38 protein-coding genes (1 of these 38 running past the window's edge) are annotated in these 57,671 nt (G+C 35.4%); 16 read left to right on the top strand and 22 right to left on the bottom strand.

Features of this window, described 5'->3' with window-relative positions:
* Positions 1-40 precede the first annotated feature (40 nt).
* The 4 genes from asnA to ACFSQ0_RS04205 form a co-directional block, all read right to left on the bottom strand.
* The gene (asnA, locus tag ACFSQ0_RS04220) at positions 41-1,045 is read right to left on the bottom strand and encodes an aspartate--ammonia ligase (RefSeq protein WP_379045373.1); all 1,005 of its coding nucleotides are present in this window, start codon (positions 1,043-1,045) and stop codon (positions 41-43) included.
* Between the two features lie 257 nt (positions 1,046-1,302).
* Positions 1,303-3,288, bottom strand: coding sequence for a monovalent cation:proton antiporter-2 (CPA2) family protein (locus ACFSQ0_RS04215; protein ID WP_379044586.1), 1,986 nt, complete (start codon positions 3,286-3,288; stop codon positions 1,303-1,305).
* Between the two features lie 98 nt (positions 3,289-3,386).
* Positions 3,387-6,038 (bottom strand): cation-translocating P-type ATPase, encoded by a 2,652-nt coding sequence (locus ACFSQ0_RS04210; RefSeq protein ID WP_379044583.1) that lies wholly within the window; start codon positions 6,036-6,038, stop codon positions 3,387-3,389.
* 49 nt (positions 6,039-6,087) lie between these two features.
* Positions 6,088-6,597 (bottom strand): NAD(P)H-dependent oxidoreductase, encoded by a 510-nt coding sequence (locus ACFSQ0_RS04205; RefSeq protein WP_379044580.1) that lies wholly within the window; start codon positions 6,595-6,597, stop codon positions 6,088-6,090.
* 68 nt (positions 6,598-6,665) lie between these two features.
* Between ACFSQ0_RS04205 and ACFSQ0_RS04200 the strand changes: the two genes are divergently transcribed.
* Positions 6,666-7,517 (top strand): ChaN family lipoprotein, encoded by an 852-nt coding sequence (locus tag ACFSQ0_RS04200; RefSeq protein ID WP_379045370.1) that lies wholly within the window; start codon positions 6,666-6,668, stop codon positions 7,515-7,517.
* A 45-nt stretch (positions 7,518-7,562) separates the two neighbouring features.
* Here ACFSQ0_RS04200 and acnA read toward each other — a convergent pair whose 3' ends face one another.
* Both acnA and ACFSQ0_RS04190 read right to left on the bottom strand, forming a co-directional pair.
* Positions 7,563-10,337 (bottom strand): aconitate hydratase AcnA, encoded by a 2,775-nt coding sequence (gene acnA, locus ACFSQ0_RS04195; RefSeq protein ID WP_379044577.1) that lies wholly within the window; start codon positions 10,335-10,337, stop codon positions 7,563-7,565.
* Between the two features lie 33 nt (positions 10,338-10,370).
* The gene (locus tag ACFSQ0_RS04190; RefSeq protein ID WP_379044574.1) at positions 10,371-13,943 is read right to left on the bottom strand and encodes a ShlB/FhaC/HecB family hemolysin secretion/activation protein; all 3,573 of its coding nucleotides are present in this window, start codon (positions 13,941-13,943) and stop codon (positions 10,371-10,373) included.
* Positions 13,944-14,155: 212 nt separating this feature from the next.
* Between ACFSQ0_RS04190 and ACFSQ0_RS04185 the strand changes: the two genes are divergently transcribed.
* The 5 genes from ACFSQ0_RS04185 to ACFSQ0_RS04165 all read left to right on the top strand — a co-directional run bounded on the left by ACFSQ0_RS04185 (position 14,156) and on the right by ACFSQ0_RS04165 (position 25,495).
* A complete protein-coding gene (locus ACFSQ0_RS04185) occupies positions 14,156-19,252 on the top strand; it encodes a translocation/assembly module TamB domain-containing protein (protein WP_379044571.1) in 5,097 nt (1,698 codons plus the stop codon).
* Positions 19,245-21,527, top strand: coding sequence for a translocation and assembly module lipoprotein TamL (gene tamL, locus ACFSQ0_RS04180; RefSeq protein ID WP_379044568.1), 2,283 nt, complete (start codon positions 19,245-19,247; stop codon positions 21,525-21,527). Before ACFSQ0_RS04185 ends, tamL begins: the two co-directional genes overlap by 8 nt.
* Before the next feature lie 2 nt (positions 21,528-21,529).
* Entirely contained in the window at positions 21,530-22,402 is an 873-nt protein-coding gene (locus tag ACFSQ0_RS04175; protein ID WP_379044565.1) for a phosphatase PAP2 family protein, read from the top strand.
* Positions 22,403-22,701: 299 nt separating this feature from the next.
* Positions 22,702-24,240 carry a YifB family Mg chelatase-like AAA ATPase gene (locus ACFSQ0_RS04170; RefSeq protein WP_379044562.1) on the top strand — a complete coding sequence of 513 codons (1,539 nt, stop codon included), beginning with the start codon at positions 22,702-22,704 and terminating at the stop codon, positions 24,238-24,240.
* Between the two features lie 100 nt (positions 24,241-24,340).
* On the top strand, positions 24,341-25,495 hold the full coding sequence (locus ACFSQ0_RS04165) for a DUF2891 domain-containing protein (protein ID WP_379044559.1): 1,155 nt from the start codon (positions 24,341-24,343) through the stop codon (positions 25,493-25,495).
* Between the two features lie 626 nt (positions 25,496-26,121).
* On the opposite strand, the gene ACFSQ0_RS04160 is transcribed toward ACFSQ0_RS04165, so the two are convergent.
* The 4 genes from ACFSQ0_RS04160 to panB all read right to left on the bottom strand — a co-directional run bounded on the left by ACFSQ0_RS04160 (position 26,122) and on the right by panB (position 29,442).
* Positions 26,122-27,507, bottom strand: a complete 1,386-nt coding sequence (locus ACFSQ0_RS04160) for an aldehyde dehydrogenase family protein (RefSeq protein ID WP_379044556.1) — start codon at positions 27,505-27,507, stop codon at positions 26,122-26,124.
* A 65-nt stretch (positions 27,508-27,572) separates the two neighbouring features.
* Positions 27,573-28,274 (bottom strand): RluA family pseudouridine synthase, encoded by a 702-nt coding sequence (locus ACFSQ0_RS04155; protein WP_379044553.1) that lies wholly within the window; start codon positions 28,272-28,274, stop codon positions 27,573-27,575.
* A complete protein-coding gene (locus ACFSQ0_RS04150) occupies positions 28,271-28,621 on the bottom strand; it encodes an SdpI family protein (RefSeq protein ID WP_379044550.1) in 351 nt (116 codons plus the stop codon). The genes ACFSQ0_RS04155 and ACFSQ0_RS04150 overlap by 4 nt, the downstream gene beginning before the upstream one ends.
* 2 nt (positions 28,622-28,623) lie before the next feature.
* Positions 28,624-29,442, bottom strand: coding sequence for a 3-methyl-2-oxobutanoate hydroxymethyltransferase (gene panB, locus ACFSQ0_RS04145; RefSeq protein ID WP_379044547.1), 819 nt, complete (start codon positions 29,440-29,442; stop codon positions 28,624-28,626).
* 146 nt (positions 29,443-29,588) lie between these two features.
* On the opposite strand from panB, the gene ACFSQ0_RS04140 reads away from it, so the two are divergent.
* Positions 29,589-30,761, top strand: a complete 1,173-nt coding sequence (locus ACFSQ0_RS04140; RefSeq protein ID WP_379044539.1) for a GlmU family protein — start codon at positions 29,589-29,591, stop codon at positions 30,759-30,761.
* A 75-nt stretch (positions 30,762-30,836) separates the two neighbouring features.
* Here ACFSQ0_RS04140 and ACFSQ0_RS04135 read toward each other — a convergent pair whose 3' ends face one another.
* From ACFSQ0_RS04135 to tsaD, 8 genes are all read right to left on the bottom strand, one after another.
* The gene (locus ACFSQ0_RS04135; RefSeq protein ID WP_379044536.1) at positions 30,837-31,310 is read right to left on the bottom strand and encodes a hypothetical protein; all 474 of its coding nucleotides are present in this window, start codon (positions 31,308-31,310) and stop codon (positions 30,837-30,839) included.
* A gap of 125 nt (positions 31,311-31,435) precedes the next feature.
* Positions 31,436-31,885 (bottom strand): VOC family protein, encoded by a 450-nt coding sequence (locus ACFSQ0_RS04130; RefSeq protein ID WP_379044533.1) that lies wholly within the window; start codon positions 31,883-31,885, stop codon positions 31,436-31,438.
* A gap of 514 nt (positions 31,886-32,399) precedes the next feature.
* Positions 32,400-33,587: a THUMP-like domain-containing protein gene (locus ACFSQ0_RS04125; RefSeq protein ID WP_379044530.1), complete on the bottom strand. Its 1,188-nt coding sequence runs from the start codon at positions 33,585-33,587 to the stop codon at positions 32,400-32,402.
* Positions 33,587-34,675, bottom strand: a complete 1,089-nt coding sequence (locus ACFSQ0_RS04120; RefSeq protein WP_379044527.1) for an AI-2E family transporter — start codon at positions 34,673-34,675, stop codon at positions 33,587-33,589. Before ACFSQ0_RS04120 ends, ACFSQ0_RS04125 begins: the two co-directional genes overlap by 1 nt.
* Positions 34,672-35,187, bottom strand: coding sequence for a TrmH family RNA methyltransferase (locus ACFSQ0_RS04115; RefSeq protein WP_379044524.1), 516 nt, complete (start codon positions 35,185-35,187; stop codon positions 34,672-34,674). The genes ACFSQ0_RS04120 and ACFSQ0_RS04115 overlap by 4 nt, the downstream gene beginning before the upstream one ends.
* A gap of 2 nt (positions 35,188-35,189) precedes the next feature.
* Positions 35,190-35,834, bottom strand: a complete 645-nt coding sequence (locus ACFSQ0_RS04110) for a DUF4159 domain-containing protein (RefSeq protein WP_379044521.1) — start codon at positions 35,832-35,834, stop codon at positions 35,190-35,192.
* 8 nt (positions 35,835-35,842) lie between these two features.
* The gene (locus ACFSQ0_RS04105) at positions 35,843-36,547 is read right to left on the bottom strand and encodes a 16S rRNA (uracil(1498)-N(3))-methyltransferase (RefSeq protein WP_379044518.1); all 705 of its coding nucleotides are present in this window, start codon (positions 36,545-36,547) and stop codon (positions 35,843-35,845) included.
* 1 nt (position 36,548) lies between these two features.
* Positions 36,549-37,571: a tRNA (adenosine(37)-N6)-threonylcarbamoyltransferase complex transferase subunit TsaD gene (gene tsaD / locus ACFSQ0_RS04100; RefSeq protein ID WP_379044515.1), complete on the bottom strand. Its 1,023-nt coding sequence runs from the start codon at positions 37,569-37,571 to the stop codon at positions 36,549-36,551.
* A 203-nt stretch (positions 37,572-37,774) separates the two neighbouring features.
* On the opposite strand from tsaD, the gene ACFSQ0_RS04095 reads away from it, so the two are divergent.
* Complete coding sequence (locus ACFSQ0_RS04095) at positions 37,775-42,154, top strand: translocation/assembly module TamB domain-containing protein (protein WP_379044512.1); 4,380 nt, start codon at positions 37,775-37,777, stop codon at positions 42,152-42,154.
* A 27-nt stretch (positions 42,155-42,181) separates the two neighbouring features.
* Here the strand turns inward: ACFSQ0_RS04095 and ACFSQ0_RS04090 are convergent, their stop codons facing one another.
* The 3 genes from ACFSQ0_RS04090 to ACFSQ0_RS04080 are packed head-to-tail and all read right to left on the bottom strand — an operon-like array spanning position 42,182 to position 47,008.
* The gene (locus ACFSQ0_RS04090; RefSeq protein WP_379044509.1) at positions 42,182-43,909 is read right to left on the bottom strand and encodes a sodium:solute symporter family protein; all 1,728 of its coding nucleotides are present in this window, start codon (positions 43,907-43,909) and stop codon (positions 42,182-42,184) included.
* Positions 43,910-43,917: 8 nt separating this feature from the next.
* Positions 43,918-44,298 carry a RidA family protein gene (locus ACFSQ0_RS04085; protein ID WP_379044506.1) on the bottom strand — a complete coding sequence of 127 codons (381 nt, stop codon included), beginning with the start codon at positions 44,296-44,298 and terminating at the stop codon, positions 43,918-43,920.
* Between the two features lie 13 nt (positions 44,299-44,311).
* The gene (locus tag ACFSQ0_RS04080; RefSeq protein WP_379044503.1) at positions 44,312-47,008 is read right to left on the bottom strand and encodes a putative LPS assembly protein LptD; all 2,697 of its coding nucleotides are present in this window, start codon (positions 47,006-47,008) and stop codon (positions 44,312-44,314) included.
* Between the two features lie 134 nt (positions 47,009-47,142).
* Here ACFSQ0_RS04080 and ACFSQ0_RS04075 point away from each other — a divergent pair, with 134 nt between their 5' ends.
* From ACFSQ0_RS04075 to bshA, 7 genes are read left to right on the top strand one after another with little or no spacing between them, the layout of a single operon-like run.
* Positions 47,143-48,228: an N-acetylmuramoyl-L-alanine amidase family protein gene (locus tag ACFSQ0_RS04075; RefSeq protein ID WP_379044501.1), complete on the top strand. Its 1,086-nt coding sequence runs from the start codon at positions 47,143-47,145 to the stop codon at positions 48,226-48,228.
* 53 nt (positions 48,229-48,281) lie between these two features.
* Positions 48,282-49,229 (top strand): MlaD family protein, encoded by a 948-nt coding sequence (locus ACFSQ0_RS04070; protein WP_379044498.1) that lies wholly within the window; start codon positions 48,282-48,284, stop codon positions 49,227-49,229.
* A 9-nt stretch (positions 49,230-49,238) separates the two neighbouring features.
* Positions 49,239-50,582 carry a 4Fe-4S dicluster domain-containing protein gene (locus tag ACFSQ0_RS04065; RefSeq protein WP_379044495.1) on the top strand — a complete coding sequence of 448 codons (1,344 nt, stop codon included), beginning with the start codon at positions 49,239-49,241 and terminating at the stop codon, positions 50,580-50,582.
* Positions 50,583-50,596: 14 nt separating this feature from the next.
* A complete protein-coding gene (locus ACFSQ0_RS04060) occupies positions 50,597-51,406 on the top strand; it encodes a (Fe-S)-binding protein (RefSeq protein WP_379044492.1) in 810 nt (269 codons plus the stop codon).
* A gap of 9 nt (positions 51,407-51,415) precedes the next feature.
* On the top strand, positions 51,416-51,898 hold the full coding sequence (locus ACFSQ0_RS04055) for an ABC transporter ATPase (RefSeq protein ID WP_379044490.1): 483 nt from the start codon (positions 51,416-51,418) through the stop codon (positions 51,896-51,898).
* 21 nt (positions 51,899-51,919) lie between these two features.
* The gene (locus tag ACFSQ0_RS04050) at positions 51,920-54,838 is read left to right on the top strand and encodes a glycoside hydrolase family 3 N-terminal domain-containing protein (protein ID WP_379044487.1); all 2,919 of its coding nucleotides are present in this window, start codon (positions 51,920-51,922) and stop codon (positions 54,836-54,838) included.
* A gap of 11 nt (positions 54,839-54,849) precedes the next feature.
* Entirely contained in the window at positions 54,850-55,980 is a 1,131-nt protein-coding gene (bshA, locus tag ACFSQ0_RS04045) for an N-acetyl-alpha-D-glucosaminyl L-malate synthase BshA (protein ID WP_379044484.1), read from the top strand.
* Here the strand turns inward: bshA and ACFSQ0_RS04040 are convergent.
* On the bottom strand, positions 55,977-56,489 hold the full coding sequence (locus ACFSQ0_RS04040) for a hypothetical protein (protein WP_379044481.1): 513 nt from the start codon (positions 56,487-56,489) through the stop codon (positions 55,977-55,979). The two genes, bshA and ACFSQ0_RS04040, sit on opposite strands and share 4 nt — an antisense overlap.
* 46 nt (positions 56,490-56,535) lie before the next feature.
* Between ACFSQ0_RS04040 and ACFSQ0_RS04035 the strand changes: the two genes are divergently transcribed.
* Positions 56,536-57,671 carry the 5' end (the start) of an FAD-binding and (Fe-S)-binding domain-containing protein gene (locus ACFSQ0_RS04035; RefSeq protein ID WP_379044478.1) on the top strand. 1,777 nt of this gene lie beyond the right edge of the window, so the window shows 1,136 of its 2,913 coding nt (coding positions 1-1,136); it begins with the start codon at positions 56,536-56,538; the stop codon falls past the right edge of the window.

The raw sequence follows: 57,671 nt of genomic DNA, 5'->3' as shown, positions 1-57,671 counted from the left end.
AATATTTTAATTTAATATCATCTTTTGAGATTGATCTACTTTACAGAAGAAAAATATTTTGAGCCTTCAGTTCTGTTCTTACTTTTGGAGACCAGATACTGCTTTGAACTTCACCAATATGCATTTTGTTGAGTAAAAACATTGCTACACGAGACTGGCCGATGCCGCCACCTATGCTAGGTTCCAACAGATCATTGAGTAAGAGTTGATGAAAATAATAATCTTTCTTATATAATTGATCTCGTTTTTCCAATTGCTGCAACAGGGTTGTTGAATCAACACGAATTCCCATTGAAGATAATTCAAAAGCTTGCTTCAATACGGGATTCCATACCAAAATATCACCGTTTAACCCGTTATATTTAGCGCAAGTTGGGGTAGTCCAATCATCATAATCTGCCGCCCTGCCATCATGCGCCTCTCCATTGCTTAAAGTCCCTCCAATACCTATTAAAAAAACAGCACCGTTCTCTTTGGCAACTTTATCTTCTCTTTGTTTGGCTGGTAAGTCGGGGTAGCGTTGTAATAATTCTTCGGCATGTATAAAAGTTATTTCTTTAGGTAGTTTAGCTTTTATTTTAAAACGATCTTCAACCTTCTTTTCGGCTTTAAGCAGTGCCCTATAAATTTTTTTTACGGTTTTTTTTAGGGTTTTTAAGTTACGGTCTTCTTTGCTAATTACCTTTTCCCAGTCCCATTGGTCAACGTAAATAGAGTGAATCGGACTGTAGTCTTCATCAGGTCGAATAGCTCGCATGTCTGTAATAATACCAGTGTTAGGTTTAAAATCTAGCTCTTTTAAACGGTGTCTTTTCCATTTGGCAAGTGAATTAACTACGACTGCTTTCTCATCGTTTAAAGCTTTAATAGGAAATTGTACACACCTTTCAATACCATTAAGGTCATCGTTTATTCCAGTATTTTCGATTACAGCCAAAGGCGCCGATACGGGTGTTAGTTTCAATTTTTTTTCCAATTGCTTCTTGAAGGTTTTTTTTAAGAAATGCAATTGTGTTTCTGTTTTTAAAATGTCCGTTTTCATAATTTAAAAGATTTAGATTAGTTTATAAACAAAAAAAGCCTGCTAAAAGTAGCAGGCTAGATGATTAAATAATAATACACAATACCGCTACCTCAGGGCAGTTAAATTAGCATTGTTATTATTATTTAAAAAGTACATCTTTAGGTAGTATTTTAGTTATAGTTGGTTGTAATAATAATCAAATATAGAAATTATTTTTAAAAAGTTATAAGATTTGATATTTTTTTTCCATTAAATTATACAAAAACACACAAGTACCCCTAAATCAATGCTTTATTAAAATGCTCAATATTCTCAGGATTTCCATTTATGAAGACTAAATCGTGCTGTAAAATTTTCTCTTTTGGGCCAATATAGTCTATCATAATTTCTTTGCGTTTAATGGCCAAAATATTGACACCATAGTTTTCGCGTAAATTTAATTGAGATAAGGGTTTTTGAATTAATTTTCCGCTGTCTCGTGTGACGCGTACACAGGTTATATTAAATTCTGGATGGGCGGGTTTAGGTTTATAAGTGCGTGGCAATTCTTTTTTATTTTGTAATAGTTCGTAATTATCGGCACGAATGTATTCCACAAAATGATGGATATCTTCTTCAGGGATTAAAAAATTATGCATTACACGAGAGAAAATTTCAACTGAGGTTTCAAATTCTTCTGGGATCACTTCATCTGCCCCTAAGGTAATTAATTGGTTGGTTTGTTTTATGTATCGCGTTCTCACAATTAATTGTACAGATTTAGATAAACTGCGTATACCACCAATTACGGCCTTTGTCGCCTTATCATCAGAGATGGCAACTACGACGGTTCTTGCATGAACCACATTAACCTTTTCTAATATATGAGAATGACTTGCATCTCCATAAATAATAGGAATATTATTCTTTTTTTCTCGTTTTACCGTTTCGGCATTATACTCAATTACAACAAAAGGAATATTACTATGATAAGCCGCTTTTGCTAGATTAGAACCATTAATACCATAGCCAATAATGACCAAATGATTTTTTAATCCTTTATCATCAGTTTCTAATTCCTTTTCATGCTGTTGCGGATTTTTTTGTAGAGCACGAACAAGCTTATTGCCTAATACAGAATCCGTAAAACGGCTTGCATACAGAATCACAAAGGGTGAAATCATCATAGACACTATTGAAATAGCTAGGAAATACTGGTTTGTAGTGGTTGAGAGTAAATTATTTTCTATGCCCACCTTAGAAAGTATAAATGCAAATTCCCCAACTTGAAAAAGTGCAAATCCAGTTAAAATAGCAGTTCGCATTTGATACCCTAATAACCTAATACACAAGGCAATTAAAGAAGATTTTATAAGCAACAAGGCTAATACAACCAATATAATTATTAAGAAATTCTCAAGAAAAAAATTAATATCGAGCAGCATACCAATTGAGATAAAGAAAAAACTCGTAAACAGCTCTTTAAACGGTAATATAATATTGGTAGCTTGGTGACTAAATTCCGATTCAGATATAATAAGTCCGGCCAAAAAAGCACCTAGAGCCAGTGATAGACCGGTTTCTGAAGTAAGGAAAGCCACAGCAAAACAAATGGTTATAGTTGTAAGCAAGAATAGTTCTTTGCTTCTTGTTTTAGCCACGGCATATAATAGTTTAGGAACTACATATTTTGCACTAATTATGGTAATAATAATTACAACAGCCGTCTTAAGCAGTAATAGCAATATACTTTGGGTAATATTATCTGATTGACCGGCAATTATCGGGGTAAAAAGCATCATGGGTACCACAATAATATCCTGAAATATTAATATAGCCAAGGTGTTTTTACCGTAATTGGTATTTATTTCGTTTCGATCTTGCAGAACACTTAATACAATTGCTGTACTAGAAAGAGAGAATAAAAAACCTACAAATACGGCCTGTTCCCATGCGAAACCTAAAAGATAATAAAAACTTGCTGCAATTAAAATACTTAACAGCACTTGTAGACCTCCTCCAATAAATACCGTTTTTTTAATCGAAGCCAATTGCTTTATCGAGAGTTCCATACCTATCACAAAAAGAAGCATTATAATTCCGATCTCAGAAATTATTTCTATTTGTTCGTCGGCGGTAACCAAGCTCAGCACACTGGGTCCAATTATGATACCAGTAAATAAAAAACCGATAATCGAAGGGATTTTAAGGCGTTGTAGTAGAAAAACAATAATTACAGAAAACCCCAGTAATATCAATATGTCTTGCAAGATAGGAATGTGCATAGTAAGCGCTATTGTGGCTCTTAAAATTATTACTGCAAAAAACTATTTTTTATAGTAAAATAGCGTTAAAAATTACAGAATTTTTAAATAAAAAAGGGCTAATTATTCTTTTTAATGCGATAAAACAGTTTAACCATCTCATTGCCAAGCAATGGAATTAGGCCTAATGCTAAAACAATAAACCAATCGATAAGGCTTAAAGAGGTTAATTTAAATGCTTCGCGTAAGAATGAAATTTCGAATAAGAGTAATTGTAATACAATGCCCAAAACTACAGCGCCAGTAAGTAATTTATTTGAAAATAAGCCTAAGCTGAAAATTGATTTTTGATAATGTCTAAAAGCCAAAGCATAAATTAATTGTGCTGCTATAATACTCATAAATGCCATACTGCGGGCATAATCTATGACGGCTTGTGGAATAGCATCATCAAAAGCAGAATAGCCTTTTACAGTATAAGCATAACTGTAAGCGGTAAGTGTTACTAATGCGATTAAACAACCGCCCGCAAAAACTCTAATCCCTTGTTTATGCGCAAAAAAACTTTCTTTTGGTGGTCTGGGTTTATGTTGCATTACTGTGGGATCATCGTTATCCATCCCTAGAGCTATAGCAGGTAGTGAATCGGTTAATAAATTGATCCAAAGAATTTGAGTAGCGATTAAGGGAACAGGCATTCCCATTATTATACTAATCAACATAGCGATAACTTCTCCCAAATTGCTGGTGAGCAAAAATAAAACCGATTTTTTGATGTTGCTGTAAATGTTTCTTCCTTGTTCTACAGCGGTTACAATGGTAGCAAAATTATCATCGGTAAGTATAATGTCCGACGCGTTTTTGGCTACATCTGTTCCGGTTATACCCATAGCTACCCCAATATTGGCGTGGCTTAAAGAGGGGGCATCATTTACTCCGTCTCCAGTCATAGAAACTATATGTCCAGTTTCTTGAAGTCGCTTGACAATATTCACTTTATGTTGGGGAGAAACTCTTGCAAACACACGTAAAGAATTTATTTTATCTTGTTGTTCTTTTGAGCTTAAATGATCCCATTCTCGGCCCGTTATCGCTTGATCATCGGTTTGAAGAATACCTATGTCTTTTGCAATAGCAATAGCAGTTTGTTTGTGATCTCCAGTAATCATTAGGGTTTCTATACCTGCTTTATGGGCTTTTTCAATCGCTATTTTTGCTTCTTTTCGTGGCGGATCAATCATTCCTACAAAGCCAACAAAAATGAGCTCAGTTTCCCAATTTTCTTTATTAATTCCTTGGCTAGGATAGGGCTTATAGGCTGCTGCCAAAGTTCGCAAGGCACTTGCAGACATGTTTTCACTTGATTTTAAAATGCCTTCTTTTATACTTTCACTTAGCAGCTGCACCTCAGCACCAAATTGTACATGAGTGCAGCGAGGTAATATCTGATCAATAGCTCCTTTTACCAATAGTTCGGTTTTTGTTTGGTCGGTGACGATTACCGACATCATTTTACGATCGGAATCAAACGGTAATTCATCTAATCGTTGGTGGGTTGAATTAACTTGGCTACGCTTTATGTCTAATTGATCTGCAAAGTCGAGTAGGGCTATTTCGGTAGGATCACCAGTTTGCTGATTTTTTGTGAGGGTTGCGTCATTACACAGAAGCATTATTTTACTTAGCTGTTTAAAATCAGCTCTAGCTGAAGTATTTATAGAAGATTGGGTGCCCGTTTTATAGGTGTAGGCTTGTACTACCTGCATTTGATTCATAGTCAAAGTACCCGTTTTATCGCTACAAATAATATTAACAGACCCCAAAGTTTCAACAGCCGGCAACCGCTTTATAATTGCATTTTTTTTTGACATTTTGGTTACTCCAATCGATAGTACTACAGCAACAATCGCTGCCAAACCTTCAGGAATAGATGCAACCGCCAAAGACACTGCAGTTAAAAAAAGATCGGCTAAAGGTCTACCTTGAAGGTAACCAATAATAAAAAATAAAAAACAAACGCCTAAGGCTATTTTACCCAAGGTTTTCCCTAAATCTGATAAACGAATTTCTAGGGGTGTTTTTGTTTCTGTGGTATTAATATTCTCAGCAATTTTCCCGACTTCGGTTTTTTTTCCTGTAGCAACAACAACACCTAAAGCTCGACCATAAGTTACTAAGGTTGACATAAAAGCCATGTTCTTTTGTTCGCCTAAAACGACGTGATCATCAGAAGAAACAGTTTTAGCTTCTTTATAAACGGGAACAGATTCCCCCGTAAGGGCTGCCTCTTCAACCTGTAAATTTATGCTTGATATTAATCGTAGATCGGCAGGTACTATTTGTCCAGTTTCTAAAACAACAATATCTCCTGGTACTAAAGTGGCAGTATCTACAATTTGTCTTATCCCTTCCCGAATAACAGTAGCTTTTAATGCAGCCAATTTTTGTAAGGCTTGTATGGCTTTTCCTGCTTTTACTTCTTGATATACTCCTAAACTTGCATTGATTAAGATAACCCCAGAAATGATTATGGCGTCAATATATTCGCCCATATAAATGGTGATGGCAATAGCTGCCATTAATACATATATTAATGCATCTTTTAATTGCCCTATGAAAAGACTTAATAAACTTTTTGATTGATGGGTGCGCCATTTATTATACCCGTAAATTTGTAATCGCTCTTTAACCTCCTTTTCACTTAAGCCTCGGTTTTTATCTACTTTAAATTTTTTTAAAATTGCGCTTATTTCTTCTTGATAAAACAACATAAATTCTACTGAGATTTAATAGCAAATTTAATAGCTTAAGTTTACTATTTTACTGATATAAATCAATACTAGCCAAAATCATTTCTTTAGTATCTGGCTTCAATTGCAAGGAATCATTCTTAAATAAAACATCATCGTGGTACAAATTTACATTTGTTTGCATATTGCATTTAAGCGCTTTAAGGCTTTGTAATAAAGAGCACATCGCCATATTACCTCTGGGTTCTTTTGGTGTAAAGGTTATGGGCAGTACATTTTTTTGGTAAAACTCACCCGAAGCCGTACACCATTCTAATATATTTTTTAGTGCCGCAGGTATATTATGAAGATATTCAGGAGTGCATATGATAACCAATTGGGCTTGGTTAATATTTTCTTTGAGTTGTTGTATTGGCTTCTGCGGATTTTCTAAGCGTTTTAAACTAAATAAAGGAATTTGATTTAACTGTGCCTCAACACTGAAATTTGTTGGATCTTCAACTATAGTACCAAGGGCTTGCAAAAATTTATGGTTGGTTCCTTGCTCCTGAGTTGACCCGGATATTCCTAAAATACGCATGGATGAATCAATTTAATAATCAATTGTTTAAATTAGCAAAAAATAAATTTATGGAGGTACCTAAACAAATTAAATATCCTTTTTTATTGCTGGTTTTATTTTCAACATTAGGCTTACAAGGTCAAAAGCTAACTGCTTTTAAAATTTATAATGAAAATGGTAAAAAAGTCACTTTTAAAAAGATGGTAAAAGATCTGGCTAAACAAGAAATTGTTTTGTTTGGAGAACTGCACAATAACCCTATCGCTCATTGGATACAATTGGAGTTGATCAAAGAGCTTGATAAGAAAAGAGATTTAACCTTAGGTGCCGAAATGCTCGAAACCGATAATCAGTCCCAATTAAATCAATATTTAGCTCAAGAAATTGACCAAAGTGGTTTAGATAGCCTCGCCCGATTGTGGAATAATTATCATACCGATTATAAACCTCTAGTTGATTTTGCTAAAGAAAACAAAATAACATTTGTAGCCACAAATGTACCCAGGCGTTACGCCAGGATGGTATACCGCAAGGGTTTTGAAGTGTTAGACTCTTTGCCAAGTATAGAAAAACAATTTATAGCACCTTTACCCATTTCCTATGATCCCGACCTTCCTGGGTATAAGAAAATGATGAAAATGATGCGTGGTCATAGTAATCCTAACTTTCCAAAAGCTCAGGCGATTAAAGATGCAACTATGGCTCATTTTATTTTAAAAAATTATGAGCACCCTAATTTATTTATTCATTTCAATGGTGCTTATCATAGTGACTATTATGAAGGTATTTTTTGGTACTTAATCAAGCTAAATAAAGCCTTAAAGATTAAAACTATAAGCACTGTGATGCAAGAGGATGTAAATAAACTGGAGCAAGAATACAAAAAGAAAGCCTCTTATGTTTTGGTAGTGGATGAGGATATGACTACAACATATTAAGCTAAACTCTCTAGGTTTAAAAATAAACCTAGAGAGCAACACGATTTATTCGGATAAAAATTCACGAAGTACATATTGTAAAATTCCACCGTGTTTTAAGTATTCAATTTCTATTTTAGAGTCTAAGCGAAGTTCAACTTCAAATTGGGTGTGATTGTTTTTATCATCCGTGGCAGTTACAGACAAAATTTTACCAGGTGTTAATCCGTTTTCTATACCTGTTATGGTATATTTTTCTGTTCCAGTTAAACCCAAACTTTTCGCATTCTCGCCGCTTTTAAATTTTAAAGGCAATACACCCATACCAACTAGATTTGAACGATGTATTCTCTCAAAAGAACTAGCTATTACCGCCTTAACACCTAATAAGTTGGTGCCCTTTGCAGCCCAATCACGAGAAGAGCCAGAACCGTACTGTGTACCAGCTAACACAATTAATGGTGTTTTGTTGGCTTTGTATTTCATAGCCGCCTTATAAATACTCATTTCTTCGTTATCGGGAAAATAATTTGTGTATCCACCTTTACGTTGAGCAATCTCATTATTCATGCGAACATTTGCAAAAGTACCACGCATCATCACTTCATGATTACCTCTACGCGAACCGTATGAGTTAAACAATTTTCTTTCTATACCTTTTTTAAGTAAATATTCACCCGCTTCACTTCGTTCAGAAAAAAGCCCGGCAGGAGAAATATGATCGGTAGTAACTGAATCACCAACTTTAACTAGAACTTGGGCATTTTTTATATTAGACAAAGGTTTTGCTTTTTCACTTATATTTTTAAAGAAAGGAATTTCTTTGATATAAGTAGAATCTTCTCGCCATTCATAATCTAAACCTGAAGGCGCTTTAAGTTGTTTCCACTGCTCCTCACCGTCAAAAATAACTGCATACTCTTGCTTATAGTCTTCTCGGGTAGTAGCCGATTTAATCGCATCTTGAATTTCTTCCTCATCTGGCCAAATATCTTTTAAATATACCGGATTTCCATTAGCATCTCGGGTTAATTCATCCTCTAATAAGTTGATATCAACGCGCCCAGCAATTGCATAAGCCACAACAAGCATAGGTGAGGCTAAAAAATTCATTTCTACCTTGTTGTGTATTCTAGCTTCAAAATTCCTATTTCCACTTAAGACAGAGGCTACTAATAAATCGTTTTCGTCAATAGCTTTTTCAATATGAGGGGGTAGGGGCCCTGAGTTTCCTATACAAGTGGTACAGCCGTATCCCACCACATGAAAACGCAATGCTTCCAAGTCTTCCAATAACCCCGCTCGTTTCAAATAATTAGTAACAACTTTTGAACCTGGAGCCAAAGAGGTTTTTACCCAAGGTTTCACATCGATACCTTTTTCAATAGCTTTTCTAGCCATCAAACCTGCACCTAGCATAACCGAAGGGTTAGAAGTATTGGTACAAGAAGTAATCGCAGCAATTACAATAGATCCGTCACTTAAAGTATATTGTTCATAATCTTGTTTGATTTTTACCGCATGTAATTTTTCATCTTTCTTAATTTTTATGTTAGGGTCTGCAGCATCTTTTTTTATCTTTTTACTGAATTGGGTGCCAGATCCACCTTCTGCATACCAAGTTTCTCTTTTTTCTAAATCTAGATAGTCTCGCCCATGAGCGGCTGATAGAATTTCACTAAATTTATTTTTTAATTTACTAACAGGTATTTTTTGTTGAGGTAATTTTGGCCCGGCAACACTAGGCTCTAATTGAGAGAGGTCAACTTCAATAACATCGCTATAAGAGATTTGTTCTTTACCCTCTCTCCAAAATCCATTTTCTTTACAGTAGGTTTTTACCAACTCCATCTGTTCTTTACTTCTATTGGTATCATTCATGTATTCCAGTGTACGTTGATCAATAGGGAAGTAGGTTACTGTACATCCAAATTCTGGTGACATGTTGGCTATAGTTGCTCGGTCTGGAACGGTAAGATGATCGAGGCCCGAACCAAATACTTCAACAAAATCGCCTACAACACCGTAATTCCGTAAAGTTTCAGTTATTTTTAAAACCATATCGGTAGAAGTTACTCCTTTTGGTTTTTGCCCTATAAGTTTTAAACCAATGACCTTCGGACTCGAAAAATAAATGGGTTGTCCTAGTAATGCTGCTTCGGCATCAATGCCGCCAACACCCCAGCCCAAAACGCCTATTCCATTAACCATTGGCGTATGTGAATCTGTACCTACTAACGTATCGGGAAATGCCCACCCATCACGTTCAACAATTCCTTTGGCCAAATATTCTAAATTCACTTGATGACAAATACCCATACCTGGAGGTACGACGGTAAAATTATCAAACGCATTTTGCGCCCATTTTAATAACTCATAACGTTCTTTGTTTCGTTTATACTCGTAGGCAACATTCTTTTTATAAGCATAGTCGGTTCCAAAAAAATCAACTTGAACAGAATGATCGATAACTAAATCTACAGGGACTTTAGGGTTTATTTTTGAGCCATCTTTTCCTTTACGGATTGCCTCAGAACGTATAGCGGCAATGTCAACAACGGCAGGTACTCCAGTAAAGTCCTGCATGAGGACTCGAGCAGGCTTAAAGGGAATAGGGTTTTTACTCCCCGAAGGATTCCAATTGATTAAATCAAGTATGTGCTTTTCATCCACCAGAAAATCATCGTAATTACGCAATGCATTTTCCAATAAAATCCTAATTGAAAAGGGTAGCTTTTTAATTTGCTCGTATTCTTTTTCAAGTTCTTTTAAGCTGATGTAATTAAGCTCTTTACTGTTGATTTTCAACTTGTTTGTTATAGATCTAATTTTCTCTTTCATGGTTCTGGTTTTAACGGTTAATATGTCAAATGCTTAAAATCTAAAGCCTAGGCTAAATAAAAATCGGTTATCTTCGTCGCTCATATAGTAACCCAAATTCGCGGTTAAGGCATTAAAGCCGTTAATAAAGATAGAGCCTCCATAGCTGGTATGCCACTTATTTGAAGAATCGTTTTCTAGCCACACACGACCATAGTCAAAGCCAGCTGAAACACCTACACGTAAGGGAACAAAATTGGTTTTAAATTTAGTTAATCCCACTCTCAAATCGGTAGTTTGATAAAAGCCTGTTTTTCCAGTAAACCGTTGATTACGAAATCCTCTTAAACTTGTATCTCCGCCTACGGTAGCCGCATGGTAAAAATTATAATTGTTTCCTAAGATGAAATTGGCTTCGGCTTTGGTTGCTAGAGTTGCCGCACCACTTTCATGAATAGGATAAACAAATGATAATAAGGGATTAAGATAAGCAAATTTATTGTCAAAATCTCCATTTACAGAAGATTTATAACCGGCTGTCAATCCTAATTCCATACCTCTTCTTGGGTAGCCAATAAGACTTCCTTTATTATTATAGTTTATTGCCAACTCACCACCAGCATATATTTGGTTTTCAAAAATTGGATTATTTTTATTAAAATTATCACCGGTAAATCGATTGTCGTTAAAACTAACTTCATTAGCCTCGATAATGGCTTTTATACTTGCTCTTAATGCATTTCCTTTGGTATAAATAAGTGATGGGGCTAAATGCCATTGCTTCATATTAACACGATTATAATCTAAGGTCACATCATCTACATCATAAGCACTTGAATTACCCATGCCAAAATAATTGGTCGCAAAGTTATTTCCTGTAATTCTGGCATCTATACCTAAATTCCAATTGTAAAATAAATGAGCAAATTCGGCGTCATAATTGAACTCAAGACCTTGAGTTGCACCATAATAATCAACACTTAGTGTATGCTGGCTGCTAAAAGGATTGCGTAACAAGTCATAGCGCGTATACACATTGGTTATTCCTGCCCTAAAACCAGCATCTCGATTATAGCCTAAACGCGGAAGAACAACATTTGAATCATATATCTTCTTTTTAGGATCATAGTTATTTATAGCATATGAATTGGTTAGCCTTTTGCTACCCACATTTTTAAAGTTATTTTCTTTGGATTTGTAATCGTAAATTTTAGTACGCTTTTTATTCTCAAAATCATAGGTATCCCTTTCTTCTCCGCCAAAAATTTTCAACTTTATTAAATTATCTCCATTTCCTGAAATATGAATATGATCATCGCCATCAAGTGTATAGAGCCAAATTTCCTTAGTTTCTTTTTTGTTATAAGTAGTATTGAGAATTTCTACCCCTTCATCTAAAATTTGAATTTGAGTTTCACCCTTTGGTAATCGTTTAATAAATACCTTATTGTCTTCGTGGGTGGCGATAATAACTTTGTGTTTTTTAAAATAGGTATAATACTCTTTTGCAATGTCTAAAAGATTATCGCGACGTTGTTTTAAGGTAGATTTTATTTGCTCAATACTTTCATCTTGAACATCGGGAAGTAAATCCGCGAAAGCTATATCAATCACCGAATCACTTAAGTTTTTTTGAATGTAATCTACTTGATTTTCCCAGTCTTTCCAAGTTGCACGATTTATAAAAGCTTGGTCTAAATGATATCCGGCATGATTCAACCATTTTAGATTTTTTGGTTCTGGTGTGTAGCTTTGCATAACGCGTAAATTAGGTATTCCTAATTTTAATAGAGCGATGATAGGCCCGTCATATTTGGGAAAAGCTTGATCTCTATCTCTAGGTATAGCTTTGTATAAATCAATACTATCGTTGGACTCAAATTTCGCCCATCGCCATTGGTCTGAATGCCTATCCCAATCGCCTACGAGCATGTCAAAAAGTCGAGCCCTTATATAGGTGTTTTCATCAATCCTAGCGTTTTTATTATCTCTTAATTCGAGAAGCATATCTTTTGTACTGATAATATCATCGGCTTGACCAAAAGTTTTAAAATTCTTATTTTCATCTCCTACGTGCTCTTCGAACATATATAATTTATCACCATAACTAGCATTAAATCTTCCTAAACGTTTTTGTTTGGGAACATATACTATTTTAGGGTTGGCGTGATAAATATCAATAGCATCTAATAACTGTCCTACAGCAAATGGCGCATAGGGGTGAGCAGTGGTGTAGTAGTCTTGTACAATTTCTTCTGCGATTGTATTTTTCATGTAATTTTTTACATAATGATCAGGTATGGAGGATTGTATAAAGCGTACCGCACTTTTTCTGAGTTCTCTGATATTGTACTCATTTTCATTATCATCGATTAACCTTAAAGTTCGTGATTGGTTTCCACCACCAGCTCTCAAGGCACGTACATTATGCGGTAAGGCTTCTAAATTTAAGACGGGTGCCTCTATTTCACGGCCATAAATAGAACGGTAATGTTCGCCCCAGGCCCAAACATAAAAGTTAGATTTGTTAACTTCTTCTTTCGAATAAATAGAGGCCTTATAGGTTTTCCCGAATTTTGAGATGGGGTGGTAAGTTACTTCTTCAAGTGTCTTTCGCTTACTGGGAATAAGGTGAGAAAAAACAAGCTGGGTACCGTCTTTATTCACTTCGTATAGAGAAACTTGGGTATCGCCATTGGCAAAGGCAATTAGTTTGGCAAAACCAGGTTTTGAACTACCAAAATGACCCTCTTTAGTATCTGGTCTAGTCTTTTTACCTGGTTTGAGTGAACCAGCGATTACTTGAGGTATACCATCATCGCTTAAATATTGCAAGTTGGTATGATTACCTGAAACAAATATTACATCTTCAAATTGACTCGCAAGCGTTTCTAAACGACCTACCAATTCTTGCATAGGCTTACTATAGTAATATTGTTTAGAAAAACCACCCATTCTACCCAGGAAACCTTTGCGCTGAGCGCTTAATACCGGGTGGTGTATAGCAACAATAATGGTTTTGTTTTGTTCATCTTTTAGCTCATCTTTAAACTGAGCAAAAAATTGTTCTCGCGTTTTTATTTCACATTTATTATTTACGTAAATATGATCATCCCAATTTTCAAGATACCACTGAGAGTCGACCATTACCAATTCTACTTGATCACTTAAGCTTTCCCGTTCTATGGGGCAGCCATCATTTGGCCAAAACTCGGCCTTGCTGTTATCTTGTAAATAAGATTCTAAATCATCTATATTTTCGTGCCCGTGACGGTTCCATTCGTTTTTACCTGGATTATAAATAATTTTTCCCTTAAACCCCTTTAGAGGCTCCATTAAACTATTTTTCAAAAAGCTTTTCTCTTCTTCTCGTTTTTTATCTTCTGGAGGAAAACCATGTTTACGTGTTATATTACCCAAAGCAACAAACACAGGTTTTTTTGCTCCTTGAGCGTCTTGTGTAATAGCTTTTAAAATAGGCGAAGAGAGGTTGGGATTTACATTTCCTGTATTCGAGGTAAAGTAAAGGGTATTTGCAACCTCATTATTTTCTTGAGCAAAGCTTGAGAAATGGATTGCTAGTAATAAACAAAAAATAGTCGAAGCCCCGTGAAGCTTATTTAGCATTTTCATGAATTTTCAATTTGGTTGTATGCTCGTAAAAATCTTAAATTTTAATGAACCAATAATTTTATTTAACCATTTATAACATTTTTTGTTAATAGTGTTAAAAGATTTTATCATTGACGCGCTTGTTTACTAACTTTAACTAAATTTAAACAACACGGCCTCGACAAATATTCCAGGGCTAAACTAAATTTGCGCGAAAACTCTAAGAATTGACTCAACAAGCAACTAAAGAAAAATCTAAGCCAAATAAAAAAGAAAACACTGCTATGTATAAGCGTGTACTGAGGTTTATTGCCAAATTCTTTTTGGTGATTTTCATATTATTTGTGCTTTTGCTTTTATTTATACGTTCACCTTGGGGTCAAAGTATTATTGTTAATCGCGTAATTGATTACGTGAGTGGTAAAACGGAAACGGTTGTTCAACTTGACAAACTCTTTATAACTTGGCAAGGAAATATCAATTTAGAAGGACTTTATCTAGAAGATAAACAAGGTGATACTTTATTGTTTACCCGGCAATTAGAAGCCGACATCCCGTTATATCCTATATTATCAAACAATAATCTAAACATTAACTCTCTAGAGTGGGATGGGGCCGTGGCCAATATAAAAAGAAAAGATACCTTAGCAGGGTTTAACTTTCAGTTTCTAATAGAGGCTTTCGCGGATTCAAGTCAAACACAAAAAAATACGAGTGCAGAAAATCAAAATCAACCACTTAAGATTAATTTAGGCGACTTTTATTTTTCAGATTTTAATTTTACTTATCAGGATGCAGTTTTGGGAAGTGATTTAAAAGTTAAATTTAACGCCTTAGATATATCCATGCAGCAATTTGATCTTGAAAAACAACATTATTTTATTGATAAATTGCACTTTCAAAAGGCTTTGATTAATTATGTGCAGAGTGAGCCACAATTCATAGTTCAAGATACTGCCCAAAGCGATTTGCCTCATTTAAAAATGAATGAGATTAGGTTGAAAGAAGTAAAATTTAAATATTTAGATAAACCGAATCAGCTTAAAGCGGATGTCAATCTCTCTGATTTTTTATTGAGCAAGGGTAATTTGGATCTAAACCAACAAAAAATAGAAATTACAAAGCTAGGACTGGTTGAATCAAATGTAAGTATCGACCTGCCTTTGACGAATAATTCAGAAAGTGAATCACAACAGGTTGATAAGCCTTCAAGTACAAATATCTGGCCTAATTGGGAGGTGAATCTAGGCAATATCGATTTTGAAAATAATCAAATAAGTTATTACCAAGGCAATCAGAAAGAACAAAAAAATGTGTTTAACCCTCAAGCGATGAGAATCACCGGGCTTTATTTTAAAGCTAAAAACTTAAAGCTAGGGAAAAATAAACTAGTCAATTTAGATTTAGAAAAACTAATTTTTGAAGAATCTAGTGGTTTTAAATTAAAAGAAGCCTCTTTTCTTGCCAAAATCACCGATGAAAAACTAAGGCTGAAGCGTTTAAAACTGGGTACCAATACTTCAACTCTGCGAGGAGATCTTGAAATAAATTATGCCAATTTAAACGACTTTATAAGTGATTTTGATCGAGCAGATTTTCAAATTAATATTGATAATTTACAAACCCAATGGAAGGAGGCCAATTATTTTGCCCCTCATTTAAAACAAAATGAGGTTTTTGTGCGGTTGGAAAAAAATCCGCTTCAAGCGAAATTAAAAGCAGAAGGTAATTTAAGCGCTTTAAATATTAAACAACTAAATGTAAGTTGGGGAAAAGATTTTAGTAGTCGCCTAAAAGGTGTTTTTTCTAATATAAATAATATTGATCAGTTAGAATTTGATTTACCAATTTTTGAAATTACTACCCGTAAATCGGCGATTGAGCAATTTATAAAACCCGAAGATTTAGGGTTGAAATTACCAGAAGAAATTGAACTTCAAAGTGCTTTTACTGGTAATGTAAATGCGGGAGAAGTAGATGCATTTTTAGAAACGAGCTTAGGATCCTTGCAAATTGAAGGCGAATTTAGTATTGATAAGATATATGGTTTTGACGGAGAAATAAAAACAACATCAATTCAACTTGCCCAAATATTAAGAAATGAAGATTTTGGTAATTTGAGTTTCACAGCACAAATCAAAGCGAATGGCGAACAATTAAACAACCTTGATGCTGTACTAAAAACCAATTTTGCTGAGTTAAGTTATGCCAATTATGATTTTTCGGCTTTAAGTTTAGCGGCCAATATTAAGAAAGGTAGAGGCAGTATTTTTGCAGTTTTTGAAGATGATAATTTGAATTTTGAAGCCCAAACTCAACTGGTTTTAGATTCGATTAAAAGTCAAGTTAATTTCAATTTACATTTAGAGGGAGCCAATTTATATGCGCTTGGTTTAACCAATCGTGATATACGTGCAAAATTTGATTTAAGCGGATACTTTAAAGGCAATATGCAAAAATATCAATCTGGTTTAAACCTAGATAACACCGTAGCTGTTTATGATAACAGACCCTATTATTTAGACGATTTAGCTGCTTATCTTGCCGTTGACCAAGACAATACTTTATTGAGTGTTGCTAGCAATTTTTTACAAATTAATTTAGACGCAAACGATGACCCTAATGTTATAGATGTTGCGCTTCGCAAACACATTAATCAATACCGTGGAGATTCATTACAAGTTAGTGAAAATGAAACGCCCGTAAAGATTAATTTAACAGGTAGATTTAAACCCACACCTATTTTCAAAGACATTATTTTTGACGGCATTAAACAAATGGATAGTTTAGGTTTTTCGCTTGCTTTTAACGAAGCCAAAAACAACGTGAAAGGTTCAATCAATTTACCTTACCTCAATTATGCTGATAATAAGCTAAGTAATTTTAAATTAGCTATTGAAGGAAATGGGGCTACAGCCGATTTAGATCTAGGATTTCAAGCCATTGAGGCAGGACCATTTCAAATAGGCAAAACAAATCTTTTGGCCAATTACAAAGACGAGAAACTGTACTTTAGCTTCAAAGCTTTTCAAGAAAATGATGTTTTTTACAATTTGCAATCGGTCTTGTATCAAAAAGAGGGCTACAAACATTTTCAAATTCTTCCTAAAGATTTAAAATTAGCTGGCAAAAATTGGCAGGTACCACCCCAAAACAAAATTGTATTTAATGATCAAGAAATAGAAGTAGAGCAAATGCGTTTTCAGCATCAAGAGCAGGTATTTACGTTTCATACCGAACGTGTAGAAAATGATTTTGCATTAGCACTCGATTGGAAAAACTTTAAAATTGAAAATTTATTTCAATATTTAAATCCTAAGAATTCGGTTGCTACCGGATTACTTGATGGTGAGGTGAAATTTATTAATCCGTTAAAAGAAAATGCGTTTACCGCCGATTTACAGATTGCTAATTTGCATATTCTTGAAAATGAAATAGGCGTTTTAAAAATTGATGCCCAAGCCAATGATTATAAAACTTATGATTTACTAGCCGAATTAAAAGGTGATAAAATAGAGGCGCAATTAAAAGGTGACTACACCATTAAAGAAAGTACCACCCAGTATGAGTTTGATTTGAATCTTGCGCGATTAAATCTTCAACTGGTGCAAAAATTTGCAGACAGCAGTATTAAAGAGGCTTCGGGAGAAGTTGCTGCACAAATCAAACTCGCACAAGAGGAAAACCAACTAGCTTATAAAGGAAACATTAACTTCCTAAACGCACAAGTGGTACCTCGCGCTTTAAACACTCCTTATAAACTTGGAAAAGAAAAAATAGGCATTACTAAAGAACAGATTGATTTTAATGCATTTACAATTAAGGATGAACGAGAAAATCAATTTGTAGTAAACGGACAAATTTTGACAAAATCTCTACTTAATCCTGAGTTTGACTTGAGTGTGAAAGCACGAGATTTCTTAGCATTAAATGCCACAGAAGAAGATAATGATTTGTTTTTTGGTAAAGCAATTTTTGATCTAAACGCACAGGTAAAGGGAGACTTGAATTTTCCTAAAATACAAGCCGATTTAAGTGTGAAAGAAGGTACAGATATTACTTATATTTATCCTAATGTAGCGGCCAATCGTATCACGCAAGATGGGGTAGTGGTCTTTGTAAATAAAGAAAACCCCGATAATATATTAACCCAAAAAGCAAAAGCCGAAAAAAACACCCTTATAACAGGCATAGAACTCAAAAGTAAATTACGTGTCGAACCCGGAGCTTCTTTTAAAGTCATTTTAGACGAGCGAACCAATGACAATTTAGAAGTCGTAGGTCAAGGTGAATTGCTTTTCAATATTTTTAAAAACGGTAGAACTACACTAACAGGAAGGTATGATATTAGCGATGGGCATTATGAAATGAACCTTTATAACCTAGTAAAACGCAGGTTTGATTTAGCCGATAATAGCAGCATTTCTTGGGTGGGAGATCCTACAGACGCCCAATTAGATGTTACGGCCATTTATCAAGTAAAAACATCGGCTTCGGCGCTAATGGCCAGTCAAACTTCCAATGCATCTCTAGAAGTTCAAAATCAGTTTAAACAACGCATTCCCTTTCAAGTCTATTTAAATGTAGAAGGAGAATTACTTAAACCTAAGCTTAATTTTAGATTAGGAATTCCTGAAGACCAACGCGGGGCCTTTGGCGGAGCGCTTTACGGAAGAATAAACCAACTCAATCAACAAGAAGACGCACTTAACAAACAAATTTTTTCTTTATTGGTCTTAAATAGATTTTACCCTAGCTCGGGAAGTGATGGTAGTTCAGGAGGACCAGCAACCGTGGCAAGAGATAATATTAACGATGCTTTATCAGATCAATTAAATGTATTTTCAGATAAGTTGGTAGGCGATACAGGAATCGATTTAGACTTCGGTTTAAACTCCTATACCGACTACCAAGGCTCGACCTCAGAAAGTCGAACCGATCTAAATATTTCGGCAAGTAAAAAGCTTTTTAATGACCGTTTGATCGTACAAGCCGGTAGTCAAGTTGGTGTGCAAGGAGACGCCAGACCAGGGGAAGAAAATCCGGTTATTGGAAATGTAAGTATTGAATATTTGTTAGCACCTTCGGGAAGGTGGCGCTTGCGCGGATTTAGAAAAAGCGAATATGAAAATGTAATAGACGGTCAAGTTTTTGTAAGCGGTATAGCTTTAATTTTTAATCGAGAGTTTAATCAATTTAAAGAATTGTTTAAAAAAGAACTCAACAATGAAAAAACATCGACGCCCGCTCCCGAAGAAGAAAATAAACAAAAATCAAATAAAGTCAAGGCTACAGAAACATCAAATGAAGACCAAAATGAATAAAAGTAGTATAAATTGGTTCGTGTTGTTATGGTTGGTGTGTTTAACATTGATCCTTCAGGCTTGTTCTGTCAAAAAATTCATTCCCCAAGATAAAACGCTTTACACTGGCGCAGATATTAAACTTAATGATACGCTCTATGCTTCTTTTAAACAAGATGAAAACCTTAAGAATGCTTTGGCTAAAGTGCTTTACCCTGAGCCAAACTCCAAATTTTTAGGGGGGTACCCTAATCTGTTTTTTTATTATAAAGGGCAAAAGGAAAATCCAGGATTTATTTATAAATTTTTAGCCAAAAAAAGAGGAGAAGAACCGGTTTATTTTGACGAAGAAAATATTACTCAAACGGTAGACCTCATAAAAAACAGACTAGAAAATCACGGTTATTACTACTATAATGTAAAATATGAAATAGATCAAGATACTACGGCAAAAACTACATGGGTAAATTATAAAATCGCAGCCAAACAACCTTATACCATTGCAGAATATTTGATAGAAGAAGACTCTATCCATCCGCCGCAATTATACAAAGACATTAAAAGTAGTTTGCAAAAGTCCTTAATTAAGAAGGGAATGCGATTTAACTTACAGCAATTTAAAGCAGAACGCGAGCGCATTGATAGATTTTTAAAAGAAAAAGGATATTATAATTTTAATAGTGATTTTTTGATTTTTGAGGCAGACACCAATCGTTATGATAAACAAAGGTTTGACTTGTTTTTGTCTTTGAAAAACAACATTCCGCAAAGGTCAAAATATCCCTATGTTATAGATAGCGTTTTGGTTTTTCCTAATGAAAGCATTGAAAAGGAAAAAAGAAAACTTTTGCCTGAAGTTTATAATGAAATCTATTATTACCAAAACAACCAATTTTTTAAACCTAAACGCCTAGCTCCTTTTATACAAATCAAACCAGGAGAAACGTATAGCCCAGATAAATCTAAGAGCACCAGTAGGCGTTTGGCTTCAACAGGGGTGTATAAATTTGTTAATATTGTTTATAAAGAAAGTGACACAGTTTTAAACGAAAACAATCATTATGAATTGGTTGCCGAAATCAGGTTATCCCCCTATAAAAAAAGGGCAATACGAGCCAATTTACAAACCGTTACCAAATCGAATTCTTTTGGAGGCCCGGGTATAGGCTTAGATTATATCAATAAAAACTGGTTAAAAGGCGGAGAAATTTTAAAAACCGGTTCAACTTTTTCTTATGAAAGACAATTTGGTGGGCAACAAAAAGGCTTGCAGAGTTTGCAATTGGGACTCGAAACTCAGGTTAGTTTTCCTAGACTGCTTTTTCCTTTTGATATTAACCATAGGTTTAAGTACAGCACTCCAAAAACCAATGTAAGAGTAGGTTATGATTATTTAAATAGAAGTAAACTCTATAGTTTGAACTCAATTTCTGCTGCGTTCGGGTATTCTTGGCAGGCCAATAAGTATGTGACGCATAGCTTAAATTTGCTCAATTTAGATTATGTTCGTTTAGGAAAAACTACTAATGATTTTGAAGCCATTCTCAATGAAAACCCATTTTTAAGAGAAAGTTTTGAGCAACAGTTCATCTTAGGCTTGACATACTCTTTTACTTATAATGAGTTACTTAGCGAAAATAATAAAAATGGCATTTATTTTAACTTAAATTTTGATACGGCAGGTAACAGTTTAGATTTATTCGGTAAACAAAAAAAGGGGGAGCAAGTTAAAAAGTTTCTGGGTCTAGCGTATGCGCAATATGCCAAAACCGATATTGATGTAAGTTATCATCTAAATTTAAATAAAAATCAATTTTTAGTAGGGCGGGTTTTTGCCGGTTTAGGTATTCCATACGGTAATTCGAATACTTTACCTTTTGTAAAGCAATATTTTTCTGGTGGTCCGTATAGCGTACGTGCCTTTAATATTCGTTCGCTGGGTCCTGGAACTTATGAAAGTAGCGATCAAGGAGGATTTTTTGACCAGTCGGGCGATATACGCTTAGAAGCCAATCTAGAGTACAGATTTCCTTTGTTTAACTATGTAAATGGTGCTATTTTTGTCGACGCTGGTAATGTGTGGCTTATGAATGAAAACGAAAAATTACCCGGTGGTAAATTTACCAGCGATTTTATAAATGAATTTGGCGTAGGTTCTGGAGTAGGAGTGCGGGTAGATATTCAAGGATTCGTATTACGATTTGATCTAGCAGCCCCATTAAAGAAACCGGCTCAAAACTGGAAATTCAACTACTCGAAACCTGTATTTAATTTTGCTATTGGTTATCCGTTTTAATTATGAAAAAAAAATACTTACTTACATTTATTCTTGCGTTAGGATTTGGGGTTATTTTGGCACAGAATAAGTATGCATTTAATAGCATAGATAGTTTACAAGAACCTGTAAAAATAACTACTTGGGATTTAGCTAAATATGATGCCTCTCTCGCTTGGGGCGGATTCAAAAACGTTTTTGCGAGTCCGTTTAAATGGGATCAAGACGATTGGGCCACTGCTGCAGCAATTGGTATAGGGACAGCAGGTTTACATATTTTAGACGATGATGCCAGCCGGTATTTTAAACGTCAAGAAAAAGATATTCCTTCTATTATCCGCGATTTTGGTTGGTATTTTGGTAGTCCGCAGAATAATTATGGTGTAAATGGAGGTATTTACCTAGTAGGCTTATTCACCAAAAATGAGAAAATAAGAAGAACAGGAATCTTAATGATTACTTCGGCCAGTGCAGCTGGATTGGTGCAAACGGTAGCAAAAAAGGTAACCGGTAGAGCCAGACCGTCAGATGGGGGTAAATTTACTTTTAAACCTTTTAAACCAGGAGGCGGCTACCACTCTTTCCCTTCAGGACATACTATTTTATCTTTTACTACCTTTTATTCCTTATCAAAGCAATTTGATAATCCCTGGATTAAAGGCGGACTCATAACAGCCGGTATGATTTCTCCCGTTTCACGACTCTGGGCGGGTGCACACTGGCTTACCGATGTAGCGCTTAGTGTCGCTCTTACTGTTGTGGTTGTAGATAGCGTAGACAATTACTTGGATAAGCAAATGAAAAGTGACACTGAATTAAAGCAAGCCAAAAGAAATCGTATTTCGTGGCGCTTGCAAATGGGGCCCAGCTCAATTGGTTTAAGGGGTACATTTTAGATGCTTTTTTCACTATTAATTCTCTGTAATTGGTACAAGCCCCCATTTCGGTCTCGTTGAAAATATCCGCTTAAAGCTTTTGAGTTAAATTCAATAGCCCTTCTAAAACTATTTGTTTCTCTAATTAATTCAATGTTGATACTTTTGGTTAGTATCCTAATTTCTGCTTTTTTACTACTAATTTTCTTCAGTAAAATGACAAAACCTTAATATTATATCTTTGTTTTAAATAAATTGATTAAATTTTACCTTTCTATTAACAAACAACAGTAAAATTTTACTCACTAAAACTAAATTATATGTTGGTTAAGGTATTTGGCAGCGCTGTTTTTGGCGTTGAGGCCACCACGGTGGTGGTAGAGGTAAATGTGGTAAGTGGTATTGGTTATCACCTAGTAGGTTTACCCGATAACGCAATCCGCGAAAGCAGTTTTAGAATTGCCGCCGCTTTACAGAATAACGCTTATAAGCTTCCGGGAAAAAAAATTACCATTAATATGGCTCCAGCCGACTTGAGAAAGGAGGGTAGTGCTTATGACTTAACTTTGGCCTTGGGTATATTAGCGGCCAGTGAACAGATAAAAGCTGACTCAATTGGTGAGTATTTGATCATGGGAGAACTTTCTTTAGATGGAAGTTTACAGCCCATTAAAGGCGCGCTACCCATTGCTATAAAGGCAAAGGAAGAAGGTTTTAAGGGTTTTATTTTGCCTAAACAAAATGCAGCTGAAGCAGCTATTGTTGATGGGTTAAAAGTGTACGGCGTTGAAAATATTACGCAGGTAATTGAATATTTTGATCAAGACATTCCTTTAGAGCAGACTATTGTAGATACCAAAAAGCAGTTTTATGAAAGTTTAGAGCATCCTGAATTTGATTTTGCTGATGTTAAAGGTCAAGAATCTATAAAGCGTTGTATGGAAATTGCTGCTGCTGGCGGACATAATATTATTTTAATTGGTCCGCCAGGTTCTGGAAAAACCATGTTAGCCAAACGATTACCTAGTATACTTCCGCCTATGACTTTACATGAGGCTTTAGAAACTACTAAAATTCATTCGGTAGTAGGTAAAACCAAAAACAGTAGCGGATTAATGGCTCAACGCCCGTTTAGAAGTCCGCATCATACCATTTCAGATGTAGCCCTTGTTGGAGGCGGAAGTTATCCGCAGCCTGGAGAGATTTCACTTTCTCATAACGGGGTATTGTTTTTAGATGAATTACCGGAATTTAAACGCACGGTGCTTGAAGTAATGAGACAACCTTTAGAAGACCGTGAAGTTACCATTTCAAGAGCTCGGTTTACGGTAACTTATCCCTCTAGTTTTATGCTAGTGGCTAGTATGAATCCGAGCCCTGGTGGGTATTTCAATGATCCCGATGCTCCTGTAGCTACTTCACCGGCCGAGATGAGTCGGTATTTGAGTAAAATTAGCGGTCCTTTATTAGATCGCATAGACATACATATAGAGGTGACGCCTGTTCCTTTTGAAAAACTCAGCGATGAACGACGTGGAGAGCCCAGTACTGCAATACGGAAACGGGTGACCGCTGCGCGTGAAATACAGACTCAACGTTTTGAAGAAATTCCTAACATTCACTACAATGCTCAGATGGGCGTAAAGCAAATTAGAGCATTTTGTAAGTTAAAACCAGATAGTAAGGAATTGCTAAAAACCGCTATGGAAAGGTTAAACTTATCAGCCAGAGCTTATGATCGTATATTAAAAGTTTCACGCACGATTGCCGATTTAGAGCAAAGTGAAGCCATTCAAAGTCACCATATAAGCGAAGCTATACAATACCGTAGTCTCGATCGTGATGGCTGGTTGGGATAAAAAGATAAGATTAACATATTTTTACACTAAAATTGAATACTCCTTAATTATTTAAAAGCAATTTAATTAATATATTTAGACGCCATTTTAATCGTGTACTATGAGAAATTTAATAATAGTTCTATGTTTACTGTGCTTTGTAGGTTGTAAACAAAAAGAATCTGAATTAACTACTTCTAAGGCTAAAGCCGAATCGATAGAAGACAGTAGTTTGGTAGATGAAATTAGTGAGAATTTATTACCTGATGAAGTAGTGATTTTAAATGAAAAACAGGCTAATGAACTTTTAAAAATGCCACTAAAATGCGTAGATCAAGAATACCCGAATAAATTAAGTCAAACCTTAGGAAGTGAAAGTGATCTTAAAACTCCAAAAGCCTTACATCCTAGTTTTTACGGTTGTTTTGATTGGCATTCCTCGGTACACGGGCATTGGAGTATGGTTAGTTTACTTAAGCAATATCCACAAATTAAAAATTCATCGACCGCTCGAGCTTGGTTAAAGACCAATTTAACCAAACAAAATATAAAAGAAGAAGTAGCTTATTTTAATAAACCCATTAATAAGACTTATGAACGAACCTACGGTTGGGCTTGGCTATTAAAATTAAGCGAAGAATTATATACTTGGGAAGATTCTATCGCTCCTGTTTTACATCAAAATTTAGAGCCATTAACTCAAAAAATCGTACAGAATTATAAGGATTACTTACCCAATTTAAGTTATCCTATTCGAGTTGGAGAACATCAAAACACGGCTTTTGGTTTAAGTTTGGCCTACGATTATGCCCTAACCTTGAAAGATGAAGCGCTTCAAAAATTAATTGAAACTAAAGCTAAGGCCTTTTATTTAAATGATAATACATGTCCGTTAGCCTACGAGCCAAGTGGACACGATTTTTTTTCTCCGTGCTTAATGGAAGTCAACCTTATGCAAAAGGTTCTCGAAAAGGAAACTTTTAAGCTGTGGCTGAAAGAATTTATGCCAGAGTTATTAGATAAATCATTTAGTTTAGAACCTGTGAGCGTAACCGATCGAACCGATGGGAAATTGGTTCATTTAGACGGACTAAATTTTAGCAGGGCTAGTGTTCTCTTTGAATTGGCAAATGCCTACGAAGAATTTGAGTACCTAAAACCAATTGCAGAAAAGCATTTATCTGCTTCTTTCGATAATATAGCAGGAGACTCTTATGAGGGCGGACATTGGCTGGCGACCTTTGCTTTATATGCCATTAATCAAAGAGAGCAATAGATAGTATAAATACGCTACTATGGCGGTCTTAAAAAAATTAATCAGAGTAGGGTGGTCTGTTTTAGTTTATAATTATTACTAGCAATTTAGTTACTTGATTTTTAAAGGAAACTCACTTATTTAAACAATCTTTTGAACGATTTTTAGTTAAATGATACTTATATAGGTTTCCAAAAATTATATTTTAAAATATAATTTATCTTCAATGGTTTTTATTTTTTCACTTCTCAATTTAACCTTTTCAGAAAAATTTTTAAAATAAAGAGAATTTAAATATCAGGTTATAACCATGTCTTTTCTTTTATCGCTAAAAATTTTGTCAAAAATTAGCGCTTATTGAACTTTTTATTTTCTGAGTTTAATTTTTTACCATACTTAAATAAATACTTTAAATGATAATTCTAATACACTCAAATACAAAATATTAGATGTGGTATATAGATTTTATCTATATCGTTTTTTTGATTATAATTTAGTTCAGATAATTAATAAATAGTATATCTTATTAGCTATCAAATTTTCGATAAGTGCTTATCCAGGTTGTACAAAATGGAGAACAATTTTATTTATACCTTTAAAAAAAAAATTCAAAATCCAGGTTAACTTGATAAACTTAATTTAAAACTTTAAAAAAATAACTTTTTAATTTTTTGTAGCCATTTTTCTTTTTCGAAATAAGGAGGATAACGAAAAGGCGGGTCCCAATAATTTTTACGAATAACTTTTGACTGTAAATGACTAAAACATTCAAAACTATGTTTGCCGTGATAATGACCTAAACCACTATCTCCTACACCCCCAAAGGGTAAGCGGTCGTTAACAAAATGAATCAACACATCGTTTATCACTAAACCGCCCGATAAAAAACTTTCTCCGATTAACCGAATGTTATCCTTGTTTCGAGAAAAAATGTAACTAGCTAGAGGATTTTTATTCTTTTGAATCACCTTTTTAAGAGAAGCTATTTCTTCAAAACCTAAAATAGGAAGAATAGGCCCAAAGATTTCTTCATTCAAAATAGGGTGATTATTTGGCGGTTCGTCTACCAATGTTGGCGCAATAAACCGATAGGTTTTATCATGCTTTCCGCCATAAAGTACTTTTAAGTCTACTAAATAATTTGTAAGCCGGTTAAAATGTTTTTCATTTATAATGTGGGCATAATCCTCAGATTCTGGATTTAAATTTTGATAAAATTGCTTGAGGTGTTTGGTAATCGCTTCAATAAGTTTACCTTTCACTTTTTGCTGTACCAAAATATAATCGGGGGCTATACACGTTTGGCCAGCGTTAATAAACTTCCCCCAAACGATACGCTTGGCGCTTAATTCTATATTTGCCGTCTCATCTACGATACACGGATTTTTCCCTCCTAACTCTAAAACCGTAGGAATAAGACTTTTGGCTGCCCTTTGTTGTATAATTTTCCCTACAGAAGTACTTCCAGTAAAAAAAATAAAATCCCACTTAAATTGTAAAAGCTCTTGGGCTACCTCTTGGTCGCCGATAACCACCTTCACGTGTAAGGGCTCAAAAACCTTTGCGATTATTGTTGCTAAAATATTTGATGTTGCTGCGCTATGTTCAGAGGGTTTTAACACCACTCTGTTTCCTGCAGCAATTGCTCCAATAAGCGGATTCATAGCTAATTGGAAAGGGTAATTCCAAGGAGAGATAATTAATACTTGCCCATAGGCTTTAGGAACAAGCTGAGCACGAGATGGAAAATTCAACCAACTTGATTTTACCTTCTTAGGTTTCGCCCAATGTTCAAGATTTTTTATAAAAAGGTTTAGTTCCTTATAAACCACTAAAACTTCGGTAATCATCGTCTCAAAGTATGGTTTATGAAAATCTTTTTTAAGCGCAGTTATAATACTAGATTCCTTCTTCTGAATCTCCTTTTTTAAACTTCTTAATAGTTTTACGCGTTCCTTTACGGAAATTGATTCGTTTCTAGCAATAAGATCGGATTGACATTTAAATACTGCTTCTAAATCCTGCTGGTTCATAAATGTTATTTTGAATTGTTTTAAAATAACAAATTAAAAAGTAGCAGCTATATTTTTCTAGCAATTTAACTTAAATGCCGAACGGCGTCCCACAGTGGATCTTCGGGTAGTGGGGCGTCAAAACTAATTCTCTCTTTTTTGACAGGGTGCATAATACTTAGCGTTTTAGCGTGTAGATGAATGCTGGCATCTTTATTACTTCGATTGAAGCCATATTTTAAATCTCCTTTTATCGGGCAACCCATAGCTGAAAGCTGGCTCCTTATTTGGTGATGCCTACCGGTTTCCAAATCGATTTCCAATAAATTATAGTGATCTAATCTCTGTAAAAGCCGGTACCTTAATATTGCCTTTTTGCTATTGGGTACTTCATTTTTGTGCGCATAAGATTTATTTTGTTTAGGGTTTCTAAGCATATAATGCACCAATTTGCCTGCTGTATTAAGTTCGCCTGGTTTTACGATAGCCCAATAAGTTTTTTTATTTTCTTTTTCGGCAAATTGTTTATTAAGCCGTGGTAAAGCTTTGGAGGTTTTGGCAAACAGTACCACTCCAGAAGTGGGCCGATCTAAACGATGCACCACACCTAAATAAACGTTTCCAGGCTTGTTATACTTCTTTTTGAGGTAGGCTTTTACAATCTCGCTTAGCGGAATATCTTGGGTTTTATCGCCTTGTACTAAATCGCCTGCTTTTTTATTAATCACAATAAGGTGATTGTCCTCATAAATAACCTCAAGGTTATCTATTGTCGAATGATTTTTCATGGCTTTTGCTTTTTAAACTTTTTTTTCAAAGCGTTTTCAACATGTATAATCAAATAAAGAATAGCTGCCAATAAAGCGAATAGGCTCAAAGCTGTGGCTAAAACCTGTTGTTGTCTTAGCCAAAAATGCCCTAAAATACCAATTATCAATAAAAATAAACCTATTTCTATGCTCCGTTGTGCCGCACTTTTCTGAGCAAAATCCCAAGCTTCTTGGCTCTGCATAGATCGAGTTGTTCTATAACCATAGAGCATATTTATTTTTTTAGGTGGCTTATATTTAAGCAGTAAGCCAACCACCAAGAATATTATGCCTAGCAGCGCATCTAGACTTAAAAATATACTCATTTTTAATATTGTTCCTCTGCGTTGGGAAAGTCACCAGATTTTACATCATCGTTGTATTGCTTGAAAGCCTGTGTCATTTCGGAGTATAAATCGAGATATCGTCTTAAAAACCTAGGATTAAACTCGTGGGTCATCCCAATCATGTCATGAACTACTAAAACTTGACCATCAACTCCCGCACCAGCGCCAATACCAATCACGGGTATTGAAATGCTTTCGGCTACTTCTTTTGCCAATTGAGCGGGTACTTTTTCTAAAACGACAGCAAAGCAACCTAGTTTTTCAAGCATTTTTGCATCGCTCTTTAGTTTTTCTGCTTCTGCTTCTTCTTTGGCTCGTACCGTGTAGGTGCCAAATTTATAGATAGACTGGGGCGTAAGACCCAGGTGTCCCATAACCGGAATACCAGCATTCAAAATTCGTTTAATTGAGTCTTTAACTTCTTTACCACCTTCTAATTTTACCGCGTGTCCGCCACTTTCTTTCATAATACGAATAGCCGATCGCAAAGCTTCTTTAGGGTCGCTTTGGTAGCTACCAAAGGGAAGATCTACCACAACCAGAGACCTATCTATACCGCGAATTACAGATGACGCATGGTAGATCATTTGGTCAAGCGTTATGGGAAGCGTTGTTTCGTGCCCAGCCATTACATTTGAAGCAGAGTCGCCAACTAAAATAACATCTATTCCTGCGCCATCTACTATTTTTGCCATGGTATAATCGTAGGCGGTTAACATCGATATTTTTTCTTTACGTTGTTTCATATCGACCAACGATTTTACCGTTACTCGTTTGTATTGTTTTTTGGCAGTTGACATAAATTAGGTTTAAAATTCTGTGTAAAAATAAGCAATTAGTTTCCCATGTCCAATAATTGCCTCCCTAAAGAAATAGAGCTTTTATTTTCTAGAATAAATCAATAAAGAGCATTTTTTCTTATTTTCGTTTTTTAAACACCTGGGTTATGAACTACATATTATTTGATGGCGCTTTTAGAGATCAGCTTTTACCTTTTACTTTTACCAAGCCCGTAGCCGATTTGCGCATTGGCATTTTAAGGATACGCGAAAAATGGGAGCGATATTTACAAACTACAACCACGACTATTACGCAAGAATATTTAAGCGATAAATGGCCTATGGTTGAGCTTGAAGAAAATATATTGATTAATGCTGCCTTTTGTCCTTCGCCCAGTTTAGTAGAGCAGGTAAAACAATTAAAGCCAAATGAAGTTTTGGTTCACGAAGAAGAATACATCGCTTTTTGGACCAGAGAAGATGAAGAAGTAATTCTAGAAAATCTTAACCCTGTGCATGTCAAAGAAGAACCTTTATTTATTGCTCATACTTGGGATATATTTAAAAAGAATGCAAAAGCTATTACCGAAGATTTTAATTTGTTAACACAGGGCCGTACCTCAGAAAAGATACCGCACAGTGTTTACTGTGAAAATCCAGATTTGGTTTTTGTTGAAAAAGGAGCTCAATTGAACAATGCTAGTTTAAATACTAAAGATGGTCCTATTTACATTGGTAAGAATGCCGAAATAATGGAGAATTCTGCCATAAGGGGACCTTTTGCTTTATGCGAGAATGCCACCGTTAAAATGGGCAGTAAAATCTATGGGGCCACCACTATCGGTCCGTATTGTAAAGTAGGAGGGGAGGTAAACAATTCGGTAATGATGGGATATTCTAATAAAGGCCACGATGGCTTTTTAGGTAACTCGGTATTGGGTGAATGGTGCAATTTGGGGGCAGATACCAACAACTCTAACCTTAAGAACAATTATGCCGAGGTGCGCCTATGGGATTATGAAACCGAGCGTTTTGCAAAAACCGGATTGCAGTTTTGCGGTTTAATGATGGGTGACCATTCTAAATGTGCGATAAATACCATGTTTAATACAGGAACAGTTGTTGGGGTAAGCAGTAATATTTTTGGTGCTGGTTTTCCTAGAAACTTTGTTCCTAGTTTTACTTGGGGAGGCAACCAAGGTACCACTACCTACCAAACCAAAAAAGCTTTTGAGGTTTGTGAGATTGTTATGAAAAGGCGTAATATAACCTTTACGGAAGAAGATCAAGCTATTCTTGAAGCTGTGTTTGAGCAAACCAAAAAATACAGACGCGACTAAAGCAAATTGATCAAAACTAAAGGGCAATGCTTTTATTTCAAGTTATTTGATTTAAAATGGTTGGAATTTGAAGGCTCATACAGTAAACTCAATATCTAGAACATCCCGCAGTCGATGTAGGCTTTCTCTAGCCAATATCCGAAAGGCTAAACCTATAAACAGATAGCGAATGAATAGCATCTGCCCTATAGCAACCAAAATTAATATGGGCCAATTATTCTCGGAAACAAGTATAAACTCTACAAAAAATCCGACAATGGGTAAAGCGTAAAAGAAATATAAAGCATATTTAAAAAACGGATGTATTTTTACCTTAACCGATCCTTCTCTCTCTTTTAATTTACCTGTTGAAACACAAAATGCCCCCCTGCCTATGCTGGAAGATATAAGTTTAAAATGCGTGCTACTTACCTCACCGCGAAATGATTTATCGGTGTATTGAGAATATAACCGTTTAGAATATTCTGTTCGTCGGTTTAACCGGTTTATACTTCGCTCTTTTGTATCTATTAAACGGAATTGCCGGTAGATTTCGGGAAAAATTTTCATCAAAGACCTATAAAAATAGCCTATATCTTGTAATAAATCTCACAATTTAAAACCACAAATAAAATAAAGCGGCTAAGTAAGATACGCGATGACAGTACTATTTAAGATTGTTGTTGGTACATCTATTATTTTGTAGTCTCGCCACCCATTGCTGTAAACACGTGATCTACGGGCTCCCATAATTCAATTTTATTACCTTCGGCATCCATAATATGTACAAATTTGCCATAGTCATAACTGGCAATTTCATCTAAAACTTGAACGCCATCGGCTTTAAGCTTTTTTATCAAAGCCTCAATATTTTGAACCCGGTAATTGATCATAAACTCTTTTTTTGAAGGGTCAAAGTATTCACTTCCTTTTTGAAAAGGACTCCACTGTAAATAATTGATTTCGTCTGGCCTATTTGCATTCCTAAATTCAAAACTAGAACCCCATTGGTTAACCTTTAACCCAAGGTGTTGAGCATACCATTCTTTGGTTTTCTCTGGGTTTTCTGAGAAGAAAAAAATACCCCCTATACCGGTTACCTTAGGTTCAAGTTCACTTGAATCTGATTTTTTATTTTGGTTCATTTTATACTTTTATACAAATATACTTTTTTTAACTGCTATAAATAACCTAAAAGTTTACTTTCTCAAATGGTTTAGCTGCTCATAAACACTCAAAAGTATCCGTTAAGAAGAAAAAAAATATGCCTAAGCATTCTTTATAAAAAGGGAGATTTTGAAGGTATAGAATAAACTGCTGAGATTAGGATAATAAGCACAGCAGTTTGTCTTTACAAGCACAGCAGTTTGTGATTACGAACACAGCAGCTTGTCTTCACAAGCACAGCAGCTTTTGTAGAATTTCATTTTACTTGGTTACGGACCGCCTTTTTATCTGATTTTAAAATATAATTTGATTTAAATATGTCTAATGAATTTTTATATCAGTTGGTAAGTCAATTAATTAAAAACTAAGTAGGTTAATAAAATTTAAAAGTAATCGCGTTAGGGATTGCAGTGAAAATACTTTTTGGCGCCAAGCCTAAAAGATTGTAACGTAAAGCCCGACCCGCAGGGGAACGCCCAAAAACAATTCTAATTATACCTTCTGAGTTACTAATATGACTTTCTGATTCTCATGGTTGGTTATACAAAAAATGTATATTTCTCCACCCTCTTTAATGCCATATTTTTTACGGATTTGGGCAACGCTGAGCGGAAAGTTACGTGCACTAATATTGGCCTTTTTGATATTTAGTTTTTTAAAGGCTTTTTTATTAAAAGCCTCGCGTTGAATTACTTTAAATACTCTTCCTGGAAAATCGATTAAAGATTGACTCGTGTAAAGATGGGTATGTTGTGCTAACTTTTGTAGTTCTAAACCTTGACTTATGTTGTTAAAAAAACCAGCTTTTAATAGACTAACATTTGGCTCGTATAAATATTTTAAAACGGGACCTAGTCTTGCTTTGCTACTGCTTTCTTCGTCTAGATTGGCCTTATAAAATGCGGTGTGGGTTGAAAAGAAATTTACACAATGTACTTGAGGTACGGTTGGTTTTGCTATGTGTTCTTTTTTAAGTACCCAAAGCAATTCTTTAAGCTCATTGTTTACGGCCACGCAGTGTATATGTTGAACTCCTTTTAGTTCTTTTAAGCCTAACTTGATATCTAACAATGGGGATGTTTTGAGTAAAACACACTTGGTTTTAGAGAACAACAAATCAAGGTGTTCTAGCACATTGGGAGTGCATTGTGCTAGGCTAAATACTTTTTGCCCTGCGCGGTCTCGGCGAGCAGGGTCTAAATACAGACAATCCCAAGTGTTTTGCGTTTGGTTTAAATAAGTTAAACTATCGGTAGTCAAGCTACTTATATTGGGGGCCCTTAGTTTCTGAAAATTGGCTTGCGCTATTTTGGCTAACTCTTCCTGCGTTTCAAAATGCGTTACCTTTTTAAAATACTGGCTAAAATAAAAGCTGTCGACGCCAAATCCGCCTGTTAAATCGGCTAAGCTTTCACCGCTGACGCATTGAGCTTTGTAGGCAGCGGTAACCTCTGATGATGTTTGGGCTAAATTTAGTTGAGGAGGAAAGTATATACCTGGGGTAGCATACCAGGTAGGTAATTTGACTTTAGCTTTTTTACGTGCGGCGATTTGCTGTGCTATTTCTTGTATACTTACTTGCTTAAAAGGACTGCCTTTAAGGATTAATTCAGGCAAAGCGTCTTGTTCGTGTTTTTTTATAAAACGTTGAACCTCTTCCTCAAAAATAGCTGGATTCATTATAGGTCTTTGGTTAGTTTTTTCACAATCTTATATTCACTTAAGGTCTCTTTAGCTATTACCTTAATTGCTGTGTAAACGGGAATGGCAATGACCATGCCTAAAATGCCAAATAATAATCCTGCGATAAGTATAATTAAAAAAATCTCTAAGGGGTGTGATCGCACACTTTTTCCGAATATAAGCGGCTGATTAATAAAGTTGTCTATAAGTTGAGCAATTGCATATCCTGCCATTACAAAACTAAGTTTAGGCAAAATTACCGCCGAAAAATCTGCTCCTAAATTACTCGAAATAACAAAAAGTGCCATCAATATACCAGCTACCATAGGGCCTAAATAGGGTACAATGTTTAAGAATGCACAAATTAAGGCAATGGCAACGGCGTTATCAACTTCAAAAGTGACCAATAAAACCGTATAAATAATAAACAATACTAAGATTTGTAAGGTTAAACCGATAAAATACCTTGAGAGCAATATTTTTATTTTTTCAAACATTAACTTAAACCTGGATTCTTCTCCTTTGTTTGAAAACACCAAAATGCTGTTTAATAACAACTTACTATCACTTAATAAGAAAAAGGAAATAAAAATGATAGAAAATACCCCTATAATACCATTACCTAAACCACTAAAAATATAATTTACGGAGTTTGGAATGAATTGAAAATCAAAATTCTTAATGAAATCGGTTTGTTTTAAACCCGTGAGAATATCAATTTCGTCAACTCCAAGATAGGCTTTAATTTGTAGATTTAAATCGTTTAGATCTGCTTTGAAGGCATTAAAATCAATACGACCAATATTTTCGCTTTGTTGGATGATTATAGGAATAAAAAGACTTACAACTCCTATAATAATACTTAAAACCGCACATAGCACCACTACAACGGCTAAGCGGTTTGGAAATTTCAGCTTCTTTTTTAAAAAAAAGACCATGGGTCGGCCTATTAATGAAATAACAGCAGCGATGGCAATAAAAGCAATTACCGATTGAATTTGGTATAAAAACCAAAGTAGTAGTATTATACCCACCAAAATAGCAACCGCTCTTAAAATTCCGTAAGTGATTGTTTTTGAATTCATAGTTGATTCATTTGTTTTGTAAATTCATACAATGTTATACTCAGCGCTTGTGACACATTCATACTAGAGTTTAAGCCAAACATAGGAATATGGACACAGTTATCACAAAGCCTAATCCACTCCTCAGCAAGACCATAACGCTCAGCTCCAAGGAGAATAAGTAACTTTTCATTTTTACTGAGTTTAAAATCTTGTAAAGACTGACTGTCTTTAGTGATTTCTAGTCCTATTATCTTAAAACCTTTGTCTCGGTATTTTTGAATAAGCGCAGAGTTTAAGTCTACTGCCTGATAATTTAAATGTTGTTGAGTAGCTCTTGCGGTTCGTTTAAAACGATTGCTATTCATTAAATCATCGCATTTTGAGAGTAAAATCTCTTCAATATTAAAAGCTTCGGCTGCTCTAAAAATACTTCCTAAGTTAGCCGGACTCGTGAGTTGATGAGCCACCAAAACAATTGGAAATTTTTTGGTTTCAAAACTGGTTTCCTCGTGCGTTAATTGCTGCGGCATAATTAATTTTTAAAAGCATAATGAATAATATTGGCACCCATCTTTAGTGCTTTTTCGCGAACCTCTTCTGGATCGCCGTGCACAGCAGGACTTTCCCATCCATCGCCTAAATCAGATTCAAAAGTAAATAGTAAAATTAATCTGTTTTGATGGAATAAACCCAAGGCCTGTGGGCGTTTACCATCGTGTTCATGTATTTTGGGCAGCCCTTTAGGAAAATTAAAAGGTTGCTGGAAGAGTTTATGACTGCCGGGTAATTCTTGAAGTTCTTTTTCGGGGAATAATCGTTTTAATTGTGGTAGCAAGTATTTATACATACCGTAATTGTCATCTATATGTAAAAACCCACCGCCTAAAAGGTAACGTCTTAAATTTTCGATTCCTTTTTCGCTAAAATAAACATTGCCGTGCCCCGTCATATGTATAAAAGCATAGGAAAAAAGAGCAGGATCTGTTGGTTTTACTTGCCCAATTTCATCATCTATTTTGGTTCGTATATTTTGATTGCAAAATTGAACTAGATTAGGTAAAGCCGTTGGATTACCGTACCAGTCACCGCCACCTTCATATTCTAAAACCGCTACTTTCTGTGCGTAGGTAAAGCTACAGCATATAAACCCTAAACAAAGAAATACAAATTTTCTCATAACTTTAATTATTCGTGTAAAAGTGCAAAGGTGTGTACACCTACTATACCCGCAGTTTCTGTGCGCAACCTGCTTTTTCCTAAACTCACCGGCTTAAAACCTTGGTTTATTGCCTGTTGCACCTCTGCAGTTGAAAAATCACCTTCGGGACCTATTAGCAGTAAATAATCTTCTTGTAATTTTATCGATTGACTCAACAAGATTTTTTCTTCGTCATAACAATGCGCTATAAATTGATGGGTGGCTTTAGCCGATTGAATGAATTTACTAAATGGAACAAGCTCGCTTACTTCTGGTAGTTTATAATGTAAAGATTGCTTCAAAGCACTCACCAAAACTCGTTGGTAACGTTCTAATTTAATTTTTTTGCGCTCGCTATGATCACACAAAATAAAACTAATTCTATCTATTCCTATTTCCGTAGCTTTTTCTAAAAACCACTCGATGCGGTCATTCATTTTAGTAGGAGCTATGGCTAGGTGCAAATTGTATTTTCTGGGCGGTGCTTGGGTTACGCTTAAAACTTTGGCTTTTGTTTTTTTACTTGCAATTTCAATCAACTCTGCTTTAAACATATAGCCTTTTCCGTTGGTCACATGAACTAGATCACCCTCGTTCTTACGTAAAACGCGTACTAAATGCTTATGCTCTTCTACATTAAAATAAAAATGAGTGTCTTGGGGTTGTATGTGATCTAGATAGAATAGTTGCATGTTAAATGTGGTAGCGTGCTTTAGCACTTGTTTTTACGTCGGTAAATTGGCCATTTAGAAATTTATAATAACCCACAATGCCAATCATTGCCGCATTATCTGTGGTGTATTCAAATTTAGGTATATGGCAAATCCACTTTTTATTTTTCTCCTGCTTTTGAAGCATAGTACGAATAGCCGAGTTAGCCGAGACACCGCCTCCTATAGCTACCTCTCTTATTTGCGTTTGCTTTACTGCTTTTTCTAGTTTTTTCTTAATTATCTTTACTACCGTAAACTGAAAAGAAGCACATAAATCATTCAAATTTTCCTTTATAAAGTCTTGATTTTCTTTTTGCTTTTTTTCTAAAAAGTACATTACAGCAGTTTTTAATCCGCTAAAGCTAAAGTTTAAATCTTTTACATTAGGTACAGGAAATTCAAAAGCTTTCGGGTTTCCTTTTTGAGCAAGTTTATCAACTATAGGTCCAGCAGGATAATCTAGCCCGAGCATTTTACCGCACTTGTCATAAGCTTCACCCACGGCATCATCTAAGGTTTCTCCGATTACCTCCATAGAGAAATAATCATCAACTTTTACAATCTGTGTATGCCCACCACTTAAAGTGATTCCTAAAAAGGGAAAATTTGGTTTGCGGTGACTTGCATCATCTATAAAATGAGCCAATAAATGCGCTTGCATATGGTTAACCTCAATGAGAGGAATATCTAATGCCAAAGCCAAAGATTTTGCAAAAGAGGTACCCACCAATAAACTACCCATTAACCCAGGGCCGCGAGTAAAAGCTATTGCGTTTAATTGTGATTTGTCTATTTTGGCTTTCTTCAAAGCTTGATCTACAACAGGAACAATATTTTGTTGATGCGCTCTAGAGGCTAATTCAGGAACTACTCCGCCATATTCTTCGTGTATTTTTTGGGTAGCCACTACATTGCTTAAAATACGTGAATTTTCTAATACAGCCGCTGCCGTATCATCACAAGAAGATTCAATTGATAAAATGTAGGTGTTTTCTAATGACATTATTATATATTAGGCATAAAAATTGGTACAATTTAAATAAGGTATCCTATTTTTGTAATGCTTTTATGATTACAAATAAGAGCCTTAAACAAAGCTAGAGAAATCTTTTAAAATATTCTAAAAACTACCGCCTTATAAAACGAAAAATAAAAATATTAGTCAAGATATTACTCGGCTTGCTCTTGTTTTTTTTGTTGTTGGTTATGTTTTTTTCAATAGCCAGCGTACAAACTAAAACGGCGCAGTATTTAACCGATTTTCTTCAGGAGAAATACAATGCTAAAATTCAAGTGGCTAAATTACGACTTTCGTATGACGGTAGAGTGGTATTGAACCAAGTTTTCATTGAAGATCATCACCAGGATACATTGATAGTGGCCAAAGAATTAAGTACCTCATTACTCAATATTCAAGGTCTAGTCAGCGGTAACGATTTAGATTTCGAAAATACCCACGCTAGCCAATTAAAATTATACCTCAAGCGGTATAAAAATGAAGAAGAAGATAATTTTAGTGTATTTATTCAAAAGTTTGATAGTGGTAAAAAGACTAGCGAAGATTTTTCTTTAACCATCGATGAGATAAACCTTACCGATAGTTATTTTTCTTACACCGATTATAATCTCCAACAGGAACCTGTTATCGCTTTAGAAAAGCTAAATGTTCAAGCCAGTAATTTACTTATAGATAACAGCGATGTGTATGTTCAAATCGCCAGCTTGCGCGGAACAGAATCAAACGGAATAAAAGTAGATTTTTTACAAACCGATTTTGCCTATACCCAACAGCAAATGCGTTTAGACAACTTGGTTCTTAACACCGATAAAACTTCAATCGAGGCACCTAGAATTTATTTGAATTATGAGCAAGTTGAAGATTTATCTGATTTTGAAAATAAGGTAAATATCGATGCTCAATTTGAAAAATCTGTTGTTCATACCCAAGATTTAAATAAGTTATACAACGAATTTAGCAAAGGTAACGAATTAAAATTCTCCGGAAATGTGTCTGGGGTTTTAAATAATTTACACCTTAATAATTGGAAAATGAGCGGAATGAATCGAACCGATTTATCAGGCGATTTAACCCTAAAGAATATATTATCTGGTGATGCAAATAGTATTCGTGTTATGGGTAACTATGACTATTTAAACACCAATTATTATGATGTGGTAAATTTGTTACCAAATCTTCTAAAAGATAGAATTCCTAAGCGTCTGCAAAAATTAGGGCAGGTAAAACTTGTAGGATATTTAGAAGCTGGTCCGCAGCAAGTGGTTACCGATGCTACGTTAAATAGCCAGTTGGGAGGCGGGCAGTTTGCCTTACGTATTAATGAACTCGAAAATATAAACAATGCCTCCTACCAAGGAAATCTCGTTTTTACCGATTTTAACTTAGGCGCTTTACTTAATAACAAACAATTGGGCAAGGTGAGTATTGAAGTAGATGTAGATGGTAGCGGATTTTCAGCCAATCAATTAAATTCTAAGGTAAAGGGTAATATTTCTTCTTTTTACTTTAATGGTTACCGTTATAAGAACATTCAACTTTCGGGCACCTTAAAAAACCCGTATTTTAATGGTAAATTAATCAGTAACGATCCTAATTTAAAATTGAATTTTGAAGGACTTATAGACGCTTCTTCCTCCACTAATATCATTGATTTTGATGCTCAAATCGCTTACGCGGATTTAAGTGCGCTTAATTTTGTACAAGACACAACAGCTATTTTTAGTGGCAATTTAAACCTAGATCTCAAAGGGAAAAATATAAATGATGCCGAAGGAATTATACTGTTTTCTGATGTTCGTTACCAAAATAATCAGAATAAGTATGCTTTTAATCAGCTTCAATTACAAGCAGCAACCAATGAAAAAGAGCGCATTATCAAAATTACTTCACCAGATGTGGTCAACGGCGAAGTGCGTGGTAACTTTCTGATTGAAGAAATACCTAATCTTTTTAGAAATGCCATTGGTAGTATTTATACCAATTATAAACCCGTTAGGGTAACCCCCAACCAAGAGGTTTCATTCGAATTTGATATTTTTAATAAAATAGTAGAAGTGGTGGTACCCGGTATACAGATTTCGGCCAATACCTTTATTAGGGGAAATTTAACTTCAGAAGAGTCGGCTTTCAAGCTTAGTTTTAAATCACCTCAAATAAATATAGAAAAAAATAAATTCTACCGCATAGATTTACAGGTAGATAACGACAACCCGCTGTTTAATACCTACTTAAAAGTAGATAGTATTCAAACGGGTTTTTATACTGCTAGAGATTTTAATTTAATCAATGTTACATTAAAAGACACGCTATTTTTTAAAACTGCCTTCACAGGAGGAAATAAAAACGATGATGAATTTGATTTTAGTTTATACCACACTATAAATCAAGAAAACAAATCGGTTGTTGGCTTTAGAAAATCAGATTTTCAATTTAAAAGAGCAAAATGGTTTCTAAACAAGAATAATTTAAAAGATAAAAAATTAGTTTTTGACCACGACTTTAAAGGTTTCAGTTTAGATACCTTAAGTATTACCCATTTAAATGAAGAAATACGCATAAGTGGTGAGCTTACCGATAGCACATACAAAAATTTTGAATTGAAATTTAAAGATGTCGATTTGCAAAAAGTCACTCCCGATATCGATAGTCTTCAAATGAAGGGTATCGTAAATGGAAACTTGAATTTTCTGCAGAAAAAGGGAGTGTATTACCCTAAAAGTAAAATTAAAATCGAAAATGTCGCCTTAAACGATGTAAATTATGGGAACTTAAATTTAGATATCTCAGGAAACGAATCGCTTACAGACTACAGCATTTTAGCCGAATTGAAAACCAAAGAGAAAATGTATTTAAAGGCTAATGGAGGTATCAATGTTAGCCAGCAAAATGCGTATATTGATCTTCTGGTTGATGTAAACGATTTTGATCTAGAAGCTTTTAGTCCTATAGGCGGAGAGGTACTAACCGATTTCCGCGGCACCGCAACAGGAGATGCGCATATTTTTGGCGATTACGCCAATCCAGATATTAATGGTAGCCTTACCTTATCGGAAGCCGGACTTAAAATACCTTACCTTAATGTTGATCTCGATTTTCAGCCGCAGGCAGAAGTTAATCTTCGTAAACAGCAATTTATATTTAATGACATTAGGCTTACCGATACTAAATACGATACTCAAGGTGTTTTAAACGGCAGTATTAGCCACCGAAATTTCCAAGATTGGGAATTAGATTTACAACTAACAGCACCCAACAGATTGTTGGTTTTAGATACCAAACAAACCGAAGAATCCTTATACTTTGGCACCGGATTTATAAGTGGTAATGCTAGTATTGCAGGTCCTGTAGAGGAATTGTTTATTGATGTAAACGCAAAAACCGAAGAGGGTACCATTTTTAAAATACCGCTTAGCGATTCTGAAAGTATTGGAGATCATTCTTTTATTTACTTTTTAACTCCAGAACAAAAAAAGGCAAAAGAAGAAGGTACACCCGTGAATATTAAACCAGTAAAAGGGCTTGAAATGGCTTTCGAATTAGATGTCACCAAAGATGCCGAAGTAGAAGTAGTGGTTGATCAAGAGAGCGGAAGTACTTTAAGAGGGAGCGGAGCAGGTACTTTGTTGATTGAAATCAATACCAATGGAAAATTCAATATGTGGGGAGATTTCGTAGCTTACGAAGGAATTTATAATTTTAAATATGCTGGTCTTATTCAAAAAGAATTTGAGGTAGTGCCAGGGGGTAATATTACCTGGGACGGCAGCCCTACAAGAGCAAATTTAAATGTAAAAGCACTTTACAAAACCAGTGCAAATCCTGCTATTTTACTAGAAAATCCTACTATAAACAGAAGTATACCAGTAGAGGTATATATCAATTTAAACGGTGAACTTACCTCGACCGATTTAAGTTTTGAAATTGATTATCCAAACTTAAGTAGTGTGGTGAAATCTGAATTAGAATACCGCATCAGCGACAGACAAAACACAGAGATACAAGCCTTGAGCTTAATTTCGCAAGGTAGTTTTTTCGCTCAAGGCGGATCAGGTCAAAACGCACCAGGTAATTTACTAATTGAAAGAGCCTCAGGATTATTTGATGATATTTTTACCGATGAAGATGGAAAATTTAAAGTAGGAATAGATTATGTTCAAGGAGGAAGAACTCCCGATCAAGAAACAGCCGATCGGTTTGGGGTTACACTGTCTACCCAAATTAGCGAACGGGTTTTAATTAACGGTAGAGTAGGAGTGCCTATAGGCGGGGTAACTGAATCTGTAGTGGTAGGAGATGTTGAAATTGATTTCTTGCTAAATGAAGACGGAAGTTTGCGCGCTAAGTTATTCAATCGTGAAAACGATATTCAATACATTGGGGAAGAATTAGGCTACACTCAAGGGGTAGGTTTATCTTATTCGGTGGATTTTGATACCTTTAAAGAGCTTATAAGAAAGATTCTAAACAAAGAATTAGAGCAAACTGAAACCAAAAAGCTTAGAAAGCGAAAAAACAAACAAGAAAACAAGATCGAGCTACCTAGCTATATTGAATTTCCAGGCCGATAGATTATATTTAGTAAATTCGTTTTTTATCTAAGTTAGCTTTTTCCATAATTTTAAAATAATTAATGCGCAAATTAAAGCAATCAAAAAACAGAAGATACTGTAGGTGGGTTTTTGATAAATCAAGTAACCTGTACCAAACAAAATGGCATAAACGCCAACAACGCCACTAAAAAAAGCCAGTATTTTTTGCTTTAGGAAGTCAAATTTTTTACCAGTTTCAAATACTTTTTCTTCAAATTTTTGTAGGGTATTAGCGTCGGTTGGTCGGGTAAACAAACTTACCAATACCCAACAAGTGGTTGTAATAACCACCCCAACAACCAATTGATAATGGCTGGCCAATTCAAACCACGGCGCTTCTAGTTTTGCGTTGATAAAAAATACTACCGCAATCAAGAATGAAACAAGCATGGCTGTAATTTCAGAATACGGGTTTATCCTGTACCAAAACCAACGTAAAATAAACAATAGCCCGGTGCCGGCACCTATTTGTAAAAGCAAATCAAATGCTTCTTTAGCTTCTTCTAAAAACAAACTCAATAAGGCGGCAAAAAGCATCATAATCACAGTCGAAATTCTTCCTAAACGTACTTTTTGTTTTTCACTGGCTTTAGGATTTACAAAGCGTGCATAAAAATCATTAACCACATAACTACTTCCCCAATTAAGATGGGTAGAAATAGTACTCATAAATGCTGCGATTAGAGAAGTAACTACAATGCCTAAAAGTCCAGAAGGTAAAAAACTCAACATTGCAGGATAGGCCAAATCATCTTTAATAAAGTGGTTGTCTAAACTAGGAAAAGCCTCTTGCAAACTAGCCGTAGTAGGGTAAATTACAATAGAAGCTAAGCCGATGATAATCCAAGGCCACGGTCTTAATGCATAATGAGCTATGGTAAAAAATAAGGTAGCTCCTACTGCGTGTTTTTTATTTTTGGCGGCAAGCATACGCTGGGCAATATAACCACCACCGCCTGGTTCTGCTCCAGGGTACCAAACGCTCCACCATTGAACGGCTAAAGGTACAAGTAAAACCGGCACATAAACTTTTGGATTGGTAAAATCTGGAAAAAAAGGCATCTTTGGTTGTACCGCTTGGTTGTTAATCAAGGCATCTAGACCGCCAATTTCAGGTAAATTAATGATGTAAATGCTAGCCCAAATGCTACCGACCATTGCGATAAAAAACTGAATAAAATCGGTGATTAATACTCCCTTTAATCCGCCAAGAAGCGAGTAAACCACTGTGATTAGAGAAGACACCAATAGGGTTTGTAAAGCAGAAAAGCCAAACATCACGTGGCCTATTTTAATGGCGGCTAAACATACGCCAGCCATAATAACTATATTGAAAAATACGCCTAAATAAAGGGCACGAAAACCACGTAGAAAAGCGGCACTTTTTCCGCTATAGCGTAATTCATAAAATTCTAAATCGGTTGTGATATCACTTTTACGCCACAATTTAGCGTAAAAAAAAACGGTTAGCATTCCGGTAAGTAAAAAACTCCACCAAACCCAATTACCAAACACCCCATCATTCCTTACAATTCCCGCAACTAGACCTGGTGTGTCTGCGGCAAAAGTGGTGGCCACCATAGAAACTCCTAAAAGCCACCACGGCATATTTTTACCAGATAAGAAATAACTATCTACGTTCTTTTGACCTTTGAAATAAACTAGAACACCAACGCCAAGGCTTATTACAAAAAATCCGATGATCAATAACCAATCTAGACCCGATAGTTGCATAAATGGGATTATTTAATAGCTATAGCGCTAATTTCTACATTTACAAATTTGGGTAAATTAGCAACTTCAACTGTTTCACGGGCAGGTGCAGTAGATCCATCAAAATAAGTCGCATAAACCTCATTTATTATACTGAAGTTATGCATATCACTTATAAAAATAGAAGTTTTTACCACGTTTTGAAGTGACATTCCAGCGGCTTTTAAAACAGCTTTTAAATTATTCATTACCCGATGCGTCTCATCGCGTAAATCTTTAGTTTCTAGTTCTCCCGTTTCCGGATTTATAGCAATTTGACCACTTATATAAAGCATGTCTTTAACCAAAATAGCTTGATTATAAGGTCCTATAGGTTGTGGGGCATCTGGGGTATTAATTATTTCTCTCATAATGATTCTTATTTTATAAGCGTCTATCTCTTTCTCTGTTTTTATCGTATTTTAAATCTTGAAGCACATTTGCTTTAATACCTATAAAAAAGTACCACGATTCGCGGTCACCAAAAGGCGTCCAATTAAACGATAGTCGCCAACTTTCTAGGTCACGTTGAAAACGCAATTGGGTAAAGGTAAAGCCTGGATTAACAAAATCGAAACCAGAGGAGGCGCCAACCTTCCAACGAGGAGACAACTCTACATCTCCACTAAACATAATAGAATGCCCCGAAATCTCGTTATTTCTTCTTAAGTTATCATAGGTCATACTATAAGCAATGCGTAAATTCCAAGGAATACTATAATTATAACGCTTAGTTTCATTTTCTACCACTTCTTCTTCCTCATCTTCATAGAGTTTTCCGTCAAAATCTGCCGATCTTCCAAATAAATCATCTGGTCTACCACCATTTCTAAACGATTCATTTTCAAGATCATCTGTTTGTTCATCTTGGTCCCGCTCAAAATCTTTATTGGAGAAACTATAACTAAAACTCGTCTGTGCCCTTGTTAATCTAAATAGACTACCACCATTATTGATATTCCATTTGTCGATTCTCTCATTACTATTGTTTAAAGCGTATGGATCTAAAGCACCATTAAAATTTATGGTAAGTTTATCTTGTACGACAGGCAGTGAACCTCGAACTACAACTGGTTGTAGCTTTAAAGAATCGGCTGCCATATTGTAGGAAGTTCCTAAACTAAAGTTGGAAAGCAACTTTCTTTTAATTGGTTCTGTTGCGGTGGTATCGCGTGAGGTGATCTTTGCTTCAAAATCATTGGTTACATTAAACCCGATACTGCTTGCATATCGGTTTCCTGGCGCTCCAAATAAAGAGCCTTCAAATCTAGAATAACTTACATTTCTAGCTTCTAGAGTAGAAGTTGCTGGCACCAAATAAGTGTCGTAAAATTGATCGAAAGAGGGGGTGAGTGTATAACTTAAAGATGGTCTAATTACATGCCTTATGGCCTGAATTTTTTTATCTTTTCCAAAGTTTTTTTGGCCGTATACAGTTGTTCCAATACTAGAACTAAAATTATAGGTTCTAAAAGAATCAAATCCGTTAAGGGTATCGCGCACAACAGCTTGCGTATCTTGATCATAGCGCTGCTCAATGGTTTTAAAAACCCAATTTTCTTCAAAATTTGTTCCCGCACTAACACTAAAATGTTTAAACAGTTTAAAATTTGTGGCAATGGGTATGCTATGCTTAATTCCGCTTTGCATATCTCTAAACATTTGTGGTTTAAAGAAAAGAGAATCGGTCGTTTTTATTCTATTTTCACCTCGTAAACTATACTGGAAATTAATATTTTCAAAAATACCTTTCTTGGTCCCATTTTTAGGAGCAAAAGGATAAATTCTAGACATACTTGCGTTTAAGCTGGGCAAGGTCATATTGATTTCCTGTGTATTAGTATTTTGATTGTGGGTGGCAGCAATGTTTAAATTAACCTCTGGGAAACCACTAAAGGTTTTACTGTAAGATACCGATGAACTCAGGTTGTTATTCAGAAAATTCGCGGTGTTGGTTTGATTGATACTTTCTTGATAATATTGAGAACTACCAAGGTTAACAGAGGCTTGAAATCTGCTTGACGGATTAGCTTTTGCGTCTTGAGAATGTGACCAGCGAATGTTATAAATAGAGCTTTCTGAATAATCGGGGAAACCGGGTTCACTATTGAGCAATTTTTCATACCTAAAGCTAAAATTACCCCTAAATTTATAACGCAGCGCATAATTTGATTCGGCTCTAAAGCCAAAACTACCGTTGGTGTAATAATCCCCTAAAACGGCTAAATCAACATATTCATTAATATTAAAATAATAACCACCATTTTGTAAAAAGTAACCTCTGTTTTGGTTATCTCCAAAAGAGGGTAAGATAATACCCGAAGAACGTTCATCGGTTAAGGGGAAGTAGCCAAAAGGCAACATTAACGGGGTAGGCACATCGGCGATGTACATGGTTACTAAACCCGTAATCACCTTTTTTTCGGGAACTAATTTCACCTGTCTTGCGTTAAAATAATATTCGGGGTTGTCTATATCTTTTGCGGTGGTAAACTTTACGTTTTGCATAAAGTAAACCGAATCGTTTTCTTTTTTGGTTATAGCTCCTTTTACATTAAATTCGCCTTGTTGCGTGCGCGAATTATAAACCAAGGCTTTTTGAGTATCAAAATTGAATCGGATGCTGTCGGGCTCAACAATATTCTGTCCTTGAGAAAAAACCGGTCGCTGAGTATAATTTCCTAGTGAATCTTTGATACCAAAAGCATACACTTCATTGGTAGCATTATTCAATATTATTTTTCCAGCTTCAAGCGTGATGTCGCCATAAACAATTTTGGCTTCATTGTACAAATAGGCTTTCTTGTTTTTAGCATCAAGCATCATATAATCCTTAGCCGTACTAATCACATTATCGGTTAAAAAAGATTTGGTTTTAGTACTGTCTTCTTGAATTATATCATCATTAGGATTTACAATAGGAGTACTTTTTAAAAGGCTATCGCTTAAAGGAAAAATAGCCTCTCGTTCTGCGGGAATACGCAAGGTACGTGTGCTATCAATTTCTTGAGCTTGCGTCGAATTAAAAAACAAGAAAAGAAAAAAACAAGAGAAAAGTATATGGTATAAGTTTGTTTGCAATGCTTATAGTGCTATTTTTGTATTGTTTGGCTTGCTTTTTGAAAAGCCAAAATTACATATATTTTTTTAAGGGTTGTTCAGAATTTTTAAAAATAAACAAATCGGCAAATAAAAATTAGCTTAAGCTATTCAATATGAAAAAGTTTTCACTTTATTTCTTTCTCCTTTGCGGAATTTTATTGCTAACCCAAGAACTAGCTTGGTCGCAAAACAAAACCTTTGTAGTGGTTTTAGATGCGGGTCACGGAGGTAAAGATCCAGGAAATCGAGGAAACGGTTATAAGGAAAAAGATATTGCCCTAAAGGTGGTTCTTGAAGTAGGCAAGATCTTAAAAAAAGATAAAGACATAAAAGTACTTTACACCAGAACGACAGATAAATTTGTAACCTTAGACGATAGAGCGAAGATTGCCAATGACGCTGATGCTGATTTATTTGTTTCTGTTCATTGCAATGCTCATAGTAGTAACGCACAAGGTACAGAAACATTTGTTTTAGGTTTACACCGTAATGAAGACAACCTAAAGATTGCGATGAAAGAAAACTCTGTGATTTATTTAGAAGATGATTATGAAGTGGTTTATGACGGTTTCGATCCGAGTTCTCCTGCCTCTTATATTGGAATGACTTTAATGCAAGAAGAATATTTAGATCAAAGTATTTTATTAGCTGACTATGTGCAAAAGCAATTCACTAACACCCTTAAACGGGTAAATCGAGGGGTGAAACAAGCTGGTTTTTTAGTTCTTCGCAAGACGTTTATGCCTAGTGTTTTAGTTGAAACCGGATTTTTAACCAATAAACAAGAAGGCCGTTATTTAAACTCACCTGCTGGGCAGGCTAAAATGGCAACTTCTATAGCCGAAGGAATAGTAGATTATAAAAACAGTATAAACCTTAGCGCTACAGAAGTAAAGTATAAAAAAGAAGACCTAGAAAATAAAGAAGAATACCCTTCTGTAACCTTTATGGTACAAATTGCAGCGGGTAGCAAGCCGCTTGAATTAGCCCCATATAACTTTAAAGGTTTGAAAGATGTTTCGCGTAAGCTCGAAGGCAAACTTTATAAGTATTATTATGGAAGCACGAGTAATTATAACGAGATTCAACGATTACTACAACAAGCCAAAAGCGCTGGATTTTCAAAAAGCTTTCTTGTTGCTTTTAAAGAGGGAGATAAAATAAGCGTTAACGACGCGTTAAAAACTAAGCGGAAATAAAAGCATTTTCTATTTTTAATCCCTAAATTTGCTAATTCTTAAAACCGCTACAATTGAAAATATCGAAAGAAGTTAAAACTGCATTACTCGCCTTATTGGCTATAGCCCTACTGATATTTGGTTATAATTTTTTGAAAGGAAATAATTTATTAGCTAATAACAGAACCTTTTATGCGGTATATGATGATGTAGAAGGTCTCGCACCTTCATCGCCAGTTACCATTAATGGTTTACAAGTAGGTACGGTTTCGGGTATTCGTTTCTTAAATAAAACAGGAGCCATTTTGGTGAGTATGAATGTTCAAAATGAGTTTCAATTTTCAAAAACAAGTAAAGCCCAAATATATGGTGGCGGTATTATAGGTGGAAAAAGTTTGGCAATTATTCCTGATTACGATGGACCTATGGCTAAATCTGGAGACACTTTACCCGGCGAAATAGATGAAGGTTTGTTAGAGCTAGTAAACGATAGACTTACGCCACTACAAAACAAAGTGGAAAAAGCCATTAGTAGTACTGATTCGGTTCTCTTTGCCTTTAACGATATTTTAAACCCAGAATCACGACAGAACCTTAAGCAAAGTCTTGCAAACTTTAATTCTATATCAGAACATTTCAAAAATATTACAGGGAGAACAGATAATATGCTTAAGAACAATGAAGATAAGCTGAGTAGAACTCTTAGTAATATAGATAAAACCACGGCTAATTTAAGCAAGCTAAGCGATAGCCTTTCGCAAGTTGATATTGCACAAATTACACGTGATTTAGAAACCGCAATTCACGATTTTAAAAGTATTGCTAGTGAATTGAATCAAGGGAAGGGCACAGCAGGTAAACTATTGAAAGACCCTACTGTTTATGATAATATGGATCGTGCAACCCGACAGTTAGAGCAATTACTGCAAGATTTAAAATTAAACCCCAAGCGTTACGTCCATTTTTCTCTGTTTGGCAAAAAAAATAAAGCTTACGAAAAACCAAAAGACTCTCTTAAATAAATTTGAAATATGGCAATTTTAGGACAAATACTATTTTTCATCGCCCTTGTATTGGGCGTTGGCTTTTTTACCCTAAATATCAAGAAATTAATTCGCAATATTAAACTAGGTAAAGCAGTTGACTGTAACGACCGAAAAGGCGAGCGTTTTAAGCAAATGGCTAAAGTCGCTTTAGGGCAATCTAAAATGGTGGTGCGGCCAATTGCCGGTGTCTTACATATAATAGTATACGTTGGCTTTATTATTATAAATATTGAAGTTATAGAGATTATTATCGACGGGCTTTTTGGCACTCACCGGGTTTTATCTTTTATGGGTGGCTTCTATAATTTCTTAATCGGTACTTTTGAGATATTAGCCTTATTGGTTTTTGTTGGAGTAGTGGTATTTTGGCTAAGAAGAAATGCATTGAAAATAAAACGTTTTTGGGCAAACGAGATGAAAGGTTGGCCTAAAGATGACGCTAATTATATTCTATATTTTGAGATGGTACTTATGGGCTTGTTTTTATTAATGAATGCCGCCGATTATCAATTGCAACTTTCTGGTGCTTCGCATTATGCGCAACAAGACGGATCTATAGTAGGCGCTTTTCCTGTGAGTCAATATATAAGTCCGCTTCTAGCGGGATTATCAGAATCAAGCTTAATTTTAGTTGAGCGTTCGGCTTGGTGGTTACATATATTAGGTATTTTGTTTTTTCTTAATTATTTATACTACTCCAAGCATTTACATATTTTGCTTGCTTTTCCTAACACCTATCTGGCTAAATTACAGCCTAAAGGGGAGATGGATAACCTAGAATCGGTTAAACAAGAGGTAGCCTTGATGATGGACCCTAACGCTGATCCGTTTGCTGCCCCTAGTGGCGACGAGGAAGCAGCAGAGCCAGAAAAATTTGGAGCAAGTGACGTGTTTGATTTGAATCAGGTGCAATTGCTTAATGCCTACACTTGTACAGAATGCGGTAGGTGTACATCAGAATGTCCGGCCAACCAAACGGGTAAGAAACTATCTCCGCGTAAAATTATGATGGATACTCGTGATCGTTTGCAGGAAGTGAGTAAACAGATTGATGCTAAAAAAGACCCTAAAGAAGATGGTAAACAATTATTAGACGATTATATAACCCGAGAAGAGCTATGGGCTTGTACCACTTGCAACGCTTGTGTTCAAGCTTGTCCTATTGGCATAGACCCATTATCTATTATTTTAGATATGCGTAGGTATTTAGTTATGGAACAAAGTGCGGCGCCTAATGAGTTAAACGTTGCCATGGGTAATATAGAAAATAATGGCGCACCTTGGCCTTATAATCAAATGGATAGATTAAACTGGGCAGACGAAAATTAAAATAGAATATTGCGATGAATACAGATAATACTAATACAGAGAAAATTAAGGTACCTACAATGGCCGAGTATATGGCGCAAGGAAAAAAACCAGAAGTTCTTTTTTGGGTAGGTTGTGCGGGTAGTTTTGATGATCGTGCAAAAAAAATAACCAAAGCTTTTGTGAAACTTTTAACCAAGGCAAAAGTAGACTACGCTGTTCTAGGAACCGAAGAAAGTTGTACAGGAGATCCGGCTAAACGATCGGGAAATGAGTTCTTATTTCAAATGCAGGCGGCCATGAATATAGAAGTGCTAAATGGTTATGAGGTTAAAAAAATTGTCACCGCGTGTCCGCATTGTTTTAACACCATCAAAAATGAATACCCAGAATTAGGTGGAAACTACGAAGTTGTTCATCATACTCAATTCTTAAAAAGCTTGATGGAAGAGGGGCGCCTACGCGTAGAAGGCGGTAAATTTAAAGGAAAACGAATAACTTTTCACGACCCTTGTTATTTAGGTCGTGCCAATGATGAATATGAAGCGCCTCGTGATTTGCTTAGAAAACTAGAAGTAGAGTTGCTTGAAATGCGTAAATGCAAGAGTCAAGGGCTTTGTTGCGGTGCTGGAGGTGGCCAGATGTTTAAGGAACCCGAAAAAGGGAATAAAGATGTAAATGTGTTAAGAACAGAACAGGCCTTAGAAACTAAACCAGAAGCTATTGCAGCCGGTTGTCCTTTTTGTAATACTATGATGACAGACGGAGTAAAAAACAAGAATAAAGAAAATGAAGTAGAAGTGCTTGATGTAGCCGAAATGATAGCACAAGCACAAGATCTGTAAATCAAAAATATGTGGGTAGAATTTAACGCGTTAGCCGATGAATCAAAAATATGGATTTATCAGGCAAGTAGGTCTTTTACGGATGTAGAACTACAAGAATTAGAAATGTCGCTAAAAGACTTTGTAGATAACTGGGCCGCGCACGGCACTGGATTAAAAGCTAGTTTTTTGATAAAATACAAACGCTTTATCATTCTTGGCGTAGATGCCGCTAGTGCACAGGCTAGTGGATGCAGCATTGATACCTCTGTTCGATTTATTCAAGAACTAGAGAAAAAATATGCTGTCGATTTACTCGATAAAATGAATGTTACCTTTAAACAAGGAGAATATTTGGCTTATAAACCATTAATTGATTTTAAAAAATTAGTGAAAAACAAGTCAGTTTCTGGTAAAACTATCGTGTTTAACAACTTAGTCAATACTAAAAAAGAATTAGAGACAGATTGGGAGATTCCATTAGAAGAAAGTTGGCACAATCGATTTTTATAACCGTTTAAAGAAGTTTCTACTATGCTCAGATTTTTTTTAATTGCTTTGGCAATTTTTGTTGGCTCTCAATTTTCCTTAAATGCACAGCAAAAAAATCCGCTGGAAGCGAAAAATCCAATCTTACAAAAAGCCTGGGTAGATTCTGTGTATCAAAATTTAACGCTTGATGAAAAAATTGGACAATTGTTTATGGCCGATGTTTTTTCAAGTAAAGGAAAACCAGCCGAAAACAATCTCGCTGCCTTGATAAAAAATTATCATATTGGCGGTATTATCTTTTCTAAAGGAGGTCCTGGACGTCAAGCCAAGATGCATAATCGCTTACAAGAAAAAGCTAAAGTACCTTTGTTAATTGGTATGGATGCCGAATGGGGACTGGCTATGCGTTTAGACTCCACTTATTCTTTTCCGTGGAATATGACCCTTGGCGCTATTCAAGATCCAGATTTAATTTATGAAGCCGGTAAGCAAATCGCTAAGCATAACAAACGCTTAGGAGTACATTTTAATTTTGCACCCGTAGTAGATGTAAACATAAACCCAGCAAACCCAATTATTGGTAATCGTTCTTTTGGTGAAAATGTGCAAAAAATCACTCAACAAGCTATTGCCTTTATGCAAGGGATGCATAGTGAAAATGTTTTGAGCAGCGCCAAACATTTTCCCGGACACGGCGATACCCATACCGATTCTCATAAAAGTTTGCCTTTTCTGGATTTTACTAGACAGCGATTAGATAGTGTTGAATTATTCCCCTTTAGGGAATTAATTAAGAACGGTGTTTCAAGTATAATGGTTGGCCATTTAAATGTACCTGCTTTGCAAGAAGACAATATTCCCACCTCTTTAAGTAAGGCGGTTATTACCGATCTTTTAAAAACTAGATACCAATATAAAGGCTTGATTTTTACAGATGCTTTAAATATGCGCGGAGTAGCTGATTTTGATGAACCGGGAGAAATAGACCTTGCTGCATTCAAAGCAGGAAATGATATATTATTAATCTCAGAAAATATTCCCGCAGCTCATCAACGATTAAAAGCAGCTTATGTTGAAAAAGAAATTACTGAAGAGCGTTTGGCACATTCGGTAAAAAAGATTTTAATGGCTAAATATAAAGCCGGTCTGCATGAATATAAACCTATCAAATTAGAAGGTTTACACGAAGATTTGAATGCTCACGAAAATGATGTGATTTATGAAGAATTGATAGAAAAAGCTATCACTTTAATCAAGAATGATAAAGCTATTTTACCGGTACAGGATTTAGAAAAAAAGAAAATTGCCTATGTAAAATTAGGTGAGGATTCTGGAGAAGCATTTTTGAAAACATTGAATAAATATACGCAAGTAGATGAAGTTAAGGCAGATAGCCTTAGTGAATTGCTAGAAAAACTTAAAGCTTATAACTTGGTGATCGTTGGACATCATACAGATAATGCTAATCCTTGGAAATCATATAAATACACTTTGAACGAGAAGATTTGGTTGTATGAGATTGCCAGAAAAAATGAAGTAATTCTAGCTTCTTTTGCGCGCCCATATTCTATTATCGACTTGAAAACCACCATCAATATAAATGCTATTATTTTAGGATATCAAAACAGTAAACTGGCACAAGAAAAAGTAGCTCAGGCTATATTTGGCGGTCTAAGTGTTCAAGGAAAATTGCCGGTAAGTTTAGGTAAAGAATTCCCAGAAGGTACAGGTTTTATATTATCTAAGGTGCACAGACTTTCTTATGGTATGCCAGAAAGTGTAGGTATGCGTAGTATCAATTTTAAGGAAATTGATAGCATACTAAACGATATGGTCAAAAAAAAAATGGCCCCCGGAGCGCAAGTACTCATTGCGCGAAAAGGAAGGGTGGTTTATGATAAAAATGTAGGTTTTCATACTTACGAAAAAAAAAAGCCTGTAACTAGCCAAAGCATCTACGATTTGGCATCGTTGACGAAAATTCTGGCCACCTTACCTTTGGTAATGGAGCAATATGAAAAAGGAATCTTGAACCTTGATACCACCTTGGCAGAGCTTATTGAAGATTTTAAAGATTCTAATAAGGCGAATATAGACGTAAAGAGCATGTTGAGTCATTATGCCCAATTGAAAGCCTGGATTCCATTCTATATAGGAACACTAGACAGCCTTACGAATAAAGCTTCAAAAAAATACTTTCGTAAAGAAAGAGATCTTTTACATAATATTCAAGTAGCCGATAAAATGTTTATGCGAACCGATTATGCCGATACGCTTTTTAATATCATTAAGGAAAGTCCGCTACGGACTAAGAAAAATTACAAATACAGTGATTTACCTTATTATATTCTAAAACATTATCTCGAAGAATATTATGAACAGTCTTTAGCCGATTTAACTCAAAAGCATTTTTATGAGCCTTTAGGAGCTAATTTTACAGGTTATTTACCGCTCAATCGGTTTAAAAAGCAACAAATTACTCCATCAGAAGATGATAATTATTGGCGAGAACAGCGGGTGCAAGGTTATGTTCATGATCAAGGTGCTGCTATGCAAGGTGGCGTTGGAGGGCACGCAGGATTATTTAGTAACGCTAATGATGTAGCTAAACTTATGCAGGTTTATTTAAATGGGGGTACCTATGGCGGTAAACGTTTTTTCAAACCATCTACTATAAGCAGTTTTAATACTTGCTATTATTGCGATGAAGACGTGCGTAGAGGAGTGGGGTTTGATAAACCTCAGTTAGGAACGATTGGTCCAACCTGCGGCTGTTTATCTATGAACAGTTTTGGTCATAGTGGTTTTACTGGAACTTATGCTTGGGCAGACCCAGAAGAACAAATAGTTTACGTATTTTTATCGAATAGAACTTTTCCTGATGCAGGAAATCGTTTGTTGATTACAGAAGATGTACGCACAAAAATTCAAGCAATTATATATAAAGCAATTATTAACTAGAAATTGAACAAGTGAATATAGGTATAGTATGTTATCCAACCTTTGGTGGAAGTGGTGTTGTTGCAACCGAGTTAGGAATGGCTTTAGCAAAAAAAGGACATATTGTTCATTTTATCACCTATAAACAACCAGTTAGGCTTGAACAATTGTCTAGTAATATTCATTTTCACGAGGTGAATGTGCCCGAGTATCCGCTGTTTCATTACCAACCCTATGAATTAGCACTTTCGAGCAAGCTGGTAGATATGGTAAAATTGCATAAAATAGACTTGTTGCATGTGCATTATGCTATTCCGCACGCTTACGCGGGTTATATGGCAAAGCAGATGTTAGCACAAGAAGGTATTGAGTTACCAATGGTAACCACACTTCACGGAACAGATATTACTTTGGTAGGAAATCACCCTTATTACAAGCCAGCAGTTACATTCAGCATAAACAACAGCGATTATGTAACCACAGTGTCTGAAAGTTTGAAGTTAGACACCCTTAGATTATTTGACGTGACAAGTCCTATTCAAGTAATCCCTAATTTTATAGATTCACAAAAGTACCTGAATCCAATTAGTGAATGTCAACGTTCTTTAATGGCTCAAGATGATGAACGAATAATTACTCATGTTAGTAATTTTAGAAAAGTGAAAAGAATAGATGATGTGGTTAAAATATTTTACCACATACAAAAAGAAATCAAGGCTAAACTCATTATGGTTGGAGAAGGCCCCGAAGTGCAACCCGCTAAAGAATTAGCTTATTCCTTAGGTATAAGAGATAAAATTTTATTTATGGGAGCTAGTAATGAAGTCGAAAAGATTCTATGCCTATCGGATTTATTTTTGCTACCCTCAAAAAATGAAAGCTTTGGTTTGGCGGCATTAGAAGCTATGATAAATAAAGTACCCGTAATTTCATCGAATACAGGTGGGATTCCTGAGGTGAATAAGAATGGTTTCTCAGGTTATCTTAGTGATGTAGGCGATGTTGAAGATATGGCACAAAAAGCAATTCACATCTTAAAAGAAGAAAACCTGCTGACCTTTAAAAATAATGCCTATCAGCAGGCTTTAGCGTTTGATCTTGAGAAAATTATCCCTCAATATGAAAGTGTATATCACAAGGCAATAAACCGTAAAAAGGCTTAAAATTGGTAACGTACGCCTAAAGCGATATCCGGAATAAAATTGTTCAATACATCGTAGTCATTAAAACCTATCTCAGGTCTAAAATCTAGCGAAAGCATTAAAGGGATATCAAAGTTGTATTCAATGCCTATATCACCAGCTACAAATAGAAACATGCCATCGTTTGGGCGGTAACCATTTTTGAAATAGCGATTATCTTCTACGCTGCCTAAGCCACCACCTACACCAGCATACCAGTTGAACCCGCCTTCAATATTCCAAACCCATTGGTATAAACCGGTTAGTTTAAAAGCATCAAAATAGCTATCATTTCTCCAACCCAAGTCGGCTTCAAGCCTGTTATTTGGTGAACCAATTTGTCTTTGATAACTTATTTCAGCACCAAACCCGTCGCCGCCACCTAAACGAAGACCTAGAGCATTTTCAGCGATTAAACCGCTATTCTGGGCATTAAGACCTGTAAATGAAAGAATCATTAAAAGAATTCCAGAGAAAACGAATCGTATCATACTTTTTTTTATTCAAATATATATATTTGGCTAATACTTGGGACATATGAAAAGTTTAAAAAAATCACAATTGTTAGTTTTGCAAGATTCCTTAGAAGGTGAAATTTATACTGGTGATTTATACAAAAAAATATATGCTACCGATGCCTCTGTATATAGAGAAATTCCATTGGCTGTGGCTTTTCCTAAAAGCGATGCCGATGTAGTTTTACTGATTAAATTTGCGCAAAAAAATAAAATTGCGGTAATACCTCGTGCTGCAGGTACATCCTTAGCAGGTCAAACAACAGGAAAAGGCATAGTAATTGACTGTTCCCGATACCTTAATCGCGTCATAAAAATCAACGCTGAACAAAAAAAAGCCGTGGTGCAGGGTGGGGTAGTGCGAGATGAATTGAATCAGCTTTTAAAACCGTATCAACTTTTTTTTGGTCCAAATACAAGTACCTCCAACCGCTGTACAATAGCCGGAATGATTGGTAATAATAGTAGTGGTACCACCTCTATTCAATATGGTACCACACGCGATAAACTGATTGCATTAAAGGTAGTTTTACATACTGGACAAGTGATTCGTTTAACATCAAAAAATGTTACCGAGCTCCAACACCTGCAACAGGACCAGACTTGGGAGGGTAATTTATATCGACAAATATTAAGTTTATTACAAAATTCAAATAACCAAAAAAATATTCGGGAAGTTTATCCCCATCCTGAAATTCACAGGCGTAATACGGGATATGCTCTCGATATCCTATTGAATCAAAAGCCTTTTAATGAAAAGGGTGAATCATTTAATTTAGCTAAATTAATTTGTGGTAGCGAGGGTACTTTAGCTTTTATTTTGGAAGCTGAATTGGCTTTAGATAATTTACCTCCCGCTAATGAGGCTCTGCTGGCAGTACATTTCTATAATGTGACCGATGCGCTTGAGGCTGTAGAAACGACCATGCAGTCGAATTTGTACATGTGTGAGTTGATGGATAAAACTATTTTAGATTGTACAAAAGGTCATCTAACTTATCAAGCAAGTAGATTTTTTATACAAGGTGACCCTGGAGCCATATTGCTATGTGAGCTGCGAAGTGATTCACCAGAAAGCCTTCAAAAGCAATTGAATGTTTTACAAGAAAAACTTAACCAACAAACAAGAGCTTATGCCTCGCCTGTTTTATATAACGA

The sequence above is a fragment of the Mesonia sediminis genome (assembly GCF_042684705.1).
Lineage (GTDB): Bacteria > Bacteroidota > Bacteroidia > Flavobacteriales > Flavobacteriaceae > Mesonia > Mesonia sediminis.
This window is presented reverse-complemented; position numbering and strand designations above follow the sequence as displayed.

Excerpts from the sequence above, each read along its gene's own strand:
- ACFSQ0_RS04075 (WP_379044501.1), top strand. The coding sequence starts at position 47,143 with ATGAAAAAGTTTTCACTTTATTTCTTTCTCCTTTGCGGAATTTTATTG.
- ACFSQ0_RS04160 (WP_379044556.1), bottom strand. The coding sequence starts at position 27,507 with ATGAACCAGCAGGATTTAGAAGCAGTATTTAAATGTCAATCCGATCTT.
- ACFSQ0_RS04175 (WP_379044565.1), top strand. The coding sequence starts at position 21,530 with ATGAAAAAAAAATACTTACTTACATTTATTCTTGCGTTAGGATTTGGG.
- ACFSQ0_RS04090 (WP_379044509.1), bottom strand. The coding sequence starts at position 43,909 with ATGCAACTATCGGGTCTAGATTGGTTATTGATCATCGGATTTTTTGTA.
- ACFSQ0_RS04120 (WP_379044527.1), bottom strand. The coding sequence starts at position 34,675 with ATGAATTCAAAAACAATCACTTACGGAATTTTAAGAGCGGTTGCTATT.
- ACFSQ0_RS04140 (WP_379044539.1), top strand. The coding sequence starts at position 29,589 with ATGAACTACATATTATTTGATGGCGCTTTTAGAGATCAGCTTTTACCT.
- ACFSQ0_RS04065 (WP_379044495.1), top strand. The coding sequence starts at position 49,239 with ATGGCAATTTTAGGACAAATACTATTTTTCATCGCCCTTGTATTGGGC.
- ACFSQ0_RS04165 (WP_379044559.1), top strand. The coding sequence starts at position 24,341 with ATGAGAAATTTAATAATAGTTCTATGTTTACTGTGCTTTGTAGGTTGT.
- tamL (WP_379044568.1), top strand. The coding sequence starts at position 19,245 with ATGAATAAAAGTAGTATAAATTGGTTCGTGTTGTTATGGTTGGTGTGT.
- ACFSQ0_RS04150 (WP_379044550.1), bottom strand. The coding sequence starts at position 28,621 with ATGAGTATATTTTTAAGTCTAGATGCGCTGCTAGGCATAATATTCTTG.
- ACFSQ0_RS04060 (WP_379044492.1), top strand. The coding sequence starts at position 50,597 with ATGAATACAGATAATACTAATACAGAGAAAATTAAGGTACCTACAATG.
- panB (WP_379044547.1), bottom strand. The coding sequence starts at position 29,442 with ATGTCAACTGCCAAAAAACAATACAAACGAGTAACGGTAAAATCGTTG.
- ACFSQ0_RS04190 (WP_379044574.1), bottom strand. The coding sequence starts at position 13,943 with ATGCTAAATAAGCTTCACGGGGCTTCGACTATTTTTTGTTTATTACTA.
- ACFSQ0_RS04040 (WP_379044481.1), bottom strand. The coding sequence starts at position 56,489 with ATGATACGATTCGTTTTCTCTGGAATTCTTTTAATGATTCTTTCATTT.
- ACFSQ0_RS04125 (WP_379044530.1), bottom strand. The coding sequence starts at position 33,587 with ATGAATCCAGCTATTTTTGAGGAAGAGGTTCAACGTTTTATAAAAAAA.
- ACFSQ0_RS04110 (WP_379044521.1), bottom strand. The coding sequence starts at position 35,834 with ATGAGAAAATTTGTATTTCTTTGTTTAGGGTTTATATGCTGTAGCTTT.
- ACFSQ0_RS04115 (WP_379044524.1), bottom strand. The coding sequence starts at position 35,187 with ATGCCGCAGCAATTAACGCACGAGGAAACCAGTTTTGAAACCAAAAAA.
- ACFSQ0_RS04085 (WP_379044506.1), bottom strand. The coding sequence starts at position 44,298 with ATGAGAGAAATAATTAATACCCCAGATGCCCCACAACCTATAGGACCT.
- ACFSQ0_RS04130 (WP_379044533.1), bottom strand. The coding sequence starts at position 31,885 with ATGAACCAAAATAAAAAATCAGATTCAAGTGAACTTGAACCTAAGGTA.
- ACFSQ0_RS04205 (WP_379044580.1), bottom strand. The coding sequence starts at position 6,597 with ATGCGTATTTTAGGAATATCCGGGTCAACTCAGGAGCAAGGAACCAAC.
- ACFSQ0_RS04105 (WP_379044518.1), bottom strand. The coding sequence starts at position 36,547 with ATGCAACTATTCTATCTAGATCACATACAACCCCAAGACACTCATTTT.
- ACFSQ0_RS04215 (WP_379044586.1), bottom strand. The coding sequence starts at position 3,288 with ATGCACATTCCTATCTTGCAAGACATATTGATATTACTGGGGTTTTCT.
- ACFSQ0_RS04050 (WP_379044487.1), top strand. The coding sequence starts at position 51,920 with ATGCTCAGATTTTTTTTAATTGCTTTGGCAATTTTTGTTGGCTCTCAA.
- ACFSQ0_RS04095 (WP_379044512.1), top strand. The coding sequence starts at position 37,775 with ATGTTTTTTTCAATAGCCAGCGTACAAACTAAAACGGCGCAGTATTTA.
- ACFSQ0_RS04210 (WP_379044583.1), bottom strand. The coding sequence starts at position 6,038 with ATGTTGTTTTATCAAGAAGAAATAAGCGCAATTTTAAAAAAATTTAAA.
- ACFSQ0_RS04055 (WP_379044490.1), top strand. The coding sequence starts at position 51,416 with ATGTGGGTAGAATTTAACGCGTTAGCCGATGAATCAAAAATATGGATT.
- tsaD (WP_379044515.1), bottom strand. The coding sequence starts at position 37,571 with ATGTCATTAGAAAACACCTACATTTTATCAATTGAATCTTCTTGTGAT.
- ACFSQ0_RS04155 (WP_379044553.1), bottom strand. The coding sequence starts at position 28,274 with ATGAAAAATCATTCGACAATAGATAACCTTGAGGTTATTTATGAGGAC.
- ACFSQ0_RS04135 (WP_379044536.1), bottom strand. The coding sequence starts at position 31,310 with ATGAAAATTTTTCCCGAAATCTACCGGCAATTCCGTTTAATAGATACA.
- acnA (WP_379044577.1), bottom strand. The coding sequence starts at position 10,337 with ATGAAAGAGAAAATTAGATCTATAACAAACAAGTTGAAAATCAACAGT.
- ACFSQ0_RS04170 (WP_379044562.1), top strand. The coding sequence starts at position 22,702 with ATGTTGGTTAAGGTATTTGGCAGCGCTGTTTTTGGCGTTGAGGCCACC.